This window comes from Paenibacillus sp. IHBB 3054 (assembly GCF_051594305.1).
GTDB lineage: Bacteria > Bacillota > Bacilli > Paenibacillales > Paenibacillaceae > Paenibacillus_AQ.
Genome location: NZ_JBOFBG010000002.1, coordinates 1 through 57,018, shown reverse-complemented (window position 1 = coordinate 57,018; position 57,018 = coordinate 1). Strand labels below are relative to the sequence as shown.

Sequence of the window (57,018 nt, the reverse complement as noted above, 5' to 3'; positions counted from 1 at the left end):
ATATGGCACTATTTCCTATAGGTATTGTAATGAAGCTAACCGATTTATCTGCCAGACAAATTCGTTATTATGAGCAGCACAGTCTGATTGTGCCCGCTCGTACCTCCGGCAATCAGCGTTTGTTCTCATTTAATGATGTGGAACGCCTGTTGGAAATCAAAGCATTAATCGAGAAGGGTGTTAACATTGCCGGCATCAAGCAGGTGATGAACCCAGTCACGAAGGAATCCGAAGAAGCTACGGTTATTACCCCTGATACAGAGGTTAGACGTAGAGAGTTGTCCGATTCACAGCTTCATCGTTTGCTGAAGCAGGAACTGGTTTCCGGTAAAAGACCGGGACAAGTCTCTCTTATTCAAGGCGAACTTTCCCGGTTTTTTAATAAATAACATAAAGAGACATGAAAGGGAGAGGGTATAGTGAGCTTTTCTAAAGAGGATATTATGCGCATCGCCAAGGAAGAAAACGTCCGTTTTATTCGCCTGCAATTTACCGACTTGCTCGGAACGATCAAAAATGTAGAGATTCCTGTTAGCCAGCTCGAAAAGGCGCTCGACAATAAAATGATGTTCGATGGTTCCTCCATTGAAGGTTATGTCCGGATTGAAGAATCCGACATGTATCTCTATCCTGACCTCAGCACATGGGTAATCTTCCCTTGGGTGACGGACAGCCGGGTTGCTCGTCTGATTTGTGATGTGTACATGCCTGACGGAACACCGTTTGCCGGAGATCCGCGTGGTATTCTGAAGCGTTGTCTGGAAGAAGCCGAAGAAATGGGTTATACCGCGATGAACGTTGGACCTGAACCTGAATTTTTCCTCTTCAAAACTGATGAGAGAGGGAACCCAACTACGGAATTGAATGACCAAGGCGGATATTTCGATTTGGCGCCGATGGATCTTGGAGAGAACTGCCGCCGCGAAATCGTTTTGACTCTTGAAGAGATGGGCTTTGAAATTGAAGCTTCCCACCATGAAGTTGCTTCCGGCCAGCATGAAATTGACTTCAAATATGCTGATGCCATCAAAGCTGCTGACCAAATTCAAACCTTTAAGCTTGTCGTGAAGACGGTAGCCCGCCAGCACGGCCTGCATGCTACTTTTATGCCTAAACCGCTTTTTGGAATGAACGGATCCGGTATGCACGCTCACCAATCCCTGTTCAAAGGCAAAGAGAATGTGTTCTACGATGAGAGCGACACACTTGGCCTGAGCAAGACAGCCCGTTACTACATGGCAGGTATTCTGAAGCATGCCCGTGCGTTTGCTGCAATTACGAACCCGACAGTGAACTCTTACAAACGTCTGGTTCCCGGTTATGAAGCGCCTTGCTACGTAGCATGGTCTGCCAGCAACCGCAGCCCGATGATCCGTATCCCTGCTTCCAGAGGGCTGAGCACTCGCATCGAGGTCCGCAATCCGGATCCGGCAGCTAACCCTTACCTTGCACTTGCTGTAATGTTGAAGGCAGGTCTTGACGGAATCAAGCGCCAACTGGATCTTCCGGCTCCAATCGACCGTAACATCTATGTGATGTCCGAAGAAGAGCGGATTGAAGAAGGCATCCCTAGCTTGCCATCCGATCTGAAGGAAGCACTGAACGAAATGATCCGCAGCCATGTCATCACCGAAGCCCTCGGCGAACATGCGCTGGCTCACTTCTATGAGCTGAAAGAAATCGAGTGGGATATCTACCGTACACAGGTTCACGAGTGGGAAAGAGATCAGTACATGACTCTTTACTAGAATACAGCAGCCCTTGACGCGTAAGCGTTGGGGGCTTTTCTTTGTGTGGGAAGAAAGGGCAATTTGTCTTCGAGGATATTTTGAAGATGTGAATCAAACCTTCCCGTGTGATCGGATTCGATTTATTTTGAGATGTGGGCTAAATATTAGGGGTTATTTGCACACTCCCGTGGCCTAATCTCTCTTGAACATATTTCATTTCAGCCCCGGAATAGAATTGCCCCTCCAAGCATGCTTAGAGACAGCGGAAAACTACCAGCTTTCATTCATATGGAAAATGTTCCTCGTATTCTAAGCAGAGGTAAGAATCTGCTGAATCGTATCAAAAAAGTGTTGGTGAAATATGGCTATAAAGTAGACATGAGAGCAAACCGCAATCTTGGAGAAGTCGGCGGTTTGGGGCAAAATAGACTTGAGGTGGACGTGGAGTTCTCAGTAACGCTTATAGGGTATGTGGTAATTACCATATTAATATTGAAGGCAATGATGATTTGAAAAGTGCAATCATTGAAGAATATCGTACTTTATTCGGAGATTACTTTTAGTATGACGAACAAGATTGGGAAGAGCATCCCAGGAAACAAGCAATCCTACAACAGAAAGAACGCGAGAAACAAGAACGCCAGAATCAGAACAAGCCAGTTGTTGACCTACTCAGCACGACTGCTGGCCGGAGCCTAAAGGCTAAGGAGTTGCACTTGCTTCAATCATTTGAATATAAGGATATGGCTGTATTTGCAACTCTTATGTCTGACGTATTTGGAAGATCACTGGAAGAACCAAAGGTGTATAGCTACGGTGGTGCCAATATTTGAATCCTTCGAATTAGAAATAGTTCGTAAGTTAGAAGAAAATGATCATCTGTTAGCAGTTATTTCAAGTGAAGCAGTTACTTGTGGCGTTAAAGTGGAAGACTGCCGTGAATACATTCGCGTGAGTCTGATAGATATGATCGATCAAATTGCAGAGAAAGGAGAGGCGAATGGATTGAAACAAAAACGAAAAATGGGCAAGAAATCAAATATATAATTCATATAACAACGCATGAAAGGTGTTAAATATGACTGAACTCAGCCTAGTAGCAAAGAAAATATGCGATGACAATTACACATCCAATTGCGGGCGTTGCCCAACCCGACCTGCATGTGTACATAGTTTAGGGCCTGGGAGAGAGGCATATGACCGCTGGCAGGGAGAAGTAAACGCCGAGGCAGAGATATTAGCAAATAAATAAGTGCCGTATTATTTTCGGCGCCATTCAATAAAATTCAATTCACTTGCGTGCATTTCTGCTTTTTTTTACTGACATGAACGCCAAACCAGTAACAAGAATGATGAAGAAGACGGACAAAGATTCCATAAAGTAGCACCTCACTATTCTATTTTCTAATTCTAAAAGAATTATACCATAATTTGGATTGTCTATTAGTGCGAATAAATACAGAACACCTCCAGGAAGGGGATAACCCATTAACCCTACAAGGAGACAACATGGAGATTATGCCGCAACTGGCCGCCGAGAGCTTTTACACTTGCGTCACCAGCCCGCCATACTGGGGCCTGCGTGATTACGGTATACCGCCGACAAACTGGCTGGAAGTGACTTACACGCCGATGCCAGGGCTTCCGCCAGTTACAGTTCCGGCATGGACCGGCTGCCTGGGGCTGGAACCTACGCCTGAAATGTTTGTCGCTCATAGTGTGGCGGTGTTTCGAGAGGTCTGGCGGCGGCTGCGGAAGGATGGAACGCTTTGGCTCAATTACGGAGACAGCTACGCCAAGGCAGGCATATCGGGCATGGGCGATCCAACGACAGGAGAGCGGAACCTTGGTGGCATGAAACCACTGAAAAAGGAAATCCCACCCGGGCTTAAGCCAAAGGATCTGATTGGCATCCCGTGGCGCGTAGCTTTCGCACTCCAGGCAGAAGGCTGGTATCTCCGGATGGACAATATCTGGAGCAAACCCAACTGCATGCCGGAGAGTGTAGGAGATCGTACTACAAAGGCTCACGAATATATTTTCTTGTTGGCCAAGTCTGAAAAATATTACTACGACGCGGAAGCTATCAAAGAGCCGTTAACCGCATCAAGTTTAGCAAGACTTTCTCAGGATATCGAGGGACAAAAAGGTTCTACTCGTGCAAACGGCGGCGGAAAGATGAACAGTGCAATGAAAGCCGTTGGAGGATCCCAAGGAGCGTTTGGTCCGCCTCAATCCAGAAAGCGGAGCGGCAATAAAGACAGGAAGTACGGGGAAGACAGGGATCGTCCAGGTTCACGCCTTGGTGCTTCAATTCCTTGGGAGGGCGATACAAGGAACAAACGCTCTGTGTGGACAGTATCAACTGCTCAATTTACTGACGCGCACTTCGCAACATTCCCTGAAAAGCTGATTGAACCGTGCATCCTCGCCGGTGCACCGCCGGACGGACATGTGCTAGATCCATTCGGCGGATCCGGAACGACCCGGAAGGTGGCGCTGGAGAACAACCGGGAATGTACCATCATGGAAATTGGCCCGCAGTATGTGGAGATCGCACAGCGGCGGACGGCAATTATACAGCAGCAGTTATTTTAAGGGATCAGCAAGCCCCTAACTAAAAATTAAAGGCACAAAGAATATGAGAAAGACAATAAGTACGATAACACTGCTTATTCTACTCATCATGAGATAGGCATCACTGGGTTCGGAGTCACCCTTTACCATCCATCCATAACGCATGTACCAACCCATTGCCGGAAAGAAAATATTCAGTATCGCAAGCAACATGAAAAGTATAGCGAAGACCACCATTTTCACCAACTCCTTTATTAATATTACTCAGACTGAGCAAATGGGGTTGCACATTTAGGGGCTGTCATAGCCCCAGGGAGCGGAACCTCACTTATCTTTAGGGGGCTTTGGTTTCTCCACCTCATACATGGCGATTCCGAATACAATTCCTAATCCGCCACCAATTGCGATGTTGTCAAAAACAACGGAAAAAGCAATGCCAAAACTGATTCCTATAAAAAGCGCAGAGAGCAATCTTCTATTATATTTCAAAATGCAGCACCCTTTTCAATTATTTAACAATTGTACGCAAATCAGTGATTTTAGTTTCGAGAGGGCATAGCCCCTATAAGGAGAGAACACGACATGCCAAAACAACCAAAGATGAAGAAGTCCGGACTGAAGCCGGGCGATCAGATGATCATGCACAGCTGTTACGAGGCGCGCAAAGAAAAATATGGGGATAAGGTGTTGACGGTGGATTCGAAGCCTTGGGAGTTGGCAGACGTTAAGCGGCTGCCAGAGCCTATCCCAGCCAAGGGGCAGCAGGGGTTATGGAATTGGGGAGGGGTGCAGCCATGAGCAAGACACCAGAACGGATAGAGGAGATCGAAGGACGTCGAAAAGCGATTGGCGAGTCTCCATGGCAGGCAGTAGAGCAAAAGGGTCCATTAATGAGGAATCTCTGGCCGAGGCACAGCAGACCATAGCATAGCCCGGTAACGGGAGGCGTTCAACAAGATTGCAGATGAATTTTGCGATAATTGCAATCCCCGAGCAGAACGAATCAACGAAATTATATATCCGTTTCTAGGTGTTAAGGAAAGGGAGGCACAGCCATGACACAGGTACAGGCTATGACAGACCAGAAGCTTAACCGGGCGCTAGCGGAGTTGATGGTATACGGTCTACCACTATGACAAGGATGTACCGGATCGCTGCTATTACATGCTTGTATACCCTGATGGAGAGTATGACGGGGAAAAAAAGGAGACGGAAGAAGAGGCTTGGTATGAAGCACCGGACTATTGTAACAACCCTGCTGCCTCTCTGGAGGTACAGGCAAAGGCTATAGAGGTAAAATGCAGGCGGATATGTCCGCAATCTATCTGTCACTAAATGTGGAGAAAAATGGACGACGGCAGGCATTGTTGCCGTGTCGGAGTTGCTCACCGCCAGCCATAGAGAGAGGGTAGAGGCGGCATATATCACGCTTTGTAGTGTTAAAGAGTAGATCAGTGTCGCAGTAGACTCATAAGGCGCAACAAATGCTATTCGTTTTTCTTATGTTTCTGTTTCTCAATATAAATCCAAACATAGTAAGTAATCCAAAATGCAATCGCAAGCATGGCTAATAAGGCATAAGACTTTGTGTCGTTTGGAAGAGTGTAAGCCAAGATGATCGCTAGAATGAGGAACGGTGGTAAAAGGGTAAAGTACTTCTTTTTATGCAATATGACTATCTCCTTTTTATTAATTAGTTATAGATACTTTACCACTTCTAACAAATTATGGGAATGGCGGGCTTCAAATAAATTATTATTATGTTTCGACGTACGAAGACACATTTCAGTAGACCCATAGTCTTTACAGAGAAGAGGATAATATGAATGGAAATAACACGCGCGCGTTTTGAGGGTTCAAAATTTCTCAGGCTTTTCAATTCTAATTGAGGCTACTTCTCCGCACTTTTTACAAAATGTATATATAACCGGGGAGCCAAAAGAAAAAGATTTACCGATTGGCATTACTCTAGCATCCACAGCATTCACTTCACCTTTAGCAAAGGTAGTACTTCCACAAGTTTTACAAATTAAGTTTTCTTGATTCATAATAACCATCCTCAATAAAATATTTAACAATTAATACGAATTGTCCCAAAGGTAGGTTTCATTATTAAAAGTGCTATGTGACTTTCGGAAGACATAACGCAATAAACACAAATACGAAAGAAGAAACCAGGTATGTTCGGAACCGAACAAGATAAGAACGAAATCAAAGAAACGGAAAATTACAAATGGAAAGAGAAAGCAGGAGAGCATACCGAAGAACCTGAGGATAAGAACAACCATACCCAAGATTCAAAAAGGTATGCAATATACAATGATCGAAACAGCAATACGGGCTTTGCATTGGGATGAGTATAGCAATAAATCATATCTTAAAGACTAAATGTTAATGGTATAATATCTCATATTGAAGTGAAGCACTTAATTTATGGAAATATGGGGGTTCATATGGATAAAAGATATCAAGTATTTGTAAGTTCAACATATCAAGACTTGCAGGATGAAAGAAAAGAAATAATGCAAGCACTATTAGAATTGGATTGTATTCCATCAGGCATGGAATTATTTCCTGCAACCAATGATGACCAATGGACATTGATTAAGAGTGTGATAGATGATAGTGACTACTATATGGTTGTTATTGGTGGCAGATATGGATCTATTGGACCGTCAGGCTTTAGTTATACTGAAATGGAGTATAGATATGCTTTAGAAATAGGAAAGCCAATAATAGCGTTTATTCACAAAAGCCCACAAGATCTTCCTGTTGGCAGGTCAGAGCAAGAAAAAGAAGGAAAAGAAAAATTAGACGCATTTAAAATATTAACTCAAAAAAAATTGGTGAAATATTGGTTAACTCCCTCAGACTTAGGCTCTGTTGTTTCGAGAAGTTTAATGAAGCTGATAAAAAGTAATCCCGCAATCGGCTGGGTTAGAGGTGATCAAGTTCCAGCAGAAAATGCAACAAAAGAAATATTAAAGCTTAAGAATCAAATTGAAGAATTAAAAAACGAATTAAGTAATTTAAGAGTTCAAGCGCCTGATGGCAGTAAAGATTTATCACAGGGGCTTGATGAATATACAGTAACATATACTTGTATCTCTAAAAACAAGACGACATACGACAGAAAAGGATACAAAGGTTATATGGATACCAGTTGGAATCGTATTTTTTCTAACTTAGGGCCTGTTATGCTTGATGAAGCTGATGAGGCGACTATGAAAAAGACACTGAATTCGTTTATTAGGAGTGTAGATTATGAAAAAATGTTAAAAACAAAGGAACTGACAAATCATACACTCGATGTATTTGAGATAGATGAGACTGTATTTCAGACTATCAAGGTACAATTAAGAGCTCTTGGTTTGATAATGATGAGTAAAAAATCAAGAAGTGTGAAGGACACCAACACATATTGGTCTTTGACGCCATATGGTGATGAGATTTTAACGAAGTTGCGGGCTATAAAAAGATAGAAAAAGTAGATATGTTCCATGATAAAGAAGGATACATTTTATCATATTAGTGCTAGATGTCATAAGGTCAGGATAAGTTTCCTGACCTTCTTTTTTTATTGAAAATCCTTAGCGAAACTGAATAAATCCAGTATTATTCTTTAGTTATAGAAGTCTGCAAGGAAAGGAGGTAACACCTTAGGTGTAAGACAAATGATTATTGATTGGGTTGCAGCAGGTAGAACAAAGAACGAGCCGGAGAGGCAGACAGACGCCTATCCTCAATCGTGGGGATGGTGGGGACGGAGTTGGAGTAAACAGCCTTTCCCAAAGCGAACACCGACAAACCACAGAACATTGAGCGAATCGCCTATACCGCGCCGCCTATTAATGTGTTAAAGGACGGTATTACTAAGCTGAACTGGTCAGTAGCTGCCATTGATGAGATCGATGCTGAAAAGTATCAGGAATTATGCAAAATCATAGAGCGAACCTTGCTTAAGCCAAACCCATCTGATTCATTCAGATCTTGGCTTGAGCAGGTCGTCGAGGGTATGCTTGTATGTAGTGCTGGAAGTACAGAAATGCTCAAAGCGGGAGATCCGTTAAGACCATTATCTTAAGATTATATAACATGTGCTTTACTTAATAAGAAGGTGGATAGCAAGTATGAGCTGAAAACCGAAATACCGCGCGTGGAGAAAACGCATATGACATCTCCTTTGTAGAGATGCATTTCTGGACCATACTGCGAATGCTTATTATTGAACTAACCAGCAGGGGGATTTAATACATTTTAAGTAGAACATCTTACATTCATTTGAAGAAAATGTTATGATTATTAGATCAGTGTGTAGAGATATCGGTTTTTTTATTGACCGAAAATATATGTCTCATGATACGTCTGCCATCTGAAATATTATTCACGGAGATGACAAACCATGCATGGAGACACAAGACTGCCTAGAAACGCAAAAGAAGGTATATTATTTTTATTGATTATTTCAATTATTTCAGTAAATACTATTGCTCCTATTATTGTGGGATTGGAACTTGGTTTCAGTAAGGAAGTGTATTTAGATACATTAAGGATTATTCCGTTCATGTGGATAATCGTAGTTTTATTGGTAAGATTAGTAGCAGGACCGGTGGTTGGGAAAGTAATGCCAAAATTCATGGGACAAACCGATGGATTTAATGCTAGGGTTCTATTGAATACTTTATTGAATGTCACAGTGTTATCTATTTTATTATCGATTATCGGCACATGGGTTGGGACGAAACAAATAAGCCTAGAACCGTTTAAAAACTTCCTTCACATCTGGCCAAGAAACTTTGGGATAGCATTTTGGATTGAACTGTTGGTTGCACAGCCGATAGCAAGATTTGCAATGAAAACATTACATGCTAGTAAGGATCGTAAAACAGAAAGTGTAATGCCTAACTAGCTGAAATAGTGTAGACGAATAAAGAAATTTAGGGAACGTCCTTGGCGGACGTTCTTTTCTTTTGCACATTTGGACCATGCTGCGCAGAAGCCACTCGTATCAGATGATTATTCTAAGGGGAAAATATGCTGCCATTGTACCGGGGGATTGTTATGAGCTTTATGAGAGTAGACAAGGAGCGCCGAGGTATAAAGCTGCGGCTCTCAGAGGATGATTGGGATTGGATCAAGATAGATGAGATTATAGATGTGACTAAATAAAATATCCCCGTAGTCTCCGGGGATACACACTAAAAGATTATTACCCATTACCTGCTACTGCGCTCCCACTGAAGCATCTTGCTCCTAAAGTGATGCCATAATTAGTGACTACATAAATGGTATATCTGATTTGACCTGAAAGTACATCTGCAGCAGGCGGGTAGTCAACGGCGGTCAGTCCACTCATTTCATAGATAGTCTCAAATTGCGTAGTTGGCTTTTGGTAGACGGTAGAAAAGATCGGAGTACCGTTTCGCAGTATGGTAAAGGTAGCATTAGGGACGACAGTTGAACTTGAAGAAGCTGATAACGTTAGACGGGCATATGCATTTAATGTCACCCGGACCAAGCCAACATTTTCAGGGGAAACACTTGTTGTCTGTAATCCGATATCTCCAAACGTGTAGGGAAAAGAAGATGAACTTAGCCCTAACGCTGGTGTATCAGACGTGCTATCTTGGGCAATACGCATATCTAAAAATTGAATACTCATATATTTCACCTATCCTCTCATTTGGCTATTACAGCTTATGAGAGTGAATGATAGATTGTTTGTATCAAGATAAAAATGGATTATGATCTTCCGTAATTCGAAACAAGCAAGCCAAGTATTAGATTACCGGGAATAGTAAGAGAAATTAGATATTTATTCAGCTGTCCGAAGCCGTTCCACAATACTTTTCCTGCCGCTCAGAGAATAGCTGGTGAGTGGAATACAGATTCCAAGTGCCAATAGAATAGGTAGCACAGCGAGCAAGGGCCAGATAATGAATTTATAACTCATGAACCACATTAAATGAGTGAAGGGTTTTGCAATCAAGAGTGAGGATAGACTTCCTAATAGGATGGAACATACACTGGTACCAAGCACAAAGTATAGCCCTTCATAGATAAGCATTGTTTTCAATTGTTTATTGGTCATACCAATACTTTGCAGTATGGCGAATTCCTGGCGTCGGGTCAAAATACTAGTTAATATCGCATTTGCAAAATTCAGCACACCAATTAAACCAATAATTAAGCTAAGTGTTCCGCCAATCACTACTACTGTATTTTGCATACCTGTGAATTCATTCATTACAATAGATTTGGATTTGTAATGCATCGTCAGTTCAGTTGTTTCAGTGTACTTCTTCAAAAAGCTTTCCATCGAGTCCTCCTGACCGGTGGATACATTAAAGGCGTAACTCATCACAGCTGGCTGATGCACAAGCGATTTATAGATATCCGCAGGCAGGTAGAAGCTAGCGAAGTATGCGGCACTTGTACCGGAATTCGTGCTATTAATGCTTACATGACCAAGAATGGTGAATTCATGACTGGTATATTCTTGAGTCTGGGGATTATTGATTGAACCCATATAGTTATGAAGGGTTACCTTATCACCCACTTGATATTTAGTGTATTCCATCTGAGGGTTGTTATTATCATCCACCGGCGCTCCTTCCAGAATGTACTTTCCTGAAGCAAGCTTGTTAAAATCCAGCTCACCATCAATCAACTGCAGCCGGTGAAGAGGTAATTCTTCCAATCCATAAGTCACTGTAGGTAAGTTGCCGCGAGCATCTGCTTCATACCCCTCACTATTGTCCTTATGCTCGATAGTGAGTAGATCCCTGCCACTATACAATCGGCCGCCTTCTTCAAAACCTGGTTGTGCCTGTACGGCTTGAATATAGCTTTCCGTGGTCGCGTTATCAGAACCGTTGAAGTGTTCTTGAAAATATTCAGCATGACCAATAAGAAAGTCAGTATCATTAAATTTTGACAAGTATTTGTCCATGTCCATACTCTGAGATAACGTGAATGCGGTATTCAGGAGGATCAGACTTAAAGAAAGGCTGATCACCACCAGAGCTGTCCGCTTCTTATTGCGCCCCAGGTTGGCACGAGCCATGAGGGGCATTTTAGCGCCATTGGTTGACTTCCTCAGGTGGGCACCGCCGCCCGTTCTCTTCGCACCTCCATCTGTGTATCTTGCAGCCTCGACAGGAGAAACGTTCGCGGCAATATTGCCTGGTTTTAACGTACTGATGATGACGGTAATAACTGCAAATAGAGCAGAACCGATAAAAATCCATGGGCTCGGGGATACGGATATCTCAGCATTTGCGTGTATGGATCTGTCCATTAGTAAAGGGACAAGTGATTTCCCGACAACAAAACCTATGAGTAAGCCGATGGGGACTCCGAGCACGGAGAGGAATAATGCCTGCCTGCGAATGATCCGGCGGATTTGCCTACTGCTTGTTCCGATAGTCTTTAGAAGTCCGTAAAAGCGGATATCGCGCATGACTGATATTTGGAATATGTTATAGATAATCAAGTATCCGGTCAACATTATCAACAGGAGAGCGGCAGTTAGTGCAAGGATGGTTCCCGTATCCATGGCGAAATTGGTGGAGAGATATGACCAGTTAACATTACCGTCGAGATAGTTCGATGCATTTTTATCCAGGGAATAACCGCTTTCCGTTATTACTTTATCAAGTTTTCCCCGGAGGTCAAAGCTGTTATCGAATTTTAAAAGAGCATTTATGACTCCGGTTTGATCAAAGTCCTGCTTATATGTGCTGCGCAATTCTTCGGCATTGGCATCTATATAAGCTCTGGAAGCAAAGATTTGCCCTACGTTAAACACGAGGTCACTTTTCCACCAGCCTGAGAGCACAAAGTCACGCTGAACCTCTTTGCCATGTATCTCAAGCTTCAGGATAAATGATGTCCCCGCTTTCAGGGGAACGTCTAGTAACTCCGCAGTCTTGGAGTCCATGATGACTTCATTTTCTGCTACCGGTTTATGCCCGCCTTCAAGCTCAATAAATCCGAATTTCAGACCAATATCGTCATAATACCAAAACTCCGCATGACGTTTTAACAATTCCTCGTTTGTTACTTTTTTGCTTAGTAAGCGGTCATAAGCCAGTTCCTTAATAAGAGGGTGGTCCTTGATGTGATTAAATTCCTCTTCGTTTAGATATTTGAGTGAGGCATGACCATCTCCACCTGCCTGCCGCATCATTGCCCGCTGCAGGCTTTCCGCCGTGCCGAGTCCCATAGTGAACAGGGTGGTAAATAACAACGAAGTTAAGGCGATAGCGATAATCGCTATGATATTGCGGGTTTTATTCGCCTTCAAAATATTAGTCGATAGATTACGGATTGCTTTATTGCTATTGACCTTGATCATCTGGCGCCACCGCTAACCATTTTGCCGTCCTCAATGCGGATAATACGGTCGGCCATTTGGGCAATTTCCTCGTTGTGGGTTATCATTACGATCGTTTGGCCGAACTGTTGGCTGGAAACCTTTATAAGTCCCATAACATCAAGGCTAGTTTTGCTGTCCAGGTTGCCGGTTGGTTCGTCGGCTAAAATAATAGCCGGTTTCGACGCCAGCGCTCTGGCAATGGCTACCCGTTGCTGCTGTCCCCCGGAGAGATTACTTGGCAGATTGTATAATTTGTTTTCAAGCCCCAACGTATTCACAATTTTCGACAAGTAGGCTTGGTCTGGTTGTTTTCCGTCCAGTTCAATAGGCAGCACAATATTCTCGGATACGTTCAGGACCGGTACCAAATTATAATTCTGGAATACAAAGCCCATCTTCCGTCTGCGGAAAATGGTCAATTCCTCATCTTTCAACAAGGTAATATTTTTGCCATCGACCGTGACTTCTCCGCTGGTTGGCCGGTCCAGTCCTCCAAGCATATGCAGCAGGGTAGACTTACCGCTGCCGGATGTACCTATAATCGCGACAAACTCCCCATTTTCCACCTTTAGGTTCACCCCGTCTAATGCATGAACCGCAGTATCTCCGCTGCCATAAATTTTTTTTAGATCCTTGGTTTCTAATACTTGCAAGTTGTTCTCCTCCCACACCAAAAAATGTATGTACTTAGTTCTCTACAGTACATACAATAGCTTAATTATCTTTCTACATTCTTTCTGAAATCTAACAGTGTTGAAAGAATTATTGATCCATAGGAAGAAAAATGGAGAAAGTAGAACCTCTTTCCGGATGCGAAGATACCTTGATATAACCTCCTTCAGCCGCGATGATTTCCCTTGCCAAAAAGAGGCCAATGCCCACACCTTCTTGCGTGTTAACAGCAGGAGAACGATAAAAACGCGTGAATATTTTACCCTGCTCCTCTTCCGCAATGCCTATACCGTTATCGGTAATATTAATTCGGCAAAATAATTCAAAAACATCTACACTAATGGAAATGCCTCCGTTGGTTTTTGTATACTTCACAGCATTATCCAAGATATTGTAGACAGCTTCGACCGTCCATTTTAGATCAAACCAAGCCAGCGCTGCTGTACATTTTCTAGCAACCGTGATTTTTTTACCGTTCGCCTTCGGCATAATTTGCTCCAATGCAAGATCCACCAGCTCTTGGACGGAGCCTTGCCTTGGGATTAGCTTGATAATCCCCGTTTCCAGGCGCGATGTCTTCATCAAGGCGTGAATCAGGAAATGAAGCTTTTCGGCTTGTGTGGATAGAGCTTTTACACAAGTTGAACCATCTTGAGGTAACTCGTATTCACTGAGAATTTGAGAATATAGCAAGATATTCGAGATAGGTGTTTTCGTTTGATGCGCAATATCGGATATGAGTTCGCTTATTTTATTCTTTTCTGCAAGTGAATTTTTAGAAGATACAGAACAAAGAGCTAGAAAATGGGCGAGTTTTGCTTCTAACGCAGATATAACGGATTCGTCAAAAACCTTCTCCGAAAAATTGCCGTCAATCGCAGTATCAATCATGTTCTCAAATGTTTTTATTGTTTTGTCGATGTTTTGCGGTATAGCATAATCGCAGCAGCAGCTGCTATAAGTGCAGTAACGGCAATTCCAATACATATATAGTTCAAAATTGTCATTTTATAGCCCATGTATAACCGATCCCATAGACGGTTTTGATGTACTGGGGAGCAGAGGGGCGCTTTTCGATTTTATCACGCAACCTTTTTATCGTCACAGACAGGGCATTTTCACCTACATACTCGGCTCCATCTGTCCAGATGCTGTCCACCAGACGATCGCGGGAAACGGTAATCCCTCGATTGTCAATCAAGATACGAAGTAGCCTTTGCTCGGTTTTGCTAAGCTCGACTGGATTACCATTGTTCAAAAATTTCATCTTATCAAATGAAAAGTAGAAATCGTCAACTTGAATGGTGTCGGGGTGCGGGTGTCTGGCTTTTTTTAGTTGAACTCCTACTCTTGCCCTTAATACCATAAGACTAAAAGGTTTAGTGATATAATCATCGGCACCCAGCTCAAAGCCAGTGACAATATCCGTTTCCAGATCATGAACAGTTAGAACGATGACTGGCACCGTTGTTGTTTTGCGTATGTAAGTTAAAAGATCCAGCCCGCTTCCATCCGGCAAATTAACATCTAGAATTACTAAATCAAAGGCAGTAGTTTTTAATTGTTCTTTTGCAGAGGCAAAGTCATGCTTTTGCATGATGGTTACGTGAGGCCCTTTGAGAGCAATGACAATACCATCGCTTAAGGCGATATCATCTTCAACTATTAATATGTTATTCATTATTTTTACTCCGATCCTGTCAGTTTTACTTAGCGCGATAACTAAAAAAGATGTTTAGCCGGGTGTTATTAATCTACGCATTAACATCTCCCAAGAATAGTATAAAGCAGAACAGGGAGGAGATGATGAAATGGCAGAAACGGTTATTGCTTATAGTGATAATGTTGTAACTCCTATTACGAATGGTATCAATTTGCCTATTCCTAATAATGGTGGAGGCGTACAAATTGCAACGTTGTCGGTGTTTATTGACCCTGCAAATCCCAAGTCATTCAACCATAGGGTGGAATTGAGGGCCTTAATTGGTGTTAGATTAGTCGGAGCCGGAAATATTAGACTTCTTGTGCGCATTTGGCGGGCTGGTACTGAGATTTACTACAATCTGGTAACTAATGTCTTTGATAATAATATAACACTTGAAGAATTGTTTGTTGAAACAGCGCCACTGGGTGTGCAAAACTATCAATTGATCATTGAGAATCAGACTCCGGCAACTACTGCTTTTGTGTCAGGGCCTTTAGTCTTTACGGCTATTGTAACTGGAAAATAGTTCACCATCCTTTGACGAACAATACCCCGTCAGTGATTATAATGACGGGGTATTGATGTCTATTGTTTAAGCTTTTCCCAGACAGGTGCCGAAAGTAAATATGGATTTTATGGAGCAAATGAAACATTCTGCACAATATATCGAATTACGAAGAATGCAATAATGAACAGGGAGGCGAATCCAAGTAAAAAGGAAACGATAGCTTTATCTGAACGCGTGAGTTTACTCATTGCGATCACTCCTAGTTAATATTTAGTAGATTATACAATTAATCGGTGTACATCACAAACTCCTTGTTAATTTACTTGGACGAACTGCTCAACGAATTGTTGTCGGTCTCTTTTGTTGAAGTGAGGATTGCTAACTTTCTCTCTCCATATCTCATTGGAAGCCAGTGTACTGAAGTCCACGTTATAAAATCGCTCGATTTCTCCTTGCGTGAGAGCTACGGAATAGATTTTTCCATCGTATGGAATCACCATGTCAATCGAAGCAGCTCCGGGGAATTGCGCGAATAATCGGCTTGTTTCTTCCATAAGCAGTTTGTTTATTTGGTCGCCTGTAGAAAAGTAATCGATGTAATCTTCTTTTGTAATGCCGGAGGTTGGGTTCGCTTCTTTATATGCTTGGTAGGTCTCAAAAAAAGTAACCGTTATATTGTCTGTCCCGACGTTTACGTCTTTTATAAAAGTTTTACTTGTAAGATTGGCAGTGTAAGCCAGCACCTCATCAGCAGATAAAGGTACTTGATCAGCAGACGTTGCTTGAGTGGGGTTGACAGTTCGTTCGGCTGAAGGTGAAAGGGTTGGGACAGTTGTAGGTTCTGCTGTAGCCTTAGACGTTGATTCTGTTGCTGGAGATGGACTTGATTCAGTGGTTGGCTTGGCAGTAACCATCGGTGTTGCTAGCGCCGTAATCGAAGCAGTATGATCATCTGACTTGTCCTCGTTCCCGGTGGTAACCAACCCTATGATGCCGGCGGCTATTAAGACCACCCAGAACCACCAAATTTTATAGAATGGTTTGTTCTTTTTCATCTTTTTCCTCCCGCCTGTAAGGGTGAATTCCTGTATAACTCTAGGATAGCCCATTCATTCACCTTACATAAGTATGGATAAGACACATGCGCGTAACCAAACTTAAAGAGAACGGCCAATAGCGGAACGAATAGTTGATCTTCAAACTATATGGTATTTATTACCCATTTTGTGGGCATTGCAAGCGTATAGCGTATTTTCTTTATTTTATTTTCTGCTTGCGGAAAAGCCAGGTTATTTAGACTTATATTTGTTTGACAAAAAACCGTCCAGACGGTACAGTTGGAATGGGGGTGATAAGGTGACTATACATAACAACAGCTCCAAGAAAAAAATGATTTTGCAAGCGGCCTCCTCCATTGTTCGTGATCAAGGGGTGGAACACTTAACACTGGAAGCTGTGGCCAAAGCGGCCAACGTTAGCAAAGGCGGTTTACTGTATCACTTTCCTAACAAGGAACAACTGGTTTCCGGTATGGTGGATGAGCTGACCCGAAACTTTACGGAAGATGTTCAGAGCCGTGTAGAGCATGACCAGCAACAAGCTGGTAAATGGAGCAGAGCGTACATTGAATCTACTTTTTATGGTTTTGGAGAAGGCAGTGACATGAACTCGGTGCTGGCAGCAGCTTTATTTACGAATCCCGGCTTGTTGACAAACATGCAGGAGAAATATGCTGAATGGCAACACAATTTTGAAAATGACGGTGTGGATCCACTGCGGGCAACCATTGCCCGACTGGCGACCGACGGATTATGGTTTGCGGAAAAGTTTGGACTTGCGCCGCCAGATCTGGAGTTAAAAGAACGTATTTACAAAGAATTGATGGATGGAGTAAAGGAGGAGAAGTAAGTGCCGTATCTGTTTTTGGCGATATCCATTGCCAGCGAACTTGTAGGAACTTCGATGCTCAAAGCATCGCAAGGATTCACCAAAATAATCCCGGTAATCGTAATGCTGATTAGTTTCATTTGCTCTTTCTTCTTTTTGTCGTTGTCACTGAAGACTATTCCATTAAATACGGCCTATGCAATTTGGTCTGGAATCGGAGCGGTAGCTACAGTTCTGATCTCGGTACTGATCTGGAAAGAAAAAATAAATACAGGCAGCGTTATAGGAATAACATTAATCGTCATTGGTGTGATTGTGCTGAATTTGCTGGGACCTGGACATGATTCTTCTGATGAAGCTGCCGAAACACAACAAACCAGCCTTTCCGATAGAGCCTAAGCCGAATCCGTTGAAATAAAGATCATATACAATTTGTTCCAAATAACAGTATAATGACGGAATAACTGTACCCTGCCAGAACGGTGGGGTATTTTCATATTCAAGAATACAGGGGAGTGAGTGAAAGTTGTCTGTGCATCGGGAGAGTTTTTTCCTTAATGGAATTGGCGCGTTTAGCGTATTGATGTGGCTCATATCGGCTGTAGCTTGTATTTACGCATTTGTACTGTTTGTTAAACTTGCCCGGAGAGGAATAATAGCTTTGGACTTGTACATATATGCTAAAAATCGTGAAATACGCGACCGTTATGAATCAGCAGACAGGAAGGACCAATATTAAGCATAATGAAAAACACCCTTGATCATTTTTTTGTGATCCTTAGGGTGTTTTTGCTTTTTGTCTGACCACCAAACTGTTACTCTCTTATTGTAACCCGTGTTCCAATAGGTACGATCGCTGCAAGGGCCAGCACATCTTCATTGTGCATACGGATACAGCCATGGGAGACCATATGCCCAATGGAGGAAGGGTCATTCGTTCCATGAATTCCGTAATGTGGTTTGGATAGACCCATCCAGAATGCACCGAAGGGTCCGCCAGGCTTAGGCTGTTTGTTAATGATAGTGTATTCTCCCGCCGGTGAAACGGTAAGCATGGTGCCAATACCGACAGGGAACCCTCTGGTAACGATGTTATTGTCAAGCAAATAAAGCATGCGCTGCGACAAATCAACAATAATCCGATAATTAGGCATAGGTTCAGCACTCCTTTGATATCAGAATATGTGCGGAGTGCTGTTGCTGTTCGAAGGAAATGTTATTTAAGATGAATAGAACAAATGTTCGCAATGAGCAAAATGACCATTTGAAAAGGGGAAAGGGCTGCTTCACTTGAAAAAGCGAAGCAGCCCTTAAATATGAACAAAAATATTAATGGATATCGCGGAAGAGACCGATAACTCGTCCCAAAATCGTAACGCGGTTAAGACGGAGGGGTTCATAAGCCGGATTCTCCGGCTGTAGACGAATGTGGTCACGTTCTTTGTAGAATGTCTTGACGGTAGCTTCGTCTTCTTCGGTCATGGCAACGACGATATCGCCATTGTCAGCAGTCTGCTGCTGGCGGACGATTACGTAGTCACCATTCATAATACCTGCTTCCACCATGCTGTCACCGAGAACGGAGAGCATAAATACCTTGTTGTCTCCCACATAGTGGGAAGGTAGTGGGAAGTAATCTTCGATATTCTCCGTTGCGGTAATCGGCACCCCGGCGGTGACCTTACCTACGACAGGAATACGGGTAACCGTCTGTACGAACTGATGTACATTCTCGGAATCTTCCTGGCCGAGCAGTTCAATTGCACGCGGTTTCGTAGGGTCGCGGCGGATAAGGCCTTTCTTCTCAAGCCGGTCCAGATGGCCGTGCACTGTGGAGCTTGAGGCCAGGCCTACAGCTTCACCGATTTCCCGGACGGACGGAGGATAACCCTTGCTACGGACTTCGTTACGTATAAATTCCAGGATCGCCAGTTGACGACTCGAAATCTTTGACATCGGAATCAACCCCATATAGTATGTTTGGGAAAATTATAACATAGAACTTCCGTTCGTACAAACATAAGTTCTAACAATCTGAGATTAATAGTGGAAATAGTAGCTTTTTACCATATTAGTATCTAATAACGGCTTGGAAATGGCGGGAAAAGGCAAAGCCGGTGCTGGAAACTGGCACATTTATGGAAACGGAAAAAAGCGAACAATTGTTCTAAAAAATCTATTGATCAAAACACATGTTCGTGTTATATTATTTTCGAAAGTAAGAACAAGTGTTTGGAGGACGATGACAATGTTAAAATACAGTACATACCGCAGCATCTACGAAGAGGCCGGTGAAGTTGATTCTACTAGAGGACAATCTGCTTCTAATCATATGAATGAAATGAAACAATCCGCCGCCGCTTTATTTACAGCGATCTTAGGATTATGCCGGAAAGAATATCTGGTGAAGCTTGTGCTGGTCTTTATGCTTGTTGTATCCGGTTTTACAGTTGTTGGTAATGTTTTTGCGAGTTCAGCATCATTAGTGAAGCAGGAAAAGCGGGTAGTAGTTGAACGCGGAGACACGCTATGGAGTATCGCCCTTAAGAACAAACCAGCGGATATGAAGACGGTCGTATATATAGAAGGAATTAAAAAAACAAGCGGTTTGAAGAACGGGAACATTCAGGCCGGAGATATACTGACATTGCCTGTGTATTAACTTCATTATAAGCAGTATAGACTGACGTAAAGAGCTTTCAGGGGGTAGACCTTGACAAGCTCTTTTTCTCATGGCAAAGTTAGAATGAATTTATAGGGGAGGGGAAAGCATTGAATATTGACGAATTGGTCGCACGCATCAATGAACTGGCACGCAAACAGAAGAATGGCGGCCTGAGTGAAGAGGAATTGGCTGAACGGGCCAAGCTCCGCGAGATTTATCTGGGCAACATCCGCAGCAACTTCCGGGCCCAGCTCGACACCATTGAAATCGTGGATAATAATGAGCATGAACAAGGCAACAAGGGACTCAAACATTAGTCCAGTGTGTCTTTTTCATAGATATTACAGGATGACTAGGGGGAACTGACATGGCCCGTTCTTGGGAAAGAATGGTTCAACGCAACACACAGCAGATCAACAAGCAAAGAAAGAAGCAGGGCAAGGATTCCATTTATGCTTCTTCCTCAAAATCAGCTGCGAAAAACAGTGATATCTTTAAGGGCCGCAACATTGCATTTCCAGTTGTTCTAATGTTGCTTGGAATTATGTTCTGGGTGGTAGGCTCGATCGACGAGGCCAGAGGCAGCGGCATCCTTGCCAATTGGCTAGGCGTCGTTCTTTACTTTGCGCTGGCAGCACTTCTATTCTTCCGGCGTCCGTATCTGAAGGTTGAGCGCAACAGAGTGTCTACGATTAAATATAACCGTGAACGCTGGCTGCAGGCTGGAGATATTGAGAAGATCACTTTGTCCCGTGGAGTGGTTGTGCTTAAATATAAGGGCAAGCGCAAACAGTGGATTTTCTCCAAACTGATTAACCGTTATAACACTGAGGCCATGGGTGTACGCCTCGAGGAGTTCGGCAAAGCCAATAACATCGAAGTAGTACACGAGTAGGAAGATACAACAGCGTAGGGAGAGGGAGAAATCTAATGCCAATTACCGCCGTACTATTTGATCTTGACGATACATTGCTCTGGGATGAACGGAGTGTTGAAGAAGCCTTCCGCAATGCATGTGAAGCTGCAGGTGACTCCATTGATCCTAAAGAGCTTGAAGTTGCCGTTCGCAGGGAAGCCAGGAATCTTTATGAGACCTATGAGACGTTCCCTTTCACAAAGATGATCGGGATTAATCCTTATGAAGCACTTTGGTCCAATTTCTCAGCTGGAGAACAGCCGGAGTTCCGTAAGCTCCAACAGTTGGCTCCTGTATACCGTAAAGAATCATGGCGGCGTGGTCTGGCCTCCCTCGGTGTCGAAGATGAGGTGCTTGCCGAAACGCTGGCAGACAGGTTTGCTGCCGAGCGCCGTAGCCTGCCTTACATGTATGAAGAGACGTTACAGGTGCTTGATGCGCTCCGTGGTAAAGTGAAGCTGCTGCTGCTCACGAATGGTTGCCCGTCACTGCAGCAGGAGAAGCTCGACGGAGTGCCTGAGCTTCTCCCCTATTTTGATCATGTAGTCATCTCAGGCAGCTTTGGCAAAGGAAAGCCGGACAAGGATATCTTCCTGCATGCTCTTTCGCTGCTGGAGGTAACCCCTGAACAAGGAATCATGGTCGGCGATAAACTCACTACGGATATTAAGGGTGGCTTGGCCGCTGGCTTGACTACTGTCTGGATCAACCGTACTGGCAAATTACCAAATCCTGAGATTCAGCCGGATTATAGAATCGGCCATCTCTCTGAGCTCCTCCCCCTGGTACAATCGCTATAGTGTAACCTTTGTGAAGCCGGTATCCCCTAATGGGATGCTGGCTTTTTTGCGCTCAAAGAAAGAGGTTGGTCAATTATTATAGGGAGAGAATCCATCTGTATATGACTAACTTCACGAAAAAGGCGTGAAAGTTTAAGCAATCTTCTAAAATTGCGAATATGTTGTGTATAATAGTAAAAGAATGCAACCGCAAGCTGGAAATATCGTTATAAATTCTACCTTGGTCGGGAGGACTCCGGATGATGAAACCCAAGAAGCTGATTGCTCTTTTTACGATTGTGGCGATGTCAATGATTGTAAGCTGTTCAGGTAATAGTGGGGAATCAAGCCATATGCATGACGGATCAGAGCACTCTATGGAGCCGATTCACGTCGAGCTGAGCTGGAATCCGGTGGAAGTGTCGGTAAATCAAAAGGTAGTTTTCGAGGCTGTGGTTACCCAGGGCAGTGAAACTGTGGATGATGCGAAGGCGGTGCTTTTTGAGATTGTGAATAAGAATAATGAAGAAGACAAGCAGGAGCTTGAAGGCAAGCTCTCCGGCAACGGTACATATAAAGCTGAGGCGATCCTGATGAAGGAAGGCAAATATGATGTGACTTCGCATGTAACAGCTAGAACACAGCACTCTATGCCGACTAAAGAACTTACAGTGCAGCCATAATGAAATAGAGATAGAGGCTGGCTATAAAGAAAAACTATTATGCAGAGTGGAAAGGAAGGCTTTTCGATTCCGTTTTATTCTGCTAAACTTACTCTAATGTTTTACTGGGGGGATATGAAGTGGCTAAATACACACTTGCTGAAAGCTTGCAGCAGCGGATACTGATTTTAGACGGAGCAATGGGTACGATGATTCAACAGGTGCCACTTACCGGTGAAGATTTTGGCGGGGATGAGCTGGATGGCTGTAATGAGATGCTTGTGCTCACCCGTCCGGAGGTTATACAGACTATTCATGAGCAATATCTTGAAGCAGGCGCGGATCTGATCGAGACGAATACCTTCGGCGCAACCTCGGTTGTACTTGCCGAATACGATATCCCTCAGCGGGCCCGGGAGATTAACCTGGAAGCTGCGAGGCTGGCCAGAAATGCTGTTGAAAAGATTGAGACACCCGATCACCCGCGTTATGTAATTGGGGCGATGGGACCGACAACAAAAACGCTTTCGGTCACCGGAGGCGTAACATTCCAGGAGCTGGTGGATAGCTACGAAGAGCAGGCTATAGCGTTGATTGACGGCAAAGTGGATGCCCTGCTGCTGGAAACTTCCCAGGATACTTTGAATGTGAAAGCCGGAAGCATCGGCATACGCAACGCCTTTGAGAAGGCAGGCATCTCTTTGCCCGTCATGATCTCGGGTACTATCGAACCGATGGGTACGACGCTTGCTGGACAGAATATTGAGGCGTTCTATATCTCACTGGAGCATCTGAAACCGATCTCCATCGGGCTGAACTGTGCAACCGGACCCGAGTTTATGCGCGATCATATCCGGTCGCTCTCGGCAATCTCTTCGGCAGCAGTTAGCTGCTATCCCAATGCCGGGTTGCCGGATGAGAACGGGAACTATCATGAGTCACCGGATTCGCTTGCCCGCAAGCTGGCCGGTTTTGCCGAGAAGGGCTGGCTGAATATTGCCGGCGGGTGCTGCGGAACGACACCGGATCATATCCGGGCGATGGCAGAGACATTAGCGGCTTATCCGCCGCGCCAGTTGGAGGGAAGTCATCCGCCGGCATTGTCAGGCATTGAGCCTGTTTATGTTGAGAGTGACAACCGTCCTTATATGGTAGGCGAGCGCACGAATGTGCTCGGCTCACGGAAATTCAAGCGGCTGATCGTGGAAGGGAAATACGAAGAGGCTTCGGAGATTGCCCGGGCACAGGTCAAGAGTGGAGCTCAGGTTATTGACGTCTGCGTACAGGATCCGGACCGCGATGAGATCGAGGACATCAAGCTGTTTCTGGAGCTGGTAGTCAAAAAGGTGAAGGTTCCATTGATGATCGATACAACCGATCCTAAGGTTATTGATCTGGCGCTGCAATATTGCCAGGGTAAAGCGATTATTAACTCCATTAACCTTGAAGATGGTGAAGAAAAATTCGAACTGGTTACACCGCTGATTCATAAATACGGGGCTGCGATTGTCGTAGGCACGATTGACGAATCCGGACAGGCCATTAAAGCGGAAGACAAGCTGGAGGTTGCCAAACGCTCCTATGATTTGCTGGTGAACAAATATGGGCTGGCGGCAGAGGATCTGATATTTGATACACTGGTGTTCCCTGTTGGTACAGGGGATGAGCAGTATATCGGCTCTGCTAAAGAGACTATTGATGGCATTCGCATGATCAAGGAAGCCTTGCCTTCCGTGCATACGATACTGGGAATCAGTAATGTTTCTTTTGGACTGCCGGAAGCGGGCCGTGAGGTGCTGAACTCGGTCTTCCTGTATGAATGCACGAAGGCCGGACTGGATTATGCCATTGTGAATACGGAGAAGGTAGAGCGTTATGCTTCCATACCGGAAGAAGAGCGCCATCTGGCTGAGCAGCTGATTTACAATACGAATGATGAGACTCTGTCTGCCTTCGTTGCCGCTTTCCGTGAGAAAAAGGTTGAGAAAAAAGAGAAGATCTCCAATCTTTCGCTGGAAGAACGGCTCGCTTCCTATGTAGTTGAAGGAACGAAGGAAGGGCTGATACCTGACCTTAACGAAGCGTTGACCAAAAGTGGTCCATTGGAAATCATCAACGGGCCGCTTATGGCTGGAATGTCCGAGGTGGGCCGGTTATTTAACAACAATGAGCTGATTGTCGCTGAAGTGCTGCAAAGCGCTGAAGTAATGAAGGCCTCTGTCGGCCATCTGGAGCAGTTTATGCGGAAGGATGAGACATCGGTAAAAGGCAAGATTATGCTGGCCACCGTCAAAGGGGATGTCCATGATATCGGTAAGAACCTTGTGGAGATCATTCTCTCTAACAATGGTTACCAGATCGTTAATCTGGGTATAAAAGTACCACCTGAAAATATCATTGAAGCTTTCCGCCGGGAAAAGGCCGATGCGATCGGCCTGTCCGGCCTGCTCGTCAAGTCGGCACAGCAGATGGTCCTGACCGCCCAGGATTTGCGCTCAGCAGGTATTGATGTGCCGATCATGGTAGGCGGTGCCGCGTTGACCCGTAAATTCACTAAAAATCGTATCCGGCCTGAATATGACGGCTTGGTACTGTACGCTAAAGATGCGATGGATGGTCTGGATATCGCTAACCGGCTGATGAATCCGCTGGAGCGGGCCAAGATCGAAGAAGAGGTCCGCCTTGAAGCGGAGGCGGCGGTTGCGGTGGCACCGCAGCAGGAGCTTCCGGTGCTGACCCGGGCCGTCCGTTCCAAGATTTCAGCAGATGCACCTGTATTCACTCCGCCGGATGTAGAGCGCCATGTGCTGCGGGGCTATCCGCTTGGTCATATCATTCCATATGTGAATATGCAGATGCTGCTGGGCCATCACCTGGGATTACGCGGTTCGGTGGAAGCACAGCTTGCCGCCGGTGATGCCCGCACCGTGGAATTGAAGGAGACAGTGGATGACATCCTGCATCACGCGATGCTGGAGGGCACCATTAAGCCTCATGCCATGTATCAATTTTTCCCGGCACAGTCCCAGGGTAACGATATACTGATCTATAACCCGCAGAACACTGCAGAGATTCTGCATACCTTTACTTTCCCGCGGCAGAATGTCGAGCCGTTTCTCTGTCTTGCCGACTTCCTGAAGCCAGTGGAGAGCGGAATTATGGATTATGTCGGGTTCCTGGTCGTTACCGCCGGTCACGGTGTCCGTGAATTGTCGACCGAACTGAAAGAGAAGGGGGATTACCTCCGTTCCCATGCTTTGCAGGCAGTGGCGCTTGAGGTCGCTGAAGGGCTTGCTGAGCGTGTTCATCACATGATGCGGGATACCTGGGGCTTCCCGGACCCTGCAGATATGACGATGAAGCAGAGACATGGTGCGCGGTACCAAGGGATCCGCGTTTCCTTCGGATATCCGGCCTGCCCGGATCTGGAGGATCAAGGGCCGCTGTTCAAGCTGCTTATGCCGGAGGATATCGGTGTCCATCTTACCGAAGGCTTCATGATGGAGCCGGAGGCGTCGGTATCAGCGATGGTCTTCGCCCATCCAGAAGCGCAGTATTTCAACGTAGAGAAGCTGTAAGCTTCCCAATCCCTATGGACTGGTCTGAAGGTGGAAATCCTTCTAAGCGGAACCTCCCGTAATCGGGAGGTTTTTTGCTGGGAACGAAGCTGGAGCGGAAGAAATGCAGAGAAAGATGATTTCATATCGTAAAAGAGGTAGAATGCATTTCATAGGTGTAAGGAAGAGGTTTTTGTCTTTACAGAAAAAAGAGAGGAGGATTATTATGGAGGTTTATTTTCTGGGCACTAATGCGGGTGTGCCGACCCTACAGCGCAATGTTACCTCAATTGCCCTAAGGCTGCTTGAGGAACGGCGCAGTTTCTGGATGTTTGACTGTGGAGAAGCCACTCAGCACCAGGTCTTGCGTTCTCCGCTGCGGCTGGGCAAGCTGGAGAAGCTGTTTATTACCCATCTGCACGGTGATCACCTGTTTGGCTTGCCGGGGTTGCTGTCGAGCCGCGGATATCAGGGTGGAACTGCTCCGCTAACCGTATATGGTCCGCCGGGCCTGAAGGCCTTTCTGGACATTTCATTATCCGTCAGCCAGTCCCGTATTCCATATAAGCTTGATATTGTAGAGCATACCGGAGGTCTTGTGTTTGAAGACGACAGCTTTAAGGTGGAGGCTGGTCTGCTGGAGCACCGGATTGACAGCTATGGTTACAGGGTAACAGAGAAAGACAGTCCGGGGAGTCTCAATACAGAACTGCTCCGAAGCTATGGCCTGAAGCCGGGGCCGCTTTACGGCAAGCTGAAGAAAGGTGAAGATGTTATTACCGATGAAGGGACGCTCATTCGTGCTGCAGATGTGGTCAACGAGCCGAAAAAAGGACGCATCGTGACTATTTTGGGCGACACACGGCCCTGCAAGGGAAGTCTGCCGCTGGCACAGGGTGCTGATCTTATCGTCCACGAGGCAACCTTCGCACATGACCTGGCGGATATGGCCTATCAATATCATCACAGCACTGCCCGGCAGGCGGCTATGCTTGCCCATGAAGCGGAAGGACAGGAACTGTTGCTTACACACTTCAGCTCGCGTTATATCTCGCAGGAAGAGCTTGCTCCACTGCTGGAAGAGGCGCAGGAGATCTTCCCGAATACACTGCTCGCAGAAGAGTTCTGCACCTTTCCGGTGTATCGGCGAAACTCCCTGAAGCCAGCGGGAAATGGCCCGGGAAATTAAATTATTTTCCGGGAAAGCGCAGGAAATGACACTGCACTGCCATAAAAAGACTAACAGGACAGCGCTTCGCTAACGTTCGACGAAGTATGTTAATTTTAAAGGATTAGACTCGTTAAACCATCACGAAGCAGCGGAGAAAATGCCGAACGCTTGCGGGTTTGTCTGCTAATGCTGTGATTTATTTATTGTTAATTAACCGTGTGACTTATTAATTGTATTAAGTAATATTCTGGGGACGGAGGGAGCGGTATGAAAGATATCGGAGGTTTGCTGATTGATCTTGACGGGACATTATTTCACGGAGGGGTGATGATTCCCGGCGCCGACAGACTGATAGCAGGACTGCGCTCAGCGGGAATCCCCTTTCTGTTTGTAACAAACAATTCGTCACGGACAGCGGCGGCTGTGTCCGCACATCTGAACGGGATGGGCATTGAAGCCAAGGCGGAAGAGGTCTGCACTTCCTCAATGGCTGCAGCCCGTTATGTTGCCGAGGAATCACCGAAGGCAAGGGTGGCGATACTTGGGGAAGAGGGATTGATTGAAGCTTGTACAGTTGCAGGATTGTCAATTGTGACGGAGAAACCCGAGTATGTGGTGCAAGGGATTTACCGCTCTTTTACATATGCTTCACTGGCGCAGGCTTCCCGCTGGATTCAGGAAGGTGCGAAATTTGTGCTGACGAACCCGGATTTGATGCTGCCTTCCGATGATGGAGTCATGCCGGGAGCGGGATCACTGGGGGCGGCGATTGAAGCCGCAAGCGGTGTGTCCCCTGTAGTCATTGGCAAACCGGAATCGCACCTGGTCACCTATGCAACTGCACTGCTGGGAATTAAACCGGAAACGGCTGTAGTTGTCGGGGATAATATGCGGACTGACATTTCGGCCGGGGTAAAAGCCGGCTGCCGGACGATATTGGTGCTTACCGGCCTGACTACAGCGGACAATTATGAACATTATCAACAGATAACAGGCGTAACGCCAGATGAAATTTATGCTGATTTAGCTGAACTTATGGTAAGGCTCGGTGTATAATGTCAATGTTGTGATTGCTTTACCAACCTAGAAGGGACGATGTGAATATGCCGGAACTGCCGGAAATGGAGAATTACCGAAAGCTGCTTAGCCAGCATCTTATAAATGTTCCAATTACGGGTGTAACTGTGAATAGAGAAAAAACAATAAATATGGACACTGAAGCCTTTGTCAACGCACTGGTAGGTGCGCGCATTGTGTTTGTAGAACGACGTGCCAAGCATATTCTGTTCCACCTTCACGATGGCCGCAGGCTGCTGCTGCATTTAATGCTCGGCGGATTGCTTTACTATGGAACAGAGGAAGAACGTCCGGATCGCAGTACACAGGTGGAATTGGCCTTCGGCGAGCACATCCTGTACTTTATGGGTCTGCGGCTCGGATACCTTCATCTGTTGTCGGTTAAGGAAAGCGAAGCGGCAATGGGCAAGCTGGGCCCTGAGCTTCTGGACCGCAGAATGACCGCGGAGCGTTTCGCAGGACTGCTGAAGGGACGCCGGGGCGCACTTAAGAGCCTGCTCGTGAACCAGCAGGTTATGGCTGGCATCGGCAACTGCTACGCCGATGAAATTGCTTTTGAGGCAAGGCTGCTGCCCTCGGTATTGGTTCAGAATCTAACGCCCGAGGCGATTACACGCTTGTATGTCAGTATCCGCAAGGTACTGACGGAGGCAACGGAAATCGGCGGTTATATGGAGATGCCGTTTATGGCCGGCGATACAGTTACCGGCTCTTACAATGACCAGTGCAAGGTATATGACCGGGAGGGCGAACCATGCCTGCGCGGCGGGGGAACGATAATTAAGACGGAGCAATCCGGGCGCAAAGTGTTCTATTGCCCGGATTGCCAGCATGAAGAATAGCCCCAAAATCGGGGCTCATGTCAGCATTCGCGGCGGATACGGGCGTGCGGCCCGGTTCGCCTGGGAGAGCGGTGCGGCATGTTTTCAATATTTTCCGAAGAATCCGCGCAGTCTGAAGCTGAAGCCGGTGGACAGGCGGGATGCCGGGGACTGCGCTGCCTTCTGCAGGGAGAAGGGAATCGTGTCTATCGCGCATACTCCCTACCCGACGAATATGGCGGCCGGTACCAAAGGTGCGGCCTCCCGAGAGATCATGGTGGCGTCGCTGCTGAATGATCTGGAAATCGCGGAGGCCTGCGGTTCGCTGGGGATAGTTGTGCATTTTGGACATTTTGCCGGAATAGAGCCGTTACAAGGCTATCAAAATATTATACAATGTATGAATGACACGTTGGTCGCCTGGAATGGCCGGACCAAACTGCTGATTGAGAATCAGGCCGGGAATCACGGCAATGAAGGCATGACGCTGGAAGAGCTGGTTAAGGTACGCGAGCTTAGCCGCTTTCCGGAGAAGATCGGATTTTGTTTTGATACCTGTCATGCTTTTGCATCGGGGATCTGGAATCCGCAGCATACGGAGGAACTGCTGGAACGGGGGGCTGCGCTGAATTACTGGCCGCATCTCGTTGCCGTACATCTGAATGATTCCCTTTATCCCTACGGGCTCCGCCGGGACAGGCACGCGCAGATCGGACAAGGCCATATTGGTGCTGAGAATCTGCGGAAGCTGCTGACCTCAGAGCCGTTTCGTCATCTGGCAGTTGCCTTGGAAACTGGAAAGGGGCCGGACGGCACCCACCGCCAGGAGATTGCTGCCGTGCTGGACTGGTATGAAGCGGAGGACAGACCGTGATAAATATTTATATGGATGATCTAAGAAGGCTGCCATCCGGCTTCACGCTGGCCCGGACAACGGAAGAATGTCTGCTGCTCTTGCGTGAATGCGAGGTCGGTATCCTGTCGCTGGATTATGATATGGGGCCGGAAGATTACAACGGGGCTGAAGTGGCCAGACGAATCGTGCTGGAAGGCCTGTATCCCCAGGAGATCTATCTGCATACCTCAAGTGCAGCTGGCCGCAAAGAAATGTATGAGCTATTGTATGCTGCAAGACCTGAGGGAAGCGTACTGCATCATGGCCCGATCACAGCTGAGAAGCTAATGGAAATTGCTGCAGGAGCGGGATGCATATGACTGAAATTACTGAAATGAATCAATCCGAGCTGCTGGGTTTGCTGGAGCGGAGGCGTGAACCGCTTGCTGTTTTTCTGTATACCCCGCTTTGCGGGACCTGTAAGGCTGCCCGGCGGATGCTGGAGGTTGCGGCTCATCTGCTGCCCCAGGATCTGTTGATGGCTGGCGGGAATGTGAACATGCTTCCGGAGCTCGTGAACCTATACCGTATTTCAAGTGTCCCTGCACTGCTGGTGGTCCCGGCGGACCACCGCTCTGAACCGGAGATCCATTATGCAATGGGTTCTGTAGAACAAGTGCTGGAATACATAAGGAGAGTGACCTCATAATGATATCTTTACAACATCTTACCCTTAGACGGGAGCAAAGCCAGATTCTTGACGATGTGTCGCTGGAAATGAAGCAAGGCGAAAACTGGGTTATTCTTGGACGGAACGGTTCCGGCAAAACAACGATTCTGGAGATGATGACTGGTTATTTATTTCCAAGCAGCGGATCCGTTGAGGTTCTGGGCTATAAATACGGCCAGTGCGATCTGCGTGAAGTGCGCAAGGAAATCGGCTATATCGGCCCGTCGCTGATGGAAAAGCTGTCGCTCACCGACCCCGTGTGGGAAGTGGTAGCTACCGGTGCTTATGCTTATCTGCGTTTTTATCAGGCGATTCCACAATCTGTTCAGGATCAGGCGAAAAGGCTGCTTGAAGAGATGAATCTTGGAGAAATGGCCTATCATCCGTTTGGCACCTTGTCCCAAGGAGAACGCAAAAAGGCGATGCTGGCCCGCTGCCTGATGGCCGAGCCGAAGCTGCTGATTATGGATGAGCCCTGCGCCGGCCTTGATCTATACGAGCGGGAAAAAATGCTCGCCGAGATTGACAAGCTGAAGCAGCGTGATGTATCCGTAGTTTACGTTACACATCATGTGGAAGAGATTGTGCCGCTCTTTACCCATGTGGCGCTGATCCGTGACGGGAAGCTGGCAGGCTCCGGCCCCAAAGAAGAAGTATTAACCAAAGAAATGATCTTGGCTACTTTTGATATTCCCGTAGAAGTTGAATGGGATAGCGGTCGTCCCTGGATTAAAATCAGACCTGGAGGCAAATGATTTGAACGATAGTATACAAGAGAACGGTGAGCAGACAGCTGCTCCGGAAGAAAAGACCCTTTCACGTTATATCTGCACCGCCAATCACGGCTTTGCACCTTATGCCCAGGAAGAGCTACGCCGCCTGTTCGGCGCGGTGAAGAGTACGCTGCTGCTGCCGGGTGAGATCTTCTTGGCGACACTGGAAGCGGAGCCGGAAGAGGTATCCAGCCTGCTGGCGCAGAACCTGCCGATCTTTCTGCGGCATATTCAGCCCGTGCAGTTCCAGGATCAGGGCAACCCGTCTGCCCTGGAACGGCTGGTAGCCTATCTGAGCCGGCGCAAAGAATTGGAAGGCGAGAAGGTTTCGCTGCATGTGCGCAAAGGCGGAAGCTCCTTCTGGCAGGACAGTCCCGGCGAGCTTCGGGAATGGCTGCAGGAGCAGCTCGTGAGTCTGGGTGCGGAATTCACCGTACAGGAACCGGCGTGGGTTATATCTGTATATGCAGACGGAGAGGCGCTGTATGCCGGAGTGTCCCGGCCTGAGGACAACCTGTCCAGCTGGAACGGCGGAATGATCCGTTTCCGCAAGGAGGATGGGCAAATTTCGCGTGCGAAGTTTAAGCTGATGGAAGCGGAGAAGGAATTTGCCATTCCGTTCTCCAGCTTTCGCAATGCGGTTGATATTGGCGCTTCTCCGGGAGGCTGGACATCATTCCTGCTGGAGCGCGGCCTCAAGGTGACGGCAGTTGACCCGGCACTGATGCATGAATCGCTGCGCAATCAGCCAGGGCTGAAGATTCTGCGCAAAAATGCGGGTGAAGTGAAATTCCGCGAGAACGAGTTTGATCTGCTGGTCTGCGATATGAGCTGGAGCCCCAAGCTGATGGCGAAGCTGGTTACGGGGCTGCTGCACAGTCTCACGCCGGGTGGAACGGCGGTTGTTACAGTGAAGCTAATGCATAAGAAGCCACTGGCGATGATTAAGGAAATCATCAGTATGTTTGAAGGTGAACGGATGCAGATTCAGCGGGCGAAGCAGCTGTTTCATAACCGTGACGAGATTACACTGTATATGATCAAGTATTAAGTGAATCTTTGTTTAGGTAACAGCATTAGTTCATTCTATAAATAATTTAGTTTTTAGAGGGAAAGCATCCCGTTATCTACGCTTCCGGCGAATCGCCGGTTTAAGCTTGTATAACGGTGGCTCTCCCTCTTTTTTTGTTTGTATCAGGCTAGGGACAAGGAGGAAATGAGGATGAATTACGAATCGAAGCTTGCTGTGGGACAGGTTCTTGGAGACAGATACCAAATTACTGCTTTAATCGGTACGGGCGGAATGAGTTATGTATATCTGGCGGAGGATATACGGCTGGCGGGCAAACGCTGGGCCGTGAAGGAAAGCATGTGCTTTGAAGGCGAAGGGCATTACGGATCCGTTCTGGCGGAAGCAGATATGCTCATCTCGCTGAACCACAAGCTATTCCCGAGAGTTGCCGACTTCTACCCTCCGGATGAAGAAGGATATTGTTATCTGGTTATGGATTATATCGAAGGTGTGACCCTTAGCCAATATATGGCCGAGCATCCTGTACCGATGCAAGCTGAACGGCTGATCAGCTATGTCAAACAGCTGCTGGAGGTATTGTGTTATTTGCACGGGCATCAACCACCGATTATTTACCGTGATTTGAAGCCCTCCAATATTATGCTGACCGGGACGAATTCGCTGATGCTGATTGATTTTGGCATCGCCCGCAACTACAGAAGCGGTGCAGGTGAAGATACCGAGAAGCTGGGGACCGTCGGCTTCGCCGCCCCGGAACAATACGGCAGCGGACAGAGCGGGCCTTTCTCGGACCTCTACGGTTTGGGAGCGCTAATGTTGTATATGGCTTCCGCCGGTCAATACAGCCGCTGGCAACCGGGCATGGAGGCCAAGCTGCGCCGGGTAATTCCAGATAAGCTGATTCCTGTCATCAGACGTTTGCTGCGCCATCATCCCGAAGAAAGATATCTAAGCGCCGAGGAGGTGCTGTGTGCGCTGGAGCCGATTGAAGCAGCGGCAGAGAATTACACATTCCGGGAGATGCAGGTTTCCGGCCCGGGGACGAAACGGAAAACATCAATTGTGGCGCTGCTCGGGACAGCTTCGGGCCTCGGCACGACACATACCTCTCTGGCAGTGGCCAGCAGCCTTTCCAGGCGGGGGATGACGGCCTGGGTGGATTTCAGCCCGGATTCATCCGTTTATGATCGTATCCGCAGCCTGTTTGATTTTCCGGTGGCCGGGGGATTCCCCACCAGTAAAGTTCTTCCTCTGGATTGGAAAGAGCTGCATTTCTGGCAGCGTCCAGAACATGGGAATATGACAGAAATAGTGGAGAGGGGATATCAGTTTGTAGTACTTGACCTTGGAACAGGCGGTTATGAGGGTGCGTTTGAGGCCTTCACGGCCAGCGATGTTCCGATGCTGATTACATCGGGAGCCGAATGGAGACTGGAAGATACTCTTCACTGGCTGCGCCGCAGCGGGCTTGCACCACAGCCGCAGTGGCGGATTTGTCTGCCGTTTGCTGGGAAATCTGCAGCGCTGCTGCTGGAATCGGCGCTCGGTATTGGGAGGGTATATAGTTTGCCGCTCCAGCAGGATCCTTTTCAACGGAAAGGGAAGCTGCTGGAGGTTCTGGATGAACTGCTAAGTGAAAGCGTGAAGAAGAAGAATTCTGAAAAACGCTATGGTTTCTTTCAGAAAAGAATGTAAATGAATGGAATTATATTGCAATAGAACTTTCCTTCAGTTAAATTCCTATTTCAGGCTGGCGCTTACTTGTGCTAAAATGGTCGTTGTATGTATTGACAGAATACTGCTTATTTTTAAATATAGATAGGAGCTTACGGAGAATTTATGAGTTTACTTACAGTAGAAGACGTTTCCCACAACTTCGGAGACCGGCAGCTCTTCAAGAATGTGAATTTCCGGCTGCTCGACGGAGAGCATGTTGGACTGGTGGGGGCGAATGGCGTCGGCAAATCGACGCTGATGAATATTTTGACCGGAACTTTGCTGAAGGATAGCGGGAGAGTGGAATGGACTCCCAAGGTGCGTTATGGCTATCTGGATCAACATACCAGTCTTACGCCGGGTAAAACCGTGCGCGATGTGCTGAAGGATGCTTTCCTGCCGCTGCTTGAGCTGGAGAATGATATGATGGCGATTACCGAGAAAATGGGCGATGCCTCTCCGGAAGAGCTGGAACTGCTGCTGGAACAGATGGGGGAAATCCAGGAACAGCTGGATATCGGAGATTTCTATTTGATTGATGTGAAGGTTGAGGAAATGGGCAACGGGCTGGGATTGACGGCGATTGGCCTGGACCGTGATGTCGCTTCGCTTAGCGGAGGACAGCGGACTAAGGTGCTGCTGGCCAAGCTGCTGCTGGAGAAACCGAATGTGCTGCTGCTCGATGAGCCTACCAACTATCTGGACGTAGAGCATATTGACTGGCTTACCAACTACCTGAAGCAGTATCCTTATGCCTTTTTGCTGATTTCCCATGATACAGAATTTATGAATAAGGTCGTTAATGTCGTATACCATCTTGAATTTGCCAAGCTGACCCGCTATACGGCCAACTATGAGCAATTCCTTGATATGGCTGACATGAACAAGAACCAGCATATTGGTGCTTATGAGAAGCAGCAGGAGTTCATTAAGAAGCAAGAGGATTTCATTCAGCGAAACAAGGCGCGTGCTTCCACCTCGGGACGGGCGAAGAGCCGTGAGAAGCAGCTCAACCGTATGGAACGGATTGAACGTCCTGAAGAAGCGGCCAAGCCGACGTTTTCGTTCAAAGAAAGCCGGGCCAGCGGCAAGACTGTATTCGAAGGCATCGACTTCGAGATTGGCTATGATCGTCCGCTGCTGCCAAAGCTGAATATGACGATTGAACGCGGGGAGAAAATTGCAATTGTCGGCTGCAACGGTGTAGGTAAATCCACGCTGCTGAAGACGATTCTCGGCGTGATTCCCGCTTACAGCGGGAAAACGTACTTGGGCGATTTCCTCAGCTCCGCCTACTTCCAGCAGGAGGTTAAGGCTGCTAACATTACACCGATTGATGATGTCTGGAATGAATTTTCCAGTCTCAATCAGCATGAAGTGCGCGCCCATCTGGCCCGTTGCGGATTGAAAAATGAGCATATTACCCGTCCGCTGAGCATGTTGAGCGGTGGGGAACAGGCGAAGGTGCGTATATGTAAGCTGATGATGCGCGAAAGCAATTGGATTTTATTCGATGAGCCTACAAATCACCTTGATATCGTCGCCAAAGCAGAGCTGAAGAATGCCCTGCAGGAATACAAAGGTACCATTCTACTCGTATCTCATGAACCTGATTTCTACGAAGATTGGGTGACAAAGACTTGGGATGTTGAGCAGTGGTCGGCGCAATCTGTATAGTTGAATTTCAAAGTCCGGGGAAGAGCAATGTTATTGGTGCTGTTCCCCGGCTTTTAAATATGGGGGGGCTGTTTCCGGGATGAGCCATAATGAACATGAAAAAGAGTCTGCTGTCCATTCTTCAGGCCGGGATGGACGATATTCACGCCAGGTACGCTTTACACCTTTCGGGATAGAGGGGCAGCAGGGGCTAGCACGTTCCAGTGTACTTATTGTTGGAGCTGGAGCGCTTGGCACGGGGATTGCCGAGACACTGGCGCGCTGCGGAGTGGGACGCCTGATTCTTGCCGACCGTGATTATGTGGAGTGGAGCAATCTGCAGCGCCAGCAGCTGTACACCGAGGAGGACGCTATCGGGCGTATGCCCAAAGCCGCAGCGGCCAAAGCCAGACTGGAGAGCATCAATTCCGAAATAAAGGTTGAAGCGCATGTGCTGGATGTACGTGCCGAAGAACTGGAAAGCCTGCTTCCCGGTGTGGACCTCATCATGGATGGCACTGATAACTTTGATACCCGGCTAATTATAAATGATATGGCGATGAAGTACGGTATTCCCTGGATCTATGGGGGCTGCGTAGGCAGCTATGGTATTACCTATACGATTCTGCCGGGAGAAACACCATGCTTGAACTGCCTGCTGGGGACTATACCTCTGGGTGGGGATACCTGTGATACGGCGGGGATTCTGCCGCAGGCAGTGCAGCTCGTTACTGCTAACGCTACAGCAGAGGCGCTGAAGTTGCTCGGAGGACGGAAGGAACAGCTTCGCAACAAGCTGCTGACCTTTGATGTGTGGCGCAATGAACATCAGGAGATCGGAGTCAAAGCTGCCAAGAAGAGTGATTGTCCGTCCTGCGGCAGCCAGCCGGTTTATCCTTATCTGACAGCGGCGAATACGGAACGGAGCGATGTGCTCTGTGGCCGGGACACCGTGCAGATCCGTCCGGCGCGGCGGCAGAAGCTGAATCTGCAGGAAACAGCAGACCGGCTGTCCAGACTGGGGACCGGCAAGGTAGAGAGCAATCCTTATCTTGTTTCCTATACAGATGGGCCTTACCGTATGGTCATCTTCACTGATGGACGAGCTTTGATTCATGGAACCAGTGATATTGCAGCAGCCCGCAGCTTTTATCACCGGTATTTCGGATAATGAAGGGGAGAGGATAGAATGAACAATGAAACGATCCGCCACATGGCAATCTTTACGTTAAAACATCCGGTGAATTCTGCGGAAACGGCGGCATTTCTGAAAGCCGGAGAGGATATTCTCAGCGCTATTCCGGTGGTGCGCAACTTTGAGGTGCTGCGCCAGGTGAGTGCCAAATGTGAATATGACTTTGGTTTCTCGATGGAGTTCGATAATCAGGAGGCTTACGAGGCCTATAATAATCACCCCAGTCATCAGGCCTTTGTGCGTGAACGCTGGGACACTGAGGTGGCGGGCTTTCAGGAGATTGATTTTGTGAAATAATTGTTTATAGAAGTCAGCAAAGAGACCATTTCTTAGGAATGGTCTCTTTGCTTTGCGGGAAATCTAATGAATATCTGCGGCCGTGCGGCCGCTATCGAACGATGAGTGAGGCGGGGATGTCCATGAATGAGGTAGTCGTATGGTTTGCGCCCGGGGCAGTCCTTGGCAGTAAAGAATCTGCGGAAGACAGAACCAGGAGAGAAGAGGAGCATCAATTCATTGAGCTCACTCTGCATGAGCTCGGACTGCAAACAGCATTAAGCGAAGATCTTGAGGATCTTCGCTTAATGCTGTCCAGAGTGGAGCCCGTACTGCTCTTAACGGAGCTGTACGATGCCGGAGGATGGGAGGGATGGGGAATTATTGCGGATCTTAGAGAACGGGGCGTGTTTCTGCCAGTAGTAGTCATATCCGGCGGCAATTCGGAAGGAGAGGTAGTTGCGGCTTTTGAGGCGGGCGGCAATGAATACTTGAAGAAGCCGCTTCATGCAGGCGAGTTCAAATGCAGGGTAATGAATCTGTTATGGCTCACCGGACACCGGAGGGGCCATGAGACACGCCTTAAGGTCGATGGACTGGTGCTGGACCCCAGCCGCAGGCTGGTTAGCCGGGACGGGAATTCCCTTACACTGACCCCCAAAGAATTTGATCTGCTGTATTACCTCGCCGTGCATTTGGGGGAAATTTGTCCCCGCGGCGAAATTCTAAAGCATGTCTGGGGATACCATTTTCAAGCGGATACGAATGTAGTAGATGTCTACATCCGGCATATCCGGTTGAAAGTGGACAAGGGCCATCGCAATAAGCTGATTCATACCGTACGTGGGACCGGATATGTAATGCGCGCACCGGAAGGGGTAGAGACGGTCTGACTTCCGGTGCATGGTAAGCGCTGAAAACTATTTTATAGAAAACTACAGTACGCGACGGGCTTTAAGATAGGTTCTTTTCCAGTTTCCGGAGTTCAAATCCGAAATCGTTACACCCGGTGAGCCATAAGTGTGGAGAATTTTGCCATTTCCTGCATATACGGCTACGTGAGTTACGTTTCTGCCGTTAGCTCTGCTGCCGCTGGAGAAAAATACCAGATCGCCTACACGAAGGTTAGCTTTGGAAACATAGGTTCCGACTTTCGATTGTGCTGCAGATGTGCGCGGCAGATTGACGCCATATTTGGCGAAAATGTATTTGGTAAAGGAAGAGCAGTCAAAATATCTGGTAGTAGAAGTGGAAGCGCCGAACTGATAACGGGTACCCAGATAGTTTTTGCCGAAATTAACAACCTTTTGTCCAGTAGAGGACGACGTCACGGATGCAGCAGCAACGGGTGCTGTGCCGGCTCCTGTAACCATCAGTGTACTCAGGCCAATTGTGGTGCACATTCCTACGACGATTGCTTGCTTAAACCATTGTTGCTTTTTCATGTTGTAATACCTCCCAGGTTTGTATCTATCTTTCATTCGTCTTTCTCTGTTTCGTAGTATAGCAGGTTATACATGCCCTAAAATATGGAACAGAGAGTTCAAAACCAAGCTGGATATGGGTTGTAAGCGTTTTATTAAAATCGCATTAAAAGTTACAAAATATTAATAATTGACGGTTATATCGATACGAAAAAAGCCGAAAACCCTTTTGTGACAAGGGTTATCCCGGCTTTTTTGTTTTGAAACAAAGGTTACAACGGTGTCTCCGAATTCATATGTAAATTAATCTTTACTCTGAATAATCAGCAGCAGACCGCTCTCAATAGTAACTGTTCCGCACTCCTCTATCAGACGGTTGCTTACGGCAAGAGACTGGCCAAGCTTAAGCGTGGCATTGGTAAGCGGGTATTGAAAACCTTGAAGTGTGATCCCTGTAACTTCAGGAGTCAGAGGGAGTAAAGAGACATAAGTATACCCCCGCTCATGCACCAGCGCCTGCGAACCGGTCAGGGTGATATAATTATGAGTATCCATTACAGAGCAGCTTACCTGCCGCTGCAGTGCTCTTGTCATCATCTGGATCCCGGCCAGAGTATGGTCCATCCGCGTGCCTGTCACACCTATCAGCAGAATCGACTCGGGCTGGGTGTTGAGTGCTAGTTCAAGCGCCATCTCGCTGTCGGTCAAATCCTTGTCCACAGGGTCGCAGGTGATGGTTTTTTTGCTTCTTGCCGCAATCTGCTGCAGTTCTTCTGGGGAGACAGAGTCGAAATCGCCAACGGCAATGTCGGGTGTATACCCATGGGATATTAGAAACAAGGCGCCATGGTCAGCACCGATAATAAAATCTTCTTCATCTAATAGAAGTAAAAACTCCTCTGACAGCTCACCGCCGGCAAAAATAACAACACGTTTGGATGGCAATACAATCCCCTCCTTTAAATCTGCTATATAGTTTGTCATCCTGACCAAGTATAATGCAGATTGAAAAGTTGTACAATTGATGCGGACAACGCTAAAATGAATAGAGTACGTTTCGTTTATGAAATGTGCAGATTAAATAACTGAGGAAACAATTGCAGGAGGTGAGAGAAATCGTAAGTGTGTTATTCGTTTGTCTGGGCAATATTTGCCGCTCACCTATGGCAGAAGCGGTGCTCCGCCATAAAATTGGTGAACGCAAGCTATCCGATAGAATCTCGGTGGATTCTGCCGGTACAGGTGACTGGCATATCGGCAAAGCACCGCATGAAGGAACCCGCCGTATTCTCGATCAGTGGGGAATCAGCTATGAGAATATGACAGCTCGCCTGGTTAGCAGCGGTGATTTTGAAAAGTTTCAATATATAGTGTGCATGGACAAGTCGAATGGGGAGAATGTCCGTAAGCTTCCCGGGGGAAAGGACGCGGAGTTGCTGTTCTTCATGGATTTGCTGCCGGATGAAGAGCTGCGCGAGGTACCAGACCCTTATTTCACCGGGAATTTCGAGCAGGTCTATGATCTGATCAGTGCCGGCTGCGATGTACTGCTGGAGCGGATTATTGCGGAGAAGCTCTAGACAGGGCGCGACATTCCAGAATATCGGTTGCCGTCCTTGCAAGAAAAGGACGGGCACCGTAATGCCCGTCATGATTTGAAAGCGTAATCAGTTGGGAAACATAGATACGTTCGCAGTATGTTCACTCTTTTGCCATTTCAGCTGTTTCATGAGTTGAAGAAATAGAGTAATGATTCTGGGAGCTCTTTTTGCCAAAATCCCCAGAGATGACGCCCGTCTTTTTCACGGTAGGATACTGTAGCGCCCCGTGATTCCAGCAACGCCTTGGTATCCCTGTTCATCTGCACGAAATCGTAAACTCCGGTATCCGTCTGGTATTCAGTTTCTTGCAGTCCTACTACCATATTAATAGTAAGCCAGGAGAGGTCTTCTTCCTGTGCAATGATTTCACGTGACTCCGGATAATATGCACCGGAAAGACTAAGGACACGGGTGAAAAGCCCGGGATATGCCAGTGCCAAATGCAGAGAAACACTGCCGCCCAAGGAGTCTCCGGCGATGATCCGGTCATCAGGGGTGCGGCGAACCGGATAATTATGTTCAATGAAGGGAATAATCTCTTCGGCAAAGCAAGACAGGTATTGCTTGAACCTGGTGCCAAAGGGAGCGTACTCCTGTGTCCGCACGGGGACATTTACTTCCACGCCAACAATAATGAAAGGTTCCACATCTTCTTCCACAATCAGCTGCCCGGCAAGAGTAGCGATGCGGCCGAAGTTGAAGAACTCCTCACCATCCTGGCAGTACACTACCGGATAACTGAGGACTTCGTTATAACCGGGGGGGAGATAAATGCGCAGCCTGCGTTCTTCCTGGAGAAATTCGCTCCATAATGTTTGCTTAACAATTGTACGTTTCAGAAAAACAGGTTCGCTCATAGCTGAATCGTCACCTTTCTTGTCGAATTTTGCATTAAACGTGGCGGTGCGTTAAAATTACCCAAGCGGTAAATGTGGCATTAATCATTTACTTGCTTAAAAAACTCTAATCTGTTATAGGATATTTATCAACCTGTTATACATACAAAATTTATGGAAACATAAATTTTATGCGTATTTCTTTGACGAAACAGATAAAACAGGTGTATAATAATTCTATAACAGAGGCCACTGATATTCAAATGGTATTCAAATTTTTTTATTGAGGTGAAAATGATGACTAGAGTTCCTTATGAAGTGTATACAGAGGACGTAGAGGCCCTTTCGGTACTTTCCCCGGATGGAGAAGTTATCAACAAGGATAAGATGCCTACACTTACCGATGATCAACTGAAAGAAATCATGTATCGTATGGTATTTACCCGTACTTGGGATGACCGTGCGGTCAACTTGGGTCGTCAAGGCCGCCTGGGATTCTACGCGCCGGTATCCGGACAAGAAGCAACCATGGTGGGCAGTGAATACGCCTTGCAGAAAGAAGATTTCGTATGCCCTGGCTACCGTGACATTCCGCAGCTGGTATGGCATGGACTTCCATTATACCAGGCTTTCCTATATTCCCGCGGCCATCAACATGGCGGTGAGATTCCTGAAGGTGTAAATGTTCTTATGCCTCAGATTATCATCGGTGCACAAATTCTGCACGCTACCGGAATTGCAATGGGCTTCAAATTGAAGAAACAACAAAACGTTGCTATTACTTACACTGGCGACGGCGGTTCTTCCGAAGGCGACTTCTATGAAGGTCTTAACTTTGCCGGACGCTTTAAATTGCCGGTAATCTTCTTTGTTCAAAATAACGGATATGCGATTACGACTCCGTTCGCGAAGCAAACGGCTGCCAAATCCATCGCACATAAAGCAGTAGCAGCTGGTATTCCCGGTATTAAAATCGACGGCATGGACGTCTTTGCAGTAATCTCCGCGGTGCAGGAAGCTGCAGAACGCGCACGCAAAGGCGAAGGAGCTACGCTGATTGAAGCTGTGACTTACCGTTTCCGTCCGCATTCCCTTTCCGACGACGCCAGCAAATACCGTTCCAAAGAAGAAGAAGGACAATGGAACGAGAAGGATCCGATTGCCCGTCTTGCCAAGTATTTGGAGAAGAAAGGCCTCTGGACCGAAGAAGATACGCTGCGCGTAAGAGAAGAAGCGAAAGCGACTGTTAACGAGCAGATCAAAAAAGCAGAGCAAACCGAAAAAATGACCGTTCCTGGCTTGATCGACAGCATGTTCGAGGTAACTCCGAAACATCTGGAAGAACAAAAAGCCGATTTTGAATAAGGGGGATATCAGGCAATGGCACAAATGAATATGAAAGAAGCAATTCGTGACGCAATGCGCGTTGAACTGAACCGTGACCCTAACGTTCTTATCTTCGGTGAGGATGTAGGGAATGTAGGGGGCGTCTTCCGTGTAACGGAAGGGCTGCAAAAAGAATTTGGCGAAGATCGTATTTTCGATACTCCGCTTGCCGAATCCGCCATCGGCGGTCTGGCTTTTGGTCTGGGCGTGCAAGGATTCCGTCCCATCGCTGAAATCCAGTTTGTTGGTTTCATCTTTGAAGCACTCGATCAAATCGTCGTTCAGGCTGCACGCCTGCGCTGGCGTTCCGGGGGCAGATTCAATGCTCCTGTAGTATTCCGTACTCCATTTGGCGGCGGCGTAAAAGCGGCTGAACTGCATACCGATTCCCTCGAAGGCCTGATCGCTCAAAGCCCGGGGATCAAAGTGGTTATTCCTTCCAATCCATACGATGCAAAGGGACTTCTGATTGCCTCGATCCGTGACAATGACCCGGTATTCTTCATGGAGCACTTGAACCTGTACCATGCATTCCGTGCAGAAGTGCCAGAAGGTGAATATACCGTCGAGCTGGGCAAAGCAAATGTTGTCCGCGAAGGTTCGGATGTTACAATTATCTCTTACGGTCTAATGGTACATACTGCTACCAAAGCGGCCGATCAGCTGGAAAAGGAAGGCATTAAGGCTGAAATTATCGATCTGCGTACGGTTAGCCCGATTGATATTGATACCATCGTTGCTTCTGTGAAGAAGACAAACCGTGCGATCGTTGTGCAAGAAGCGCAAAAGAGCTCTGGTGTGGCTGCAGAGGTAATCGCACAAATCAATGAAAAAGCTATTCTTCATCTGGAAGCGCCAGTGCTTCGTGTTGCCGGTCCGGACACCATTTATCCGTTCGCGCAAATCGAGGATAGTTGGATTCCTACACCAGCACGCGTAGTTGCAGCTGTTAAGAAAGTTATGGAATTCTAAGAAGAAACGTCCTTGCCGTCCTTGTAAAAGGGCGGCACCCGTTTCTGATTTGCTTTTGAGGTATTCACAAACTAAGCGGATGCTTTCGAAGCTAGTTTCTGAGAAGTTAGTTGAAGAAGCATCGGCTATATAACTATTAGGAGGTTATCAAGGTGGCAAAATTTGAGTACCGGTTCCCTGAGCTGGGCGAAGGTCTGCATGAAGGCGAAATTATCAAAATGCATATCAAAGCCGGCGATAAAGTAACCGATGACGATATCGTAATGGAAGTACAGAATGACAAGGCAGTTGTAGAAGTTCCTTGTCCGGTCAACGGTACAGTGCTTGAAGTCTTCACCAAAGACGGTCAAGTCTGCCGCGTAGGCGAAGTAGTGGCAATTATTGATGCAGAAGGCGATGTTCCTGAGCAGGAGGGCGGCCATGCGGAGTCACAGGCTACTCAAGAAGCAGATGCAGCCAAAGGCGGAGCTGACACTAAGTCTTCTCCGGCAACCAGCAGCCCTGCCACTGGCGGCGCTGTGAACTTTGAATACCGGTTCCCTGAACTGGGCGAAGGTCTACATGAAGGCGAAATTATTAAAATGCATATCAAAGTCGGCGACAAAGTAACTGATGACGATATTGTAATGGAAGTACAGAATGACAAAGCTGTAGTAGAAGTGCCTTGCCCGGTTAACGGCACAGTGCTTGAAGTACGTGTGAAGGACGGACAGGTATGCCGTGTGGGCGAAGTTGTAGCGATCATTGCTGCAGAAGGCGAAGTTCCACAGCAGGAAGGCGGCCACGCTGAAGCTCCGGCTGCTCAAGAATCTGCACCGGCAGCGGCTGCACCAGCAGCGGTTCCTGCTCCAAACCGCGATGTACTTGCTACGCCAAGTGTGCGCAAGTTTGCCCGTGAGCAGAGTGTTGACATCTCCAAGGTGAACGGCTCCGGCAAGAACGGCAAGATCACTCATGAAGATGTTGAAGCCTTCCTGAAAGGCGGCTCGGCAGCAGTTGCACCAGCTGCTGCACCAGCAGCATCGGAAGCACCAAAAGCCAAGGCCAAAGAAGCTGCTCCTGCAGCATCCGGCAATGTAAGCCTTGAAGAAGAACGTGTACCATTTAAGGGTATCCGTAAAGCGATCTCCAATGCGATGGTTAAATCCGCATACACTGCGCCTCACGTTACCATCATGGACGAAGTGGATGTTACCGAGCTGGTAGCTTTCCGTGCCCGCATGAAACCAGTTGCTGAGAAGAAAGGCGTGAAGGTGACTTATCTTCCGTTTATCGTCAAAGCACTCGTGGCCGCTTCCCGTCAATTCCCGGCGCTTAACGCCATGATTGATGAAGAGTCCAATGAAATTGTCTACAAGAAATACTACAATATCGGTATCGCTACAGATACAGACAACGGCTTGATCGTTCCGGTTATCAAGGATGCTGACCGTAAGAGCATCTGGATGATTGCCAGCAGCATTACCGATCTGGCTGTGCGCGGACGCGACGGTAAGTTGGCAGCTAACGAAATGAGAGGCAGCACAATCTCCATCAGCAACATCGGTTCCGCTGGCGGTATGTTCTTTACACCGATCATCAACTTCCCTGAAGTGGCGATCCTCGGTACTGGACGTATCACTGAGAAACCAGTTGTGAAGAACGGCGAAATCGTAGCCGCTCCTGTTATGGCGCTGTCCCTGAGCTTTGACCACCGCATCATCGACGGTGCAACAGCACAGAACTTCATGAATTATATTAAGACCCTGCTCGCAAATCCTGATATGTTAGTTATGGAGGTGTAATTAATGGTAGTCGGAGACGCTTCAATCGAAATCGACACATTGGTAATTGGTGCAGGTCCCGGCGGGTATGTGGCGGCAATTCGTGCCGCCCAGCTCGGCCAGAAAGTTCTGATTGTGGATAAATCGGAACTCGGCGGTGTATGTTTGAACCGCGGATGTATTCCTTCCAAGGCTCTGATCTCTGCAGCCCATCAATTCGAAGCTGCACAGCACGGTGAAGTTTTCGGTGTCACTGCCGAGAACGTCAAAGTGGACTGGGCAAAAACACAGGAATTCAAAAACGGCGTTGTCAAAAGAATGACAACAGGCGTAACCGGTTTGATGAAGGGAAACAAAATTGAAGTATTCAGTGGTGAAGCTATGTTCATCAATACAAACGAAGCCCGTTTGTTCAATGAACATGAATCTCCCCGCTACAAATTCAACAACTGTATCATTGCTACAGGTTCCCGTCCGATCGAACTGAAGCCTTTCCCATTTGGCGGACGTATTCTGTCTTCGACCGAAGCGCTTGATCTTCCGGAAATTCCGAAGAGCATGATCGTTATCGGCGGCGGCTACATCGGAGCCGAGCTTGGCCAAATGTACTCCAAATTTGGCACTAAAGTAACCATCATTGAAGGTCTGGATACAGTTCTGCCTGGCTTTGACAAGGATATGACCCGTCTGGTTGCCAAGAACATGGCGAAGACTGGGATTGAGATTGTTACCAATGCGAAAGCGGAAAGTGCTGTACAGAACGACAAGGAAGTAACCGTGAAATACTCCGTGGGCGGCGAGTCCAAGGAAATTACTGCGGATTACCTGCTTGTAACTGTAGGACGTCGTCCAAATACGGATGGCGAGCTGGGATTGGATCTGATCGGTATGGAACTTGACGAGCGCGGCTTGATCAAAGTTGACCACCAGGGCCGTACCAACATTCCTAACATCTATGCAATCGGCGATATTGTTCCAGGCCTTGCTCTGGCACACAAAGCTTCTTACGAAGGCAAAATCGCTGCTGAAGCGATCTCCGGACACAAATCCGTTGTTGACTACAAAGTCATCCCGGCTGTTGTGTTCACCGATCCAGAATGCTCCAGTGTTGGTCTGACTGAGAAAGAAGCGAAGGATAAGGGCTACAAAGTAAAAGCCGGCAAATTCCCGTTCGCAGGTAATGGCCGTGCAGTTTCCTTGAACGCTCCGGATGGCTTCATCAAGATTGTGGCAAACAGCGAGAACAACCTCGTATTGGGCGCACAAATTGTGGGTATCGAAGCTTCCAACCTGATTGCTGAACTGGGTCTGGCGATTGAAATGGGCGCTACGCTCGAAGACATCGCATTGACAATCCACGCGCATCCAACCCTTGGCGAAATCGTCATGGAAGCGGCTGAGCTTGTGGAAGGCCACCCAATTCACGTAATTAAATAATAAATTATAGACTGCTTCGGCAGACAACAATAAGAGGATGTCCGCCGAGCCATGCAAATGGCTTGGTAGACATCCTCTTTTTTAACACATTACATAATAGTTATTCAGATGGCAGCCGAAACTACTTGTGGTAAGATCAAGAGAGAAACGGGCCTATACAGCTGTCCTTTCATCGTAAGCGGGTATAAAAGGAGGAGAGGAACATTACACACAGAACTTATGTTATCGCCATAGCAGCCGTCTCAGGCGGCGGCAAAACGACTGCCGTCAGAAACTTGCAGGAGCGGCTGGTGAACTCGGCTGCTTTGTTTTTTGATGACTATGATTTCCTTTGGCCTGATGAGTTTGACCGGTGGGTGGAGCGGGGTGCTGACTATAACGAGTGGAAGCTTGAGCCCCTGGTGGCTGACCTGAAAGGGCTGCTTGCCGGAGCGGACCGGCCGGAGTATATTTTACTTGATTATCCTTTTGCCTATGTACATAACGAACTAAGTCAGCTTATTGATTATGCTATATTTATCGACACTCCGCTTGATGTGGCCATGGCCAGAAGATTCATCCGAGATGATAAAGATTCCGCAAGCGGCGATGTAACCCGGGAAATGGAAGGATATTTGCATGGAGGCCGGGAGGCATACTTGGCAATGCTTCATACCGTTCTTCCCTCATCCGACTATGTGGCAGACGGTACGCTGCCTGTAAATGACCTTACAGACCTGCTGCTGGAGCAAATCAAGCACAAAGGGAGTGAAGACGATGAAGCCAGTAAAACTGCAAGCGGGTGATGAAATCCGGATTATTTCACCTTCCATGAGCTTAGGGGTTATAGCGGAAGAGCAAATTGTGGCAGCAACAAAGAAATTGGAGGCTTTTGGGTTTACCGTTTCTTTTTCCAAGCATGCTTATGAAAGAGATGGCTTCGATTCGTCTTCGGTGGACTCCAGACTTGAGGATCTCCACAGCGCGTTCAGCGACCCTACGGTAAAAGGGATATTGACGACGCTTGGTGGTTTTAATTGCAACCAGCTGCTGCGGGGGCTGGATTTTGGCTCGATTGCAGCGAATCCCAAACGGTTATGCGGCTATTCCGACATTACGGTGCTGCAGAATGCCATTTATGCCAAAACAGGACTGATCACCTACTCCGGTCCTCATTTCTCTACACTGTCCATGCGTCACGGGAATGAATATACTTCCGATTATTTTGTCAAAATGATGATGGAAGATGAAGAAGTAGATGTATTGCCTTCGGAGAAGTGGAGCGATGATGCCTGGTTTTTGGATCAGGAAAACCGTGTATTCGAAGCAAACGCCGGGCCTTATGCCATTCACGAAGGTTACGCGGAAGGCACTATAATTGGTGGTAACCTATGCACACTGAATCTGCTGCAGGGGACAGAGTTTATGCCCAGCCTGAGGGACGCGATTCTTTTTGTGGAAGATGACTATGAATCCCGCCCGGGGAACTTTGACCGCGACCTGCAGTCGCTGCTTCATCAGCCCGGCTTCGCACAGGTAAAGGCTCTGATCATTGGGAGATTTCAGCGTGCTTCACAGATGACCCCGGAAATATTACGCTCCATCATTAAGAGTAAAAAAGAGCTGAACCACCTCCCTGTAATCGCTGATGTCAATTTTGGGCATGTCTCGCCGATCTTTACCTTTCCTGTTGGCGGACGTGCTGTGGTGAAGGCCTCTAAGCAAAAAGTTGAACTGCGGATCTCAGAGTAGCCGGCATATAGCCATCAGTGGCATTCGAACAATATTCGCGAAAAAAATTTCCTGTTCTTTGCTAAGTTACAAGGGCGGTCAGGTCATGGTAAACTAGGATAAGAAAAAAAGAGGAGAGGAGCGCTGACTGTTGCGTAAATATTTGGATTTACTTCAGGATATATTGGATCATGGCACGGAAAAAAGCGACCGGACAGGTACCGGTACGATATCCGTATTTGGGCGCCAGCTCCGCTTTGATCTGCAAGAGGGTTTTCCGCTGGTGACAACCAAGCGTATTCACTTGAAATCGGTAGTTTATGAACTGCTGTGGTTTCTTAGAGGAGAGACGAACACTTCCTATCTGAAGGAGCACGGTGTTTCGATCTGGGACGAATGGGCAGATGAGAACGGGGAGCTGGGACCCGTATACGGTTCCCAATGGCGGGCCTGGGAGAGCGCCGACGGCCGGATTATTGATCAGATTTCGAATGTAATCGAGTCGATCAAACATAATCCCGATTCCCGCCGTCATATCGTCAGTGCCTGGAATGTGGGCGAGATTGAGCAGATGAAGCTGCCGCCTTGTCATTTTGTGTTCCAATTCTATGTAGCGGACGGCAAGTTGTCCTGCATGCTGACGATGCGTTCAGTCGACACTTTCCTGGGATTGCCTTTTAACATTGCCAGCTACGCCCTGCTCACACATATGGTCGCCCAGCAGACAGGCCTGGAGGTCGGTGATTTCATCTGGTCCGGAGGCGATGTGCACATTTATACAAATCATCTGGAGCAGGTCGCCACGCAGTTGTCCAGAGAGCCTTATGCGCTGCCTAAACTGAAGATGCTCAGAAAGCCTGACAGTATTTTTGATTATACCTTTGAAGATTTTGAATTTACAGATTATGTTCATCATCCGGGAATTAAAGCACCAGTGGCTATATAGTCTTTGTTGGAAACATTTCTGATGATTCCTTGAAAAGGGGGCTAAAATATGAGTATCAGCATGATATGGGCAATGGGTGCTAACGGTGTAATCGGCAAGGACAATGATATGCCCTGGCATTTGCCGCGTGATTTTGCCTTTTTCAAATCCGAAACTTTTGGCAAAAGAATGCTAATGGGACGTAAGACATGGGAGTCGCTCGGGGGCAAGCCCCTCAAGGACAGAACGAGTATTATTATTACCCGGGACCGCAGCTATGCTCCGGAGGGAGCAAAGGTCGTGCACACCGTGGAGGAAGCACTGGCTGAAGGCGGTAAGGGTGATGAACTGATGATTATTGGCGGTGCGGAGATCTACCGGATGTTCCTGCCGTATGCCGATAAGCTGATTGTGACCCGGATTGAACATGAGTTTGAAGGCGATACGAAATTTCCTGAGGTAGAGTGGAGTGAGTGGACAGAGATTTCCAACACCCCAGGAATTCGCGATGAGAAAAATCCGTATGATTACCGATTCTATGTTTATGAACGTACGGTTTGAAGAAAAAGCGTTTTCTCTGACACAACATGTGAAATAGTACAAATAATCAGCAGATTAATCCATTACAGTGCGAAAGTATAGAATGCTACTATAATTAAAATTAGAAATGCTAAACTTAAAAGTAGTATAGAATGTGCAGGTACTTCATTGCGCTGAAACGACATGAGTCTGCCGCAATATGTTACAATGTACTATACATCAACACGAAGAGAACGGATGGGGGAAACGTAAATATGTCTACACCTACTGGATTTATGGAGTATAAGCGCCAGCTCCCAGGAGACCGGGATCCTGAACAGCGCGTGAAAGACTGGGAAGAATTCCACCATCATTTAACCGAGGACGAGCTTCGGACACAAGGCGCCCGTTGTATGGATTGCGGAACCCCTTATTGTCATACAGGTATTGATATGGCCGGCGGAACTTCAGGATGCCCTGTCCACAATCTCATTCCAGAATGGAATAATCTGGTATACCGGGGACTGTGGAAGGAAGCGCTCGAACGCTTGCATAAAACGAACAATTTCCCTGAATTTACGGGCAGCATCTGTCCGGCACCTTGCGAAGGCTCCTGTACCGTCGGTCTGATCGGCCAGCCGGTTACGATCAAGACGATAGAGCTTGCCATCATCGATAAGGGCTTTGAGGAAGGCTGGGTTGTGCCTTGTCCGCCGGAGAAGCGTACCGGCAAGGCAGTAGCCATCGTCGGCTCCGGACCCGCTGGTCTGGCTGCAGCGGCCCAGCTTAACAAGGCAGGACATACTGTAACTGTATTTGAACGCAGTGACCGTGTAGGCGGCCTGTTGACATATGGAATTCCGACTATGAAGCTGGACAAACGTGTCGTGCAGCGCCGTGTTGACTTGCTGGCTGCCGAAGGCGTGAACTTCGTAGTGAATACAGAGATCGGCAAAGATATTCCGACGCAGCAGCTGGTCGATGAATTTGATGCGGTTGTCCTCTGCGGCGGAGCGACCAAGGCGCGCCGTTTCAACGTCCCGGGCAATGAGCTTAAGGGCGTCATGTATGCGATGGATTATTTGAATGGCACGATTAAGAGCTACTTGAACTCCAATCTGCAGGATGGCAACTTTGTCTCTGCTGCAGGTAAGGATGTTATTGTGCTTGGCGGCGGTGACACCGGTTCTGACTGTGTGGCAACTTCGCTCCGCCATGGCTGCAACAGCATTACCCAGTTTGGTACACATGACAAAGCTCCACTTGAGCGTGATCCGATTGCCAATCCTTGGCCGCAGTTTCCGAATGTATATACGCTTGACTATGCACAGCAGGAAGCCAAGGCAATCTTCGGCGATGATCCGCGTGAATTCTCCATCATGACTACGAAATTCGTAGGTGATGAAGAAGGTAACCTCAAGGAACTTCATACCGTGCAAATCCGCCGGATGGTAGATGAGACCGGACGTAAGATTTATCAGCCGGTTCCAGGTACGGAGGCTGTATATCCGGCTCAGCTTGCGCTGATTGCGATTGGGTTCGACGGACCGGAGCAGGAGATGATCGAGGAGTTGAACCTTGAGACAGACCGCCGCAGCAATGTGAAGGCTCGTTACGGCAAGTTCAACACGAACGTGGATAAAGTATTTGCCGCCGGTGATATGCGCCGTGGGCAAAGTCTTGTGGTCTGGGCGATCAATGAAGGACGCGAAGCTGCACGTGAAGTCGATAAATATCTGATGGGATCGACAGTTCTCGTCTAATCTATACTGAATATCCGAACATGAAACCTTAAAAGCCGTCTTTCACAGTATAAGCTGTGGAAGACGGCTTTTTTAAAATATAAGAATTTATATGCTTCACGCTATAAATTATCCTTCTATTTCTCGCTGAAACGGATACCGTCCTTTTGAGGACGGCGAAGCCGTTTCCACTTGTTTGGAGCTGATTTAGCTGACAGGTGAAGATTAGGCGGCTGCCTAATCTTCAAGCTTAAAGTGTTCGACTTTTTGCTGCAAATCTCCGGCCATTTTGGACAGCTCACCCGATGAAGAGGTGATCTCTTCCATCGAAGCAAGCTGCTGCTGGGTAGCAGCTGTTACATTCTGGAAGGCATCGGAAGCGGAACGCGAGATGTTCGAGATCTCCTGGACAGATGCGGCGACTTCTTCTGCACCCGCTGACATTTGTTCAGTGATCGCAGAGATGTCATGGATCTGTCCATTGATCTTGGCTGTGGAATGTTCAATGCTCGCGAAGGCTTCTTTGGCTTCTTCGGTTACTTGCATACCAAGCTCGACATCTGCCGACACTCTATTCTGGATGGTTTCATAGGTCTGATCGATCAGTTCAGTCATCTGAACAATAGTATCTTGGATATTTCCGGCAGTCATTTTAGACTGATCAGCCAGCTTACGGACCTCGGCGGCAACTACTGCAAATCCTTTGCCATGTTCCCCGGCGCGTGCGGCTTCGATTCCTGCATTCAGTGAGAGCAGATTAGTCTGTACGGCGATAGTGGAAATGGCGCTGCTCATTTCTGAGACTTCACTGTTTAGGCCATTTAATTGTCCAATAAGCTCAGCCGACAGTTGCGTAGATTCCCGGATGGCGTTCATCTGCTTGCTGACCTGCTCGATCTTGCGGCTCCCGACGAGTACATCTGCTCCTGTATCGGTCGAGGAATCAACGATGGATGAGGCGGCTTCGGCTATTTTTTGAATGCCTGAGGACATTTCTTCCATCGCCCGCGACGTTTCAATCATCGCAGCGGTTTGAGTTTCGGCACCATTCGAAGACTCCTCTGCCAGCCCAGCTACATAGGCTGTTGCTCTGGAATTCTCCTCGGTAGTCGCTGTCAGCTGCTGGCTCGAAGCAGCCAAGAGTCCGGACGTATCCGAGATGTCAATCACGATATTCCGCAAGGAATCCACCATGAGATTGTAGTTCTCAGCTAATTGGCCAATCTCATCTGTACGGTCAATCACAATTCGTTCATTCAGATAGCCCTCGCTTACACGGCGTGCCGAGTTGTTAAGGTTGGCGATTGGCCGGGAGATTGCCCGGACAATAAAGTACATCAGCACCAATGCAACAATCAGGGCTGCTCCAAGAACCATTAAGCCGGTATATAATATAGGCAGGGAGGCATCCGAGAATTCTTGTGTGGTTAAGACACCGACAATCGTGAAACCGGTGGTTGGATCAGTAGTGTAATATCCCCGCATTTCAAGACCCGAATCCGGATTGGTATAGGATAGCGCTCCACCCTCATTTGTAAGCAGCTTCACCACATAGTCGTCGATATCTTCTCCTGCTGTTTTGACGGGATGGGACACAAATTTATGATTGCGGTCAACGACATAGTAGTAGCCGTGATCTCCCAGCTTAACCTGGTTGATTCGTTCACTCATCGCTTTAAGGCTAAGGCTGGTGGTGACTGCTCCTTTGCCGTCTTTTAGCGTTTCAGAGATGAACAGGTTGTAGTTGCCTGTAGTGGCGGAAACGAAGGGATCCACGATGGTAACTTTGCCGGCATTTTGCATGGCCGCCTTGTACCATTCTCTGGTACGCGGATCGTAATCCTGTTGCTTGCCGGGATTCGGTGCCTTCATCCAGGAGCCTTTTTCATTACCCACCGTAAGGATCTCCAGCTCTGGATGTTCTTTCATGAACAATTCAATGAGTTCACGGGCTTCCGGTGTTTGAGCATCAATGTCGGCGGAAGTGAGCTGCTGGCTGAGCTGCTGAACATTTTTCATCGCTGCATTTACGGTTTCATTGATTGTAGTTTTTAGCAAATTCACACTGGCATGTGTCGATTCCTGCATCTTCAGCTCCAATTGTTTGCTTGCACTGGAGTAGGAGAAGTAACTCACGAGGAGGACTGGGATAACCAGCATAATCGTGAAGATCAACATCATCTTCCTCTGAAGTGAACGGGATGTGAGTTTGCGGATGATTTTTCTAATATTTGTGTACATTGTTATGACTCCCCCTTGGTTGCATAGAAGCAGATTTGCTTGTAAGCAGCTGCTCCTTGAAATGTTATAATGATATATTCGGTTTATTGACACAATAATTTCATATGTCTATATTTGAATATGAAAGAATTAACATACATCGTGATGAAATTTTACATTGTAAAGGAATGATTGCACTGAGATTGGATAGATTGGAAAATGGTGGATCTCTCAGCGGGCTTGACGAATTTTGCATTATCCTTTAAATTGAATACCATATTAATAGCGTAATAGCGTTGATCAAGGATCTACGTTTCTGGAATCGCTTGGATCAGAGAGAGGACTCACCGGCTGAAAGGTCCTTCATGAAGCGAGAGAAGTGTACCCTGCCTTGAAAGCTGCTGCACTTTGGTAAGACATAAAGGTGCTGCCGGCCCCGGCCGTTATCCGGACTTGAGGACTGCCAGGCACAGCTTGGCGGTTGAAATAGGGTGGTATCACGACGCATTCGTCCCTGACGGATGTGTCTTTTTGCGTTTTCTTAAGAAGACTTGAGAAATTGTGTTAACCAAACCAGAGAGGGCTGAACCTTATGCGTCAAAGTCAACTACTTGCCACAACCCTTCGCGAAGCTCCGGCTGAGGCCGAGACCGCAAACCACCAGCTGCTGCTGCGTGCAGGATACATCCGCCAGCTGGCGGCCGGAATCTATACCTATTTGCCTCTTGGCCGCCGTGTGCTGCGCAAGATTGAACAGATTGTCCACGAGGAAATGGATGCCGCGGGTGCACAGGAGATCCTGATGCCCGCTATGCAGCCTGCTGAGCTGTGGAAAGAGTCGGAGCGATATGAAGTCTACGGCAAGGAGCTGATCAAGCTTCAAGACCGTCATGACCGCGAGTTTGTACTGGGGCCAACCCATGAGGAAGTAATAACTTCACTGGTACGGGGGGAGATCAATTCCTACCGGAGGCTGCCGCTGACTGTGTTCCAGATTCAGACCAAGTTTCGTGATGAACGCCGGCCGCGTTCCGGGCTGCTGCGGGGCAGGGAGTTCCTGATGAAGGATGCCTATTCGTTCGATACCAGTTGGGATGGGCTGGACGAATCTTATGTGCGAATGTATAACGCCTATCAAAGGATTTTTGAACGCTGCGGTCTGCTGTACCGGGCAGTGCATGCCGATTCCGGGGCCATAGGCGGCGAAGGCGGGAGCCACGAGTTTATGGCGCTTTCCGAAATCGGAGAGGATACCATTGGCGTCTGCTCCGCATGTGATTATGCTGCAAATCTGGAATTAGCTGAAGTTCGGTCTCCTGAGGGAGAGCAAGAAGTACGCACGATAAGAGGGGAGCAACCTGCTGCGGAGAAGTTCCATACGCCGGACATCCGGACGATTGAACAACTCGAGCAGGAATTGCACATCCATCCTGAGGAAATCATCAAGACGCTGATATATGAGGCCGGCGGGCAATTTTATGCCGTACTGGTTCGCGGTGATCATGAGGTCAACGAACATAAGGTGGCCAAAATGATCGGGGCTAGCAACATCTCCCTGGCAGATTATCAAGCTGTGCAGCATGCCGCCGGAGTAGAGAGCGGTTATGTCGGTCCAGTCGGTCTTTCGCTGACCTTGCTGGTTGATTCGGCAGTTGCGGCTATGGAGTCGGGCATAACGGGTGCCGGAGAGAAAGATTACCATCTGCGCGGTGTCGTACCCGGACGGGATTTCAGCCTCAAGCATGTGGGGGATCTCCGGAATGTCTTGGAGGGTGAGGCTTGTCCGAATTGCGGCAAAGGGGTACTGCACTTTTATCAGGGAATTGAAATCGGCCATGTTTTCAAGCTGGGTACCAAGTACAGTGAGAAGCTGGGAGCCACGTATTTGAACGATTCAGGCAAAAGCGCTCCGATGATTATGGGCTGCTACGGGATCGGCATCTCGCGGTTGCTGGCTGCTGTAGCCGAGCAGAATCATGATGAACAGGGTCTTATCTGGCCCCAAGCGCTCGCACCTTACAATGTTCATATTCTACTGATGTCAACCAAGGACAAAGAGCAGACAGCGGTGGCTGAACGACTGTATGCGCAGCTTACCTCTCTAGGGATTGACACGCTTTATGATGACAGGGATGAGCGTGCCGGGGTGAAATTTAAGGATTCCGGCCTGATCGGTATTCCGGTTGCGATTGTTGTAGGCAAGGATGCTGCAGCGCAGAAGGTTGAATATATGGACCGCAAAGCCAGCACTAAGGAAGTACTGGATATTACTGAAGCGGTTATGCGGATTGCCGGGACTTTAAATTGAAGTGAAAGTTTGATAGCAGCTTGCGGCGTATTTGATTATGTAATTGAATCCCCCGCCAATCTTAGGATTGGCAGGGGATGATTGTTTAGCCGGAGAAATTGCCTGCAGCGGCAATTCCGCTGAAGTTTCTCGCCTGAACGTTATTGAATGCATCTGTGACAGCTGCATTGGTGAAGATTTCAACCGTATACTGAATTTGCCCGGTTGCCACAATGGCAGCAGGGGGGACATCTACAGCAGAGAAACCAAAAGCTTCATTTTCCCTGCTGATCGCCACCCCAAATGTTGTGGTGAAAATAATGGTTCCATTTCTGCGAACTCTAAGGGTATTCGTATTGAACAAGGGATTGTTTTCCGTCTTTACATATCCAGCCAGCAGCACGCGGACGTTGCTCTGATTCTCAGGCAGTACCCCTGCGGTCTGAATCCCGATATCTCCGAATACCAAAGGGGTAGCCGCTAATGGAATCACAACTGGAGTTGCATCGGAAGCTGCCTGGTTCGATAAACGTAAATCTACAAATTGAATGGTCATAGGATATTCACCTCCTTAAAATTAATATATGAAAAAACCGTCGTGTTGCTTGGACTAAACTAGCGGATATATATGGAATTATTAAAAAAACGAAACCAACTCATGATAGTTTTTAAATCAATTGGAGATCCAGATTCCAGACTTGCCTCGATTAGCATTGTGATATGAGTATGGCGGAAAATATGAGGTGCTGGCTACTCCAACGCGCAAAACTCTCCAGGACGAGATACGCTAAACAACAAATAATAAATGGTTTCTACATCATCGTCGATGCCAAACTCCTCTAACACATTTAAAAATTCATCAAGTTCATTTCGCT

Annotated in this window: 61 protein-coding genes (1 of these 61 only partly in view); 43 read left to right on the top strand and 18 right to left on the bottom strand. The window is 47.4% G+C overall.

What is annotated here, in order from left to right:
* The 5 genes from ACQ76X_RS03930 to ACQ76X_RS03910 form a co-directional block, all read left to right on the top strand.
* Positions 1 to 389, top strand: the 3' portion of a protein-coding gene (locus ACQ76X_RS03930) for a MerR family transcriptional regulator (protein ID WP_036656080.1). The gene continues 22 nt to the left of window position 1, outside the view; only the last 389 of its 411 coding nucleotides appear in the window; its start codon lies off the left edge, out of view; it ends in the stop codon at positions 387 to 389.
* A 30-nt stretch (positions 390 to 419) separates the two neighbouring features.
* A complete protein-coding gene (glnA, locus tag ACQ76X_RS03925) occupies positions 420 to 1,748 on the top strand; it encodes a type I glutamate--ammonia ligase (protein ID WP_038593006.1) in 1,329 nt (442 codons plus the stop codon).
* Between the two features lie 546 nt (positions 1,749 to 2,294).
* Positions 2,295 to 2,429, top strand: coding sequence for a hypothetical protein (locus ACQ76X_RS03920; protein WP_438491695.1), 135 nt, complete (start codon positions 2,295 to 2,297; stop codon positions 2,427 to 2,429).
* 117 nt (positions 2,430 to 2,546) lie between these two features.
* The gene (locus ACQ76X_RS03915) at positions 2,547 to 2,777 is read left to right on the top strand and encodes a hypothetical protein (RefSeq protein ID WP_438491693.1); all 231 of its coding nucleotides are present in this window, start codon (positions 2,547 to 2,549) and stop codon (positions 2,775 to 2,777) included.
* A gap of 462 nt (positions 2,778 to 3,239) precedes the next feature.
* Entirely contained in the window at positions 3,240 to 4,328 is a 1,089-nt protein-coding gene (locus ACQ76X_RS03910; protein ID WP_438491691.1) for a DNA-methyltransferase, read from the top strand.
* Positions 4,329 to 4,343: 15 nt separating this feature from the next.
* On the opposite strand, the gene ACQ76X_RS03905 is transcribed toward ACQ76X_RS03910, so the two are convergent.
* Entirely contained in the window at positions 4,344 to 4,544 is a 201-nt protein-coding gene (locus ACQ76X_RS03905) for a DUF6199 family natural product biosynthesis protein (RefSeq protein ID WP_438491689.1), read from the bottom strand.
* Between the two features lie 87 nt (positions 4,545 to 4,631).
* Positions 4,632 to 4,796 (bottom strand): hypothetical protein, encoded by a 165-nt coding sequence (locus tag ACQ76X_RS03900; RefSeq protein ID WP_438491687.1) that lies wholly within the window; start codon positions 4,794 to 4,796, stop codon positions 4,632 to 4,634.
* A 93-nt stretch (positions 4,797 to 4,889) separates the two neighbouring features.
* Between ACQ76X_RS03900 and ACQ76X_RS03895 the strand changes: the two genes are divergently transcribed.
* Both ACQ76X_RS03895 and ACQ76X_RS03890 read left to right on the top strand, forming a co-directional pair.
* Positions 4,890 to 5,105, top strand: a complete 216-nt coding sequence (locus tag ACQ76X_RS03895; protein WP_438491685.1) for a hypothetical protein — start codon at positions 4,890 to 4,892, stop codon at positions 5,103 to 5,105.
* On the top strand, positions 5,102 to 5,233 hold the full coding sequence (locus ACQ76X_RS03890; protein ID WP_438491683.1) for a hypothetical protein: 132 nt from the start codon (positions 5,102 to 5,104) through the stop codon (positions 5,231 to 5,233). Before ACQ76X_RS03895 ends, ACQ76X_RS03890 begins: the two co-directional genes overlap by 4 nt.
* A gap of 561 nt (positions 5,234 to 5,794) precedes the next feature.
* On the opposite strand, the gene ACQ76X_RS03885 is transcribed toward ACQ76X_RS03890, so the two are convergent.
* Positions 5,795 to 5,977, bottom strand: a complete 183-nt coding sequence (locus ACQ76X_RS03885) for a hypothetical protein (protein ID WP_438491682.1) — start codon at positions 5,975 to 5,977, stop codon at positions 5,795 to 5,797.
* A 186-nt stretch (positions 5,978 to 6,163) separates the two neighbouring features.
* Positions 6,164 to 6,355, bottom strand: coding sequence for a hypothetical protein (locus ACQ76X_RS03880; RefSeq protein ID WP_438491680.1), 192 nt, complete (start codon positions 6,353 to 6,355; stop codon positions 6,164 to 6,166).
* A 132-nt stretch (positions 6,356 to 6,487) separates the two neighbouring features.
* Here ACQ76X_RS03880 and ACQ76X_RS03875 point away from each other — a divergent pair, with 132 nt between their 5' ends.
* The 3 genes from ACQ76X_RS03875 (at position 6,488) to ACQ76X_RS03865 (ending at position 9,216) form a co-directional block, all read left to right on the top strand.
* Positions 6,488 to 6,664 carry a hypothetical protein gene (locus tag ACQ76X_RS03875; RefSeq protein WP_438491679.1) on the top strand — a complete coding sequence of 59 codons (177 nt, stop codon included), beginning with the start codon at positions 6,488 to 6,490 and terminating at the stop codon, positions 6,662 to 6,664.
* Between the two features lie 96 nt (positions 6,665 to 6,760).
* The gene (locus ACQ76X_RS03870) at positions 6,761 to 7,789 is read left to right on the top strand and encodes a DUF4062 domain-containing protein (RefSeq protein WP_438491678.1); all 1,029 of its coding nucleotides are present in this window, start codon (positions 6,761 to 6,763) and stop codon (positions 7,787 to 7,789) included.
* A 920-nt stretch (positions 7,790 to 8,709) separates the two neighbouring features.
* On the top strand, positions 8,710 to 9,216 hold the full coding sequence (locus ACQ76X_RS03865) for a hypothetical protein (RefSeq protein WP_438491676.1): 507 nt from the start codon (positions 8,710 to 8,712) through the stop codon (positions 9,214 to 9,216).
* Between the two features lie 300 nt (positions 9,217 to 9,516).
* On the opposite strand, the gene ACQ76X_RS03860 is transcribed toward ACQ76X_RS03865, so the two are convergent.
* The 5 genes from ACQ76X_RS03860 to ACQ76X_RS03840 all read right to left on the bottom strand — a co-directional run bounded on the left by ACQ76X_RS03860 (position 9,517) and on the right by ACQ76X_RS03840 (position 15,040).
* Complete coding sequence (locus tag ACQ76X_RS03860; protein ID WP_438491674.1) at positions 9,517 to 9,969, bottom strand: hypothetical protein; 453 nt, start codon at positions 9,967 to 9,969, stop codon at positions 9,517 to 9,519.
* A 153-nt stretch (positions 9,970 to 10,122) separates the two neighbouring features.
* Positions 10,123 to 12,666 (bottom strand): ABC transporter permease, encoded by a 2,544-nt coding sequence (locus ACQ76X_RS03855; RefSeq protein ID WP_438491673.1) that lies wholly within the window; start codon positions 12,664 to 12,666, stop codon positions 10,123 to 10,125.
* The gene (locus tag ACQ76X_RS03850) at positions 12,663 to 13,340 is read right to left on the bottom strand and encodes an ABC transporter ATP-binding protein (RefSeq protein ID WP_438491671.1); all 678 of its coding nucleotides are present in this window, start codon (positions 13,338 to 13,340) and stop codon (positions 12,663 to 12,665) included. The genes ACQ76X_RS03855 and ACQ76X_RS03850 overlap by 4 nt, the downstream gene beginning before the upstream one ends.
* Before the next feature lie 109 nt (positions 13,341 to 13,449).
* Positions 13,450 to 14,250, bottom strand: coding sequence for a sensor histidine kinase (locus ACQ76X_RS03845; RefSeq protein WP_438491669.1), 801 nt, complete (start codon positions 14,248 to 14,250; stop codon positions 13,450 to 13,452).
* 112 nt (positions 14,251 to 14,362) lie between these two features.
* On the bottom strand, positions 14,363 to 15,040 hold the full coding sequence (locus ACQ76X_RS03840) for a response regulator transcription factor (protein WP_438491667.1): 678 nt from the start codon (positions 15,038 to 15,040) through the stop codon (positions 14,363 to 14,365).
* A gap of 130 nt (positions 15,041 to 15,170) precedes the next feature.
* Here ACQ76X_RS03840 and ACQ76X_RS03835 point away from each other — a divergent pair, with 130 nt between their 5' ends.
* Positions 15,171 to 15,590: a hypothetical protein gene (locus ACQ76X_RS03835; RefSeq protein ID WP_438491665.1), complete on the top strand. Its 420-nt coding sequence runs from the start codon at positions 15,171 to 15,173 to the stop codon at positions 15,588 to 15,590.
* A gap of 107 nt (positions 15,591 to 15,697) precedes the next feature.
* Here ACQ76X_RS03835 and ACQ76X_RS03830 read toward each other — a convergent pair whose 3' ends face one another.
* Both ACQ76X_RS03830 and ACQ76X_RS03825 read right to left on the bottom strand, forming a co-directional pair.
* Positions 15,698 to 15,820: a hypothetical protein gene (locus ACQ76X_RS03830; RefSeq protein WP_340897921.1), complete on the bottom strand. Its 123-nt coding sequence runs from the start codon at positions 15,818 to 15,820 to the stop codon at positions 15,698 to 15,700.
* Between the two features lie 66 nt (positions 15,821 to 15,886).
* Entirely contained in the window at positions 15,887 to 16,627 is a 741-nt protein-coding gene (locus ACQ76X_RS03825; protein WP_438491664.1) for a hypothetical protein, read from the bottom strand.
* A 301-nt stretch (positions 16,628 to 16,928) separates the two neighbouring features.
* Between ACQ76X_RS03825 and ACQ76X_RS03820 the strand changes: the two genes are divergently transcribed.
* Positions 16,929 to 17,480 carry a TetR/AcrR family transcriptional regulator gene (locus ACQ76X_RS03820; RefSeq protein ID WP_256718042.1) on the top strand — a complete coding sequence of 184 codons (552 nt, stop codon included), beginning with the start codon at positions 16,929 to 16,931 and terminating at the stop codon, positions 17,478 to 17,480.
* Positions 17,481 to 17,858 carry a DMT family transporter gene (locus tag ACQ76X_RS03815; protein WP_438491662.1) on the top strand — a complete coding sequence of 126 codons (378 nt, stop codon included), beginning with the start codon at positions 17,481 to 17,483 and terminating at the stop codon, positions 17,856 to 17,858. It abuts the gene before it with no gap.
* Between the two features lie 416 nt (positions 17,859 to 18,274).
* Here ACQ76X_RS03815 and ACQ76X_RS03810 read toward each other — a convergent pair whose 3' ends face one another.
* Together ACQ76X_RS03810 and lexA are read right to left on the bottom strand one after the other, a co-directional pair.
* Positions 18,275 to 18,613, bottom strand: a complete 339-nt coding sequence (locus ACQ76X_RS03810; RefSeq protein ID WP_438491660.1) for a L,D-transpeptidase — start codon at positions 18,611 to 18,613, stop codon at positions 18,275 to 18,277.
* A 175-nt stretch (positions 18,614 to 18,788) separates the two neighbouring features.
* The gene (gene lexA, locus ACQ76X_RS03805) at positions 18,789 to 19,415 is read right to left on the bottom strand and encodes a transcriptional repressor LexA (RefSeq protein ID WP_038592979.1); all 627 of its coding nucleotides are present in this window, start codon (positions 19,413 to 19,415) and stop codon (positions 18,789 to 18,791) included.
* Positions 19,416 to 19,707: 292 nt separating this feature from the next.
* On the opposite strand from lexA, the gene ACQ76X_RS03800 reads away from it, so the two are divergent.
* From ACQ76X_RS03800 to ACQ76X_RS03710, 19 genes are all read left to right on the top strand, one after another.
* Entirely contained in the window at positions 19,708 to 20,121 is a 414-nt protein-coding gene (locus tag ACQ76X_RS03800; RefSeq protein WP_438491659.1) for a LysM peptidoglycan-binding domain-containing protein, read from the top strand.
* A gap of 110 nt (positions 20,122 to 20,231) precedes the next feature.
* Entirely contained in the window at positions 20,232 to 20,441 is a 210-nt protein-coding gene (locus ACQ76X_RS03795) for a DUF896 domain-containing protein (protein ID WP_438491657.1), read from the top strand.
* Positions 20,442 to 20,491: 50 nt separating this feature from the next.
* Positions 20,492 to 21,019, top strand: a complete 528-nt coding sequence (locus ACQ76X_RS03790) for a hypothetical protein (protein WP_341093773.1) — start codon at positions 20,492 to 20,494, stop codon at positions 21,017 to 21,019.
* A gap of 35 nt (positions 21,020 to 21,054) precedes the next feature.
* Positions 21,055 to 21,840 carry an HAD family hydrolase gene (locus ACQ76X_RS03785; RefSeq protein ID WP_438491655.1) on the top strand — a complete coding sequence of 262 codons (786 nt, stop codon included), beginning with the start codon at positions 21,055 to 21,057 and terminating at the stop codon, positions 21,838 to 21,840.
* Between the two features lie 239 nt (positions 21,841 to 22,079).
* Positions 22,080 to 22,502, top strand: coding sequence for a FixH family protein (locus ACQ76X_RS03780; RefSeq protein WP_438491653.1), 423 nt, complete (start codon positions 22,080 to 22,082; stop codon positions 22,500 to 22,502).
* 179 nt (positions 22,503 to 22,681) lie between these two features.
* Positions 22,682 to 26,059 carry a methionine synthase gene (gene metH / locus ACQ76X_RS03775; RefSeq protein ID WP_438492095.1) on the top strand — a complete coding sequence of 1,126 codons (3,378 nt, stop codon included), beginning with the start codon at positions 22,682 to 22,684 and terminating at the stop codon, positions 26,057 to 26,059.
* 205 nt (positions 26,060 to 26,264) lie between these two features.
* The gene (rnz, locus tag ACQ76X_RS03770) at positions 26,265 to 27,227 is read left to right on the top strand and encodes a ribonuclease Z (protein WP_438491651.1); all 963 of its coding nucleotides are present in this window, start codon (positions 26,265 to 26,267) and stop codon (positions 27,225 to 27,227) included.
* A 249-nt stretch (positions 27,228 to 27,476) separates the two neighbouring features.
* A complete protein-coding gene (locus ACQ76X_RS03765; RefSeq protein ID WP_438491649.1) occupies positions 27,477 to 28,265 on the top strand; it encodes an HAD-IIA family hydrolase in 789 nt (262 codons plus the stop codon).
* Positions 28,266 to 28,312: 47 nt separating this feature from the next.
* Positions 28,313 to 29,128 (top strand): Fpg/Nei family DNA glycosylase, encoded by an 816-nt coding sequence (locus tag ACQ76X_RS03760; protein WP_438492093.1) that lies wholly within the window; start codon positions 28,313 to 28,315, stop codon positions 29,126 to 29,128.
* On the top strand, positions 29,118 to 29,981 hold the full coding sequence (locus ACQ76X_RS03755; RefSeq protein ID WP_438491647.1) for a deoxyribonuclease IV: 864 nt from the start codon (positions 29,118 to 29,120) through the stop codon (positions 29,979 to 29,981). The genes ACQ76X_RS03760 and ACQ76X_RS03755 overlap by 11 nt, the downstream gene beginning before the upstream one ends.
* On the top strand, positions 29,978 to 30,322 hold the full coding sequence (locus ACQ76X_RS03750; protein ID WP_438491646.1) for a cyclic-phosphate processing receiver domain-containing protein: 345 nt from the start codon (positions 29,978 to 29,980) through the stop codon (positions 30,320 to 30,322). The genes ACQ76X_RS03755 and ACQ76X_RS03750 overlap by 4 nt, the downstream gene beginning before the upstream one ends.
* A complete protein-coding gene (locus ACQ76X_RS03745) occupies positions 30,319 to 30,651 on the top strand; it encodes a thioredoxin family protein (protein WP_438491644.1) in 333 nt (110 codons plus the stop codon). Before ACQ76X_RS03750 ends, ACQ76X_RS03745 begins: the two co-directional genes overlap by 4 nt.
* On the top strand, positions 30,651 to 31,427 hold the full coding sequence (locus ACQ76X_RS03740; protein WP_342435733.1) for an ABC transporter ATP-binding protein: 777 nt from the start codon (positions 30,651 to 30,653) through the stop codon (positions 31,425 to 31,427). The genes ACQ76X_RS03745 and ACQ76X_RS03740 overlap by 1 nt, the downstream gene beginning before the upstream one ends.
* A 1-nt stretch (position 31,428) precedes the next feature.
* The gene (locus ACQ76X_RS03735) at positions 31,429 to 32,496 is read left to right on the top strand and encodes an SAM-dependent methyltransferase (protein ID WP_076109532.1); all 1,068 of its coding nucleotides are present in this window, start codon (positions 31,429 to 31,431) and stop codon (positions 32,494 to 32,496) included.
* Between the two features lie 171 nt (positions 32,497 to 32,667).
* Positions 32,668 to 34,173, top strand: a complete 1,506-nt coding sequence (locus tag ACQ76X_RS03730; protein WP_438491642.1) for a serine/threonine protein kinase — start codon at positions 32,668 to 32,670, stop codon at positions 34,171 to 34,173.
* A 144-nt stretch (positions 34,174 to 34,317) separates the two neighbouring features.
* Positions 34,318 to 35,871 carry an ABC-F family ATP-binding cassette domain-containing protein gene (locus ACQ76X_RS03725; protein ID WP_438491641.1) on the top strand — a complete coding sequence of 518 codons (1,554 nt, stop codon included), beginning with the start codon at positions 34,318 to 34,320 and terminating at the stop codon, positions 35,869 to 35,871.
* A 79-nt stretch (positions 35,872 to 35,950) separates the two neighbouring features.
* On the top strand, positions 35,951 to 37,021 hold the full coding sequence (locus tag ACQ76X_RS03720; RefSeq protein ID WP_438491639.1) for a ThiF family adenylyltransferase: 1,071 nt from the start codon (positions 35,951 to 35,953) through the stop codon (positions 37,019 to 37,021).
* A gap of 18 nt (positions 37,022 to 37,039) precedes the next feature.
* Positions 37,040 to 37,342, top strand: coding sequence for a Dabb family protein (locus ACQ76X_RS03715; protein WP_438491637.1), 303 nt, complete (start codon positions 37,040 to 37,042; stop codon positions 37,340 to 37,342).
* A gap of 122 nt (positions 37,343 to 37,464) precedes the next feature.
* Entirely contained in the window at positions 37,465 to 38,214 is a 750-nt protein-coding gene (locus tag ACQ76X_RS03710; RefSeq protein WP_438491635.1) for a winged helix-turn-helix domain-containing protein, read from the top strand.
* A gap of 42 nt (positions 38,215 to 38,256) precedes the next feature.
* Here ACQ76X_RS03710 and ACQ76X_RS03705 read toward each other — a convergent pair whose 3' ends face one another.
* Both ACQ76X_RS03705 and ACQ76X_RS03700 read right to left on the bottom strand, forming a co-directional pair.
* Positions 38,257 to 38,766, bottom strand: a complete 510-nt coding sequence (locus ACQ76X_RS03705; protein WP_076109537.1) for a C40 family peptidase — start codon at positions 38,764 to 38,766, stop codon at positions 38,257 to 38,259.
* A gap of 282 nt (positions 38,767 to 39,048) precedes the next feature.
* Positions 39,049 to 39,690: a thiamine diphosphokinase gene (locus ACQ76X_RS03700; protein ID WP_438491633.1), complete on the bottom strand. Its 642-nt coding sequence runs from the start codon at positions 39,688 to 39,690 to the stop codon at positions 39,049 to 39,051.
* Positions 39,691 to 39,860: 170 nt separating this feature from the next.
* Here ACQ76X_RS03700 and ACQ76X_RS03695 point away from each other — a divergent pair, with 170 nt between their 5' ends.
* On the top strand, positions 39,861 to 40,325 hold the full coding sequence (locus tag ACQ76X_RS03695; protein WP_038599989.1) for a low molecular weight protein-tyrosine-phosphatase: 465 nt from the start codon (positions 39,861 to 39,863) through the stop codon (positions 40,323 to 40,325).
* Between the two features lie 146 nt (positions 40,326 to 40,471).
* Here ACQ76X_RS03695 and ACQ76X_RS03690 read toward each other — a convergent pair whose 3' ends face one another.
* Complete coding sequence (locus tag ACQ76X_RS03690) at positions 40,472 to 41,203, bottom strand: alpha/beta hydrolase (protein WP_438491631.1); 732 nt, start codon at positions 41,201 to 41,203, stop codon at positions 40,472 to 40,474.
* Between the two features lie 276 nt (positions 41,204 to 41,479).
* Here ACQ76X_RS03690 and pdhA point away from each other — a divergent pair, with 276 nt between their 5' ends.
* The 9 genes from pdhA to ACQ76X_RS03645 all read left to right on the top strand — a co-directional run bounded on the left by pdhA (position 41,480) and on the right by ACQ76X_RS03645 (position 51,657).
* Positions 41,480 to 42,547, top strand: a complete 1,068-nt coding sequence (pdhA, locus tag ACQ76X_RS03685; protein ID WP_038592926.1) for a pyruvate dehydrogenase (acetyl-transferring) E1 component subunit alpha — start codon at positions 41,480 to 41,482, stop codon at positions 42,545 to 42,547.
* Between the two features lie 15 nt (positions 42,548 to 42,562).
* Positions 42,563 to 43,540, top strand: coding sequence for an alpha-ketoacid dehydrogenase subunit beta (locus tag ACQ76X_RS03680; RefSeq protein ID WP_340897948.1), 978 nt, complete (start codon positions 42,563 to 42,565; stop codon positions 43,538 to 43,540).
* Positions 43,541 to 43,692: 152 nt separating this feature from the next.
* On the top strand, positions 43,693 to 45,324 hold the full coding sequence (locus tag ACQ76X_RS03675; RefSeq protein ID WP_438491628.1) for a 2-oxo acid dehydrogenase subunit E2: 1,632 nt from the start codon (positions 43,693 to 43,695) through the stop codon (positions 45,322 to 45,324).
* A gap of 3 nt (positions 45,325 to 45,327) precedes the next feature.
* Positions 45,328 to 46,740 (top strand): dihydrolipoyl dehydrogenase, encoded by a 1,413-nt coding sequence (lpdA, locus tag ACQ76X_RS03670; protein ID WP_038592917.1) that lies wholly within the window; start codon positions 45,328 to 45,330, stop codon positions 46,738 to 46,740.
* Positions 46,741 to 47,030: 290 nt separating this feature from the next.
* On the top strand, positions 47,031 to 47,525 hold the full coding sequence (locus tag ACQ76X_RS03665) for a hypothetical protein (RefSeq protein ID WP_438491626.1): 495 nt from the start codon (positions 47,031 to 47,033) through the stop codon (positions 47,523 to 47,525).
* A complete protein-coding gene (locus ACQ76X_RS03660) occupies positions 47,497 to 48,471 on the top strand; it encodes a S66 family peptidase (RefSeq protein ID WP_438491624.1) in 975 nt (324 codons plus the stop codon). Before ACQ76X_RS03665 ends, ACQ76X_RS03660 begins: the two co-directional genes overlap by 29 nt.
* A 130-nt stretch (positions 48,472 to 48,601) precedes the next feature.
* Entirely contained in the window at positions 48,602 to 49,396 is a 795-nt protein-coding gene (gene thyA / locus ACQ76X_RS03655) for a thymidylate synthase (protein ID WP_438491622.1), read from the top strand.
* Positions 49,397 to 49,444: 48 nt separating this feature from the next.
* Positions 49,445 to 49,936: a dihydrofolate reductase gene (locus tag ACQ76X_RS03650; RefSeq protein ID WP_038592908.1), complete on the top strand. Its 492-nt coding sequence runs from the start codon at positions 49,445 to 49,447 to the stop codon at positions 49,934 to 49,936.
* 233 nt (positions 49,937 to 50,169) lie between these two features.
* Positions 50,170 to 51,657, top strand: coding sequence for a glutamate synthase subunit beta (locus ACQ76X_RS03645; RefSeq protein ID WP_438491620.1), 1,488 nt, complete (start codon positions 50,170 to 50,172; stop codon positions 51,655 to 51,657).
* A 216-nt stretch (positions 51,658 to 51,873) separates the two neighbouring features.
* On the opposite strand, the gene ACQ76X_RS03640 is transcribed toward ACQ76X_RS03645, so the two are convergent.
* Positions 51,874 to 53,877, bottom strand: coding sequence for a methyl-accepting chemotaxis protein (locus ACQ76X_RS03640; RefSeq protein ID WP_438491618.1), 2,004 nt, complete (start codon positions 53,875 to 53,877; stop codon positions 51,874 to 51,876).
* Positions 53,878 to 54,448: 571 nt separating this feature from the next.
* Between ACQ76X_RS03640 and ACQ76X_RS03635 the strand changes: the two genes are divergently transcribed.
* A complete protein-coding gene (locus ACQ76X_RS03635) occupies positions 54,449 to 56,164 on the top strand; it encodes a proline--tRNA ligase (protein ID WP_438491617.1) in 1,716 nt (571 codons plus the stop codon).
* 85 nt (positions 56,165 to 56,249) lie between these two features.
* Here the strand turns inward: ACQ76X_RS03635 and ACQ76X_RS03630 are convergent, their stop codons facing one another.
* Positions 56,250 to 56,699, bottom strand: coding sequence for a hypothetical protein (locus tag ACQ76X_RS03630; RefSeq protein WP_438491615.1), 450 nt, complete (start codon positions 56,697 to 56,699; stop codon positions 56,250 to 56,252).
* Positions 56,700 to 57,018: the final 319 nt, after the last annotated feature.

Coding starts and splice junctions, on each gene's coding strand:
- ACQ76X_RS03920 (WP_438491695.1), top strand. CDS start 2,295: ATGACGAACAAGATTGGGAAGAGCATCCCAGGAAACAAGCAATCCTAC.
- ACQ76X_RS03910 (WP_438491691.1), top strand. CDS start 3,240: ATGGAGATTATGCCGCAACTGGCCGCCGAGAGCTTTTACACTTGCGTC.
- ACQ76X_RS03905 (WP_438491689.1), bottom strand. CDS start 4,544: ATGGTGGTCTTCGCTATACTTTTCATGTTGCTTGCGATACTGAATATT.
- ACQ76X_RS03895 (WP_438491685.1), top strand. CDS start 4,890: ATGCCAAAACAACCAAAGATGAAGAAGTCCGGACTGAAGCCGGGCGAT.
- ACQ76X_RS03890 (WP_438491683.1), top strand. CDS start 5,102: ATGAGCAAGACACCAGAACGGATAGAGGAGATCGAAGGACGTCGAAAA.
- ACQ76X_RS03880 (WP_438491680.1), bottom strand. CDS start 6,355: ATGAATCAAGAAAACTTAATTTGTAAAACTTGTGGAAGTACTACCTTT.
- ACQ76X_RS03875 (WP_438491679.1), top strand. CDS start 6,488: ATGTTCGGAACCGAACAAGATAAGAACGAAATCAAAGAAACGGAAAAT.
- ACQ76X_RS03870 (WP_438491678.1), top strand. CDS start 6,761: ATGGATAAAAGATATCAAGTATTTGTAAGTTCAACATATCAAGACTTG.
- ACQ76X_RS03865 (WP_438491676.1), top strand. CDS start 8,710: ATGCATGGAGACACAAGACTGCCTAGAAACGCAAAAGAAGGTATATTA.
- ACQ76X_RS03860 (WP_438491674.1), bottom strand. CDS start 9,969: ATGAGTATTCAATTTTTAGATATGCGTATTGCCCAAGATAGCACGTCT.
- ACQ76X_RS03855 (WP_438491673.1), bottom strand. CDS start 12,666: ATGATCAAGGTCAATAGCAATAAAGCAATCCGTAATCTATCGACTAAT.
- ACQ76X_RS03845 (WP_438491669.1), bottom strand. CDS start 14,250: ATGATTGATACTGCGATTGACGGCAATTTTTCGGAGAAGGTTTTTGAC.
- ACQ76X_RS03840 (WP_438491667.1), bottom strand. CDS start 15,040: ATGAATAACATATTAATAGTTGAAGATGATATCGCCTTAAGCGATGGT.
- ACQ76X_RS03835 (WP_438491665.1), top strand. CDS start 15,171: ATGGCAGAAACGGTTATTGCTTATAGTGATAATGTTGTAACTCCTATT.
- ACQ76X_RS03830 (WP_340897921.1), bottom strand. CDS start 15,820: ATGAGTAAACTCACGCGTTCAGATAAAGCTATCGTTTCCTTTTTACTT.
- ACQ76X_RS03825 (WP_438491664.1), bottom strand. CDS start 16,627: ATGAAAAAGAACAAACCATTCTATAAAATTTGGTGGTTCTGGGTGGTC.
- ACQ76X_RS03810 (WP_438491660.1), bottom strand. CDS start 18,613: ATGCCTAATTATCGGATTATTGTTGATTTGTCGCAGCGCATGCTTTAT.
- lexA (WP_038592979.1), bottom strand. CDS start 19,415: ATGTCAAAGATTTCGAGTCGTCAACTGGCGATCCTGGAATTTATACGT.
- ACQ76X_RS03800 (WP_438491659.1), top strand. CDS start 19,708: ATGTTAAAATACAGTACATACCGCAGCATCTACGAAGAGGCCGGTGAA.
- ACQ76X_RS03790 (WP_341093773.1), top strand. CDS start 20,492: ATGGCCCGTTCTTGGGAAAGAATGGTTCAACGCAACACACAGCAGATC.
- ACQ76X_RS03785 (WP_438491655.1), top strand. CDS start 21,055: ATGCCAATTACCGCCGTACTATTTGATCTTGACGATACATTGCTCTGG.
- ACQ76X_RS03780 (WP_438491653.1), top strand. CDS start 22,080: ATGATGAAACCCAAGAAGCTGATTGCTCTTTTTACGATTGTGGCGATG.
- metH (WP_438492095.1), top strand. CDS start 22,682: ATGGGTACGATGATTCAACAGGTGCCACTTACCGGTGAAGATTTTGGC.
- rnz (WP_438491651.1), top strand. CDS start 26,265: ATGGAGGTTTATTTTCTGGGCACTAATGCGGGTGTGCCGACCCTACAG.
- ACQ76X_RS03765 (WP_438491649.1), top strand. CDS start 27,477: ATGAAAGATATCGGAGGTTTGCTGATTGATCTTGACGGGACATTATTT.
- ACQ76X_RS03760 (WP_438492093.1), top strand. CDS start 28,313: ATGCCGGAACTGCCGGAAATGGAGAATTACCGAAAGCTGCTTAGCCAG.
- ACQ76X_RS03755 (WP_438491647.1), top strand. CDS start 29,118: ATGAAGAATAGCCCCAAAATCGGGGCTCATGTCAGCATTCGCGGCGGA.
- ACQ76X_RS03745 (WP_438491644.1), top strand. CDS start 30,319: ATGACTGAAATTACTGAAATGAATCAATCCGAGCTGCTGGGTTTGCTG.
- ACQ76X_RS03740 (WP_342435733.1), top strand. CDS start 30,651: ATGATATCTTTACAACATCTTACCCTTAGACGGGAGCAAAGCCAGATT.
- ACQ76X_RS03730 (WP_438491642.1), top strand. CDS start 32,668: ATGAATTACGAATCGAAGCTTGCTGTGGGACAGGTTCTTGGAGACAGA.
- ACQ76X_RS03725 (WP_438491641.1), top strand. CDS start 34,318: ATGAGTTTACTTACAGTAGAAGACGTTTCCCACAACTTCGGAGACCGG.
- ACQ76X_RS03720 (WP_438491639.1), top strand. CDS start 35,951: ATGAGCCATAATGAACATGAAAAAGAGTCTGCTGTCCATTCTTCAGGC.
- ACQ76X_RS03715 (WP_438491637.1), top strand. CDS start 37,040: ATGAACAATGAAACGATCCGCCACATGGCAATCTTTACGTTAAAACAT.
- ACQ76X_RS03710 (WP_438491635.1), top strand. CDS start 37,465: ATGAATGAGGTAGTCGTATGGTTTGCGCCCGGGGCAGTCCTTGGCAGT.
- ACQ76X_RS03705 (WP_076109537.1), bottom strand. CDS start 38,766: ATGAAAAAGCAACAATGGTTTAAGCAAGCAATCGTCGTAGGAATGTGC.
- ACQ76X_RS03690 (WP_438491631.1), bottom strand. CDS start 41,203: ATGAGCGAACCTGTTTTTCTGAAACGTACAATTGTTAAGCAAACATTA.
- pdhA (WP_038592926.1), top strand. CDS start 41,480: ATGACTAGAGTTCCTTATGAAGTGTATACAGAGGACGTAGAGGCCCTT.
- ACQ76X_RS03680 (WP_340897948.1), top strand. CDS start 42,563: ATGGCACAAATGAATATGAAAGAAGCAATTCGTGACGCAATGCGCGTT.
- lpdA (WP_038592917.1), top strand. CDS start 45,328: ATGGTAGTCGGAGACGCTTCAATCGAAATCGACACATTGGTAATTGGT.
- ACQ76X_RS03660 (WP_438491624.1), top strand. CDS start 47,497: ATGAAGCCAGTAAAACTGCAAGCGGGTGATGAAATCCGGATTATTTCA.
- ACQ76X_RS03650 (WP_038592908.1), top strand. CDS start 49,445: ATGAGTATCAGCATGATATGGGCAATGGGTGCTAACGGTGTAATCGGC.
- ACQ76X_RS03645 (WP_438491620.1), top strand. CDS start 50,170: ATGTCTACACCTACTGGATTTATGGAGTATAAGCGCCAGCTCCCAGGA.
- ACQ76X_RS03640 (WP_438491618.1), bottom strand. CDS start 53,877: ATGTACACAAATATTAGAAAAATCATCCGCAAACTCACATCCCGTTCA.
- ACQ76X_RS03635 (WP_438491617.1), top strand. CDS start 54,449: ATGCGTCAAAGTCAACTACTTGCCACAACCCTTCGCGAAGCTCCGGCT.
- ACQ76X_RS03630 (WP_438491615.1), bottom strand. CDS start 56,699: ATGACCATTCAATTTGTAGATTTACGTTTATCGAACCAGGCAGCTTCC.